Genomic DNA, 56445 nt, shown 5'->3' on the forward strand with positions numbered 1-56445 from the left:
CCCTTAGTTCGTAGCCAAGTGCTCTATCCAGCTGAGCTATGAGCGCGTAACTTGTGTGCCTAGATTGGCAATACGTTTTTCTGCTTAACTTACTTGGTGCGCTCAGAGAGATTCGAACTCCCGACCCCTTAGTTCGTAGCCAAGTGCTCTATCCAGCTGAGCTATGAGCGCGACGTCTTGATGGGGTGCATTATATATGTTTTTCTAAACTTGTTAAGTCTTTTTTAATAAAAACCCAACCGAACGTACAGTAAATAAACGATATAGTTAAATTCAGGTTTTATAGGTGAATTTTCCTGCAGATTTATACCTAAAAGCAATTAATAGCGTATCAGCTTTCGACCTTAAGCTAGTTTAGTTATCAGATTGATAGTGGCATAGCGAAAATTAAGCGCTGGCATTTGAGCCTAATTCCAGAAAATTTCAGGCACAAAAAAACCGCAACATGTGCGGTTGATTGTTCAAGTTGGTGCGCTCAGAGAGATTCGAACTCCCGACCCCTTAGTTCGTAGCCAAGTGCTCTATCCAGCTGAGCTATGAGCGCGTAACTTGTGTGCCTAGATTGGCAATACGTTTTTCTGCTTAACTTACTTGGTGCGCTCAGAGAGATTCGAACTCCCGACCCCTTAGTTCGTAGCCAAGTGCTCTATCCAGCTGAGCTATGAGCGCGCGACGTAAGTAAGCGTGGCGGTGAGAGAGGGATTCGAACCCTCGATACAGTTACCCGTATGCGTCCTTAGCAGGGACGTGGTTTCAGCCACTCACCCATCTCACCGTAACGTGCCGCCATAATACAAATTTCGGCATAGCACTGCAAGCAAAGCTTTAAAAAAAAGTGCAGTTTTTTGCTCGATTAAATACTTTTTAAACAATTCATCTGTTTTTCTACACTTATTGCGCGAAAAAGCTCCGCTTTCTAACCAATAGTCGAAAATCCGCCGAAAAACGGAAACTTAAACAGATTATTGCAATCATTTACGTGCAGTCTGAGCGCACATGTCTTATGCTAATCCCATCTCCTAGGAAAATTTAAAGACATGATGAAAAATTGGGTCGATCCTGAAGCAAAAGCTGAAGCTGAACGTTATGACAACCCTATCCCAAGTCGCACGCTGATTTTAGAAACCATAGAAAAGAATAATGCCCAGTCGCATGCCGACCTGGTGGAACATTTTGAAATTGCAGATCAAAAAAGTATTGATGCCCTGAGTCACCGCTTGATTGCCATGGTGCGTGATGGCCAGTTAATGAAAGATGGTTATAAATTCCAGATTGCTACTGAACAACCGGAATATGAAGCCACGGTGTATATCAATTCTAAAGGCATGGGTACAGCCAATATTTCCGGTCAGGATGATCTGTTACTGCCCGAGCGTGAATTGCGCCAGGTCTTTAATGGTGACCGCGTTAAAGTCCGCCAAACTTCAGTCGACCGCAAAGGTAAGGCCTGGGGTTTTATTACTGAAGTGATACAACATCGTGTCAAACAGGTTATTGGTAAAGTCTGCCAGCATGAAGGTGAATATTTCGTACAACCTGCCAGTCCGAATGCGCATCAGCCCATCACCCTAGAAAAAGAACTGATTGAACATGCTCAGGTTAAAGTTGGTGATTCGATTCGTGTTGCGATTGATACTTACCCAACCAAAGAAGAATTTGCGACTGCGCATATTATCCAGTCAATGGCAGATAAAGCAGATACGGAAATCATCATTCCACAAACCATTCTGGAATATGGCCTGCCTTACGAATTCCCTGATGAAGTTATCAAAGAAGCAGAAAGTTTTAAAGAACCCAATGCTAAGGATCGAGAAGGTCGTATCGACCTGCGTGACCTGGCCTTAGTCACCATTGATGGTGAAGATGCCCGCGACTTCGATGATGCGGTGTATGCAGAGAAACGTCCTGGCGGTGGTTATCGTGTTGTCGTGGCAATTGCAGATGTGAGCCATTATGTCCGTGTTGGCAAGCCACTGGATGACGAAGCTCAGGAACGTGGTACATCGGTTTACTTCCCGCATTATGTCTTGCCGATGCTGCCTGAAGCACTCTCCAATGGCTTATGTTCCTTAAACCCGCATGTTGACCGTCTCTGTATGGTCTGTGATTTAAAACTGTCACGTGCAGGCCGTGTGACCAGTTTTGAGTTCTATCCTTCTGTGATGCATTCCAAAGCGCGTCTGACCTATAACCAGGTTGCGCAGTATTTTGATGGTGACAGTAACGCGATTACTGAAGATCGTGATGTACGCAAATCACTCAATACACTATTCCAGCTGTATCAGGTGCTGAAAGAATTGCGTGCGGATCGTCATGCGATGGAATTCGAAACTGTCGAAACCTATATGACTTTCGATGAGCTGGGTGGTATTCAAGAAATTCTGCCACGCACCCGTAATGATGCGCATAAGCTGATTGAAGAGTGCATGTTGCTCGCCAACGTGGCGGCGGCTGAATATGCGCTGAAAAATGAAATTCCAATGCTGTACCGTGTGCATCAGCCACCAGAGTTTTCCCGTATTCAGAAAGTACGTGACTTCGTCAAGCTACTCGGTCTGAAATTCCCGGAACAACCCACCCAGAAAGATTATCAGGAAGTGATTGAAGCGACCAAAGACCGTATTGATGCCCCAAGTATTCATGCAGTCCTGTTACGCTCAATGATGCAGGCCTACTACGGCGCGAAGAATGATGGTCACTTCGGTCTGGCATATGATGCCTATACGCATTTCACCTCGCCAATCCGCCGCTACCCTGACCTGTTGTTACATCGGGCGATTAAAGCACAGTTGGCACAAAAACCATATCCGATTTCGGGTGCATCACTGGATGATGCCGGTGAGCATTTCTCTTCAACTGAACGTCGTGCTGATGAAGCTTCACGTTCTGTAACGACCTGGTTGAAATGTCACTACATGCAGCAGCATCTGGGTGAAGAATTTGTTGGCATTATCAGTGCGACTGCAGAATTTGGTCTGTTTGTTACCCTGAAAGATCTTTATGTAGATGGCATGGTACATGTCAGCCAGCTCGGTGATGATTTCTTTGTCTTTGATCAAAGCAGCCAAAGCCTGGTCGGTCAGAACCGTGGACAAATCTTCGGTCTGGGGGATGAAGTCAAGATCAAGGTTGCCGGGGTAAATCTGGAAGAACGTAAGATTGACTTTGAACTGGTACAACAGTTAACTCATGCTGGCCGTCAAATCCGCGCCCGTGCCCCCCGTGTCGCAGAGAAAAAGCCTTTAGTCCGTCCGGAAGCGACTGAACAAGTCTTTGGCAAACATGAACGCGAGTCCAAAGCCAAAGATAATGCAGATGGAGAACAACCCATACGACGCAAAAAAGACAAAGGAAAACCCAGTTCCTACAGCAAAAAGCCTGCTAAAAAATCTGCAGGAAAGCCTGAAACAAAGGATAAAGGTAAAGTAAAGAAAAAAGCCAAAGTGAAAAAGAAAAAATCCAATGCAAAGCCAAAGGGTGAATGATTTTCACAGTTAAAAAGAGCGCTACGGCGCTCTTTTTTATTTTCTATAGACCTAAATCTAAACAGCTTGACTAAATTATTGGAAAAGATATCTTTTAACGTTTTTAAAAGGGGTAACAAATGAAAAAGATTCTAACACCTATTCTAGCTGCATCATTTCTCTTCAGCGCAGGGTGTGCAACTATGTTTAATGGGTCAAGTCAAACTGTAAATATTCGCAGTAATGATGCCGAAGCTAAACTTTATGTGAATGAAGAATATATGGGGAAAAATAACGCCGTTTATACTTTTAAAAAGAAAGAAAATTATGTACTAAAAGCTGAAAAAAATGGCTGCAAAACAACAACAGTGATCCCTCAGAAAACTTTTGATCCTACTACTCTTCTAGGTGTATTTATTGACTGGGGTATTATTTCTATTTTAGTAGTCGATGGTGCTGCTACAGGCGCATGGCAAAAATTTAATCAAACAAGCTACATTGTAGATCCAGACTGTTAAAATTTAATAGCCTATAATTTTATATTTATAGGCTTTTTTAATAATTTTCATAGAAAATTTCTTTCTCTCAATATTCAAATAATAAATACCAGTTTCACCTTGATTTCCTTGCCAATAAGCCCTACATCTAAATTTAACATAGGAAATAAATCGGCAGACCGACATGACTTTAGAAAAGGCAACTTTGCCTGTTCCACAATTTGATCAGATTACACTAGCAGAACTGAAACAAAAGATTGAAAGCTGTATTGCTGAAGGTCAAAAATTCCTGAATGAACTTACCGAAACACCGGATTCAGCTCAGGAACAGCTTGCCATTTTGGAACATGTCGACACACTTGAAAATAATATGAGTGAGGCTTGGGGCATTCTCTCGCATCTCAATGCCGTGAAAAACAATGCGGAAACGCGTGAAGTTTATCAAGCCTTATTACCGGGCTTAAGTGAATACTATACCCAACTCGGCCAACATACGGCCCTGTATCAAACTTATCAGCATGTGCATGATGCGCCGGTATTTACTGACCTGCCTACAGCACAGCAAAGCGCGATTAAATTAGCACTGCGCGACTTCAAACTTTCGGGCGTAGCGCTAGAAGGTGAAGCGAAAAAACGTTATGCAGAAATTTCCGCACGTTTATCTCAGCTATCTTCAGATTTTTCCAACCATGTATTGGATGCGACTCAAGCCTACTTCAGACCATTAAATGAGGATGAACTGGCAGGCTTATCGGCAAGTAATATTGAACTGCTCAAACAGTATGGCAAACAGCATGAACTGGATCAACCCGTAGCCACTCTAGATTTCCCGTCCTATTTAGCCATTATGACCCATTCAGAAAACCGCAGTCTGCGTGAGGAAATCTATAAGGCCTATACCACACGTGCATCAGATCAGTCCGACAAATCTGAATTTGACAATACAGCTGTGATGGAAGAAATCCTGAGTCTGCGTCAAGAAATGGCTGCACTCCTCGGCTTTAACAACTATGCTGAATATTCACTGGCCAGCAAAATGGCACCAAGTGTTGACGCCGTAGATGAGTTTTTACGTGATCTGGCTGAGCATGCGCGTGCGCCTGCTAAAAAAGAGATTGCCGAGCTGAAAGCAATTGCAGCAGAAGATGGTATTACCGAGCTGCAACCTTGGGACAGCAGTTATTATTCTGAAAAGCTGAAAATGCAGCAGTTCAGCCTGTCACAGGAAGCACTGAAACCTTATTTTCCGACCCCAAAAGTAATTCGAGGTCTATTCAGCATTGTGAACCGTCTGTATGGCATTCAGGTCATCGAACGTGAAGCTCCGCTTTGGCATCCGGATGCACATTATTTTGAACTGGAAGATCAGGGTGAAGTCATCGGTGGTTTCTACTTTGACCTGTATGCCCGTCAAGGTAAACGTGGTGGTGCCTGGATGAGTGGTTTCCGCTCTCGCATGCGTACCCATGACGGCGTACAAAAGCCCATCTGTTATATGGTCGGCAACTTTACCCCACCGGTCGGCGACAAACCTGCCCTGCTAAGCCATGATGAAGTGATTACCCTGTTCCATGAATTTGGTCATGGTCTGCATCATATGCTGACTGAAGTAGACAATATCTCTGTTGCCGGTACACATGGTGTGGCTTGGGATGCAGTTGAGTTACCAAGTCAGTTCATGGAATTCTGGGCCTGGGATCAGGACAGTCTAAATCTGCTCAGCGAGCATATAGAAACCAAGGAAGTCCTACCAGCAGATCTGCTGAAAGCCCTGCTAGATGCCCGTTTCTTCCAGTCAGGCATGCAAACCTTGCGTCAACTCGAGTTTGCCCTGTTCGATCTGACCATTCATCGTGCCAATCCAGCGCTGAATGCTGAACAGGTTCAGGCGACCTTGAATGAGATCCGAGACAAATATGCCGTGTTGGCAACGACACCGTATAACCGTTTCCAGCATAGCTTTAGCCATATCTTTGCAGGTGGCTATGCTGCCGGATATTATTCTTACAAATGGGCAGAAGTACTCGCCAGTGATGCCTTTGACCGTTTTGAAACAGAAGGCATTTTCAATACTGATACGGGTCATGCTTTCCGCAAGAACATTCTGGCAGTTGGTGGAAAAGACACTGCACTAGATGCTTTTGTAAACTTCCGGGGCCGTGAGCCGAAAATTGATGCCCTACTCCGTCATCAAGGTTGGACGAATACATTAAAAAATGCTTAAACTAGCTGTTTAAATTAATCAACAGGTGAGTATGATGACCATCAAGCGTCGTTTCATTGCAGGTGCTAAATGTCCAAAATGTCAGGCGATGGATCGGATTGTCATGCTGACCTCTGGCGAGAATGAATGGATTGAGTGTATTGAATGTGGCTATGAGGAAAACCGTCCAACCCACGTTGAGCAACCTGAAGTTCCTGCTGTACCTGATGAAGTGGGTGTGATTCAGTTTAAACCGCGTTAAGTATAGAAAAATAAATAAGGTTGAACATATGAGTGTAGAGCAAAGGCATAGTTCTAAACTTTTAATGGGGATTATTGGGGCTTTAGTTACTGTCGTGATTCTGGTATTTGCTTATCAGTGGTTTAGTGCATCTTCATCTCAGGAAATACCTGAACAGGAAACTGTAACAGTTACTCCTGCTCAAGAGCCTATTAAGACTGAGGCAACGGCTCAAGTAGCTCCAATTGAAACAGAAGCAAATCTTGCCAATCGATTGGTACAGGACGATCTCATTAAAGCTCCAGTACCTGAAAATCCTGCACTGGCCAAAGAGGAAATATCCCGTCTGGAAGATATCCAGTCACAGCTAGATGAGCAAAAAGCCATGCTAGATGCTCAGCACAAGGATGCCGATGAACTGATCAGGCTGAAGGAAGAACAGCTCAAGCTACTGGAAGCCCAACTTGCAGAAGAATCATAATTTTTGATCAAATAGTTCGCTAGAATATTCCACAATCTTCTAGCGATGCTTTCTTATGCCCAGCGCAGCCCCTTCTGATCTAATTAAAGCCATCCTTCTGCTCACCTGCTCGGCTTTGCTGTTCTCTATGATGGGGGTGTGTATTCGTTATGCTTCACATACGGTTGATAACGCGACTGTCGTATTTTTCCGTAATGCGGTGGGTATGTTGTTATTCCTACCTTTGCTGCTCAGTAAAGGTGTTGGTTTCTTTAAAACTGAAAAGTTATGGATGCATGTCTGGCGTTCTGTGGTGGGTTTAATGGCAATGTATGGTTTCTTCTATGCCATTGCCCATCTCAAGCTGTCTAATGCCATGGTGTTTACCTATTCCTCTCCAATTTTCATTCCCTTCATTGCCTGGCTATTTTTAAAAGAAAAGATCACCAAAGCGATGCTGCTTGCCGCTGCTATCGGATTTATTGGTGTCTTGTGTGTAACAAAGCCAGATTCGGGGCTGTTTAATCTCATGTCAGTGATTGGACTCAGTGCCAGCTTTTTAGCGGCTATGGCTTTTGTCACTGTACGTGCGCTGACAGATACTGAACCACCAGAACGGATCGTGTTCTATTTTTGCTTTATTGGCACACTGGTTTCAGTGATTCCGATGTTCTGGCACTGGCGCCCTTATCATCTGACTGAACTGGCTTATCTGATTGCAGCAGGCGTTTTGACTAATATCAGCCAGATCCTGATGTCCAATGCCTACAAGCTGGCACCTGCCGGACAGATCGGACCTGTCAACTATGTGGCGATCATCTTTGCCGGAATTTGGGGCTATATCTTCTGGAAAGAAATCCCCGATATTATGGGCCTGCTTGGACTGGCTCTGATTTTCTCAGCCATTTTGCTATGTAGTCCTCTATTACAAAACAGCTTTAAACGAAATCATCCGTCCTCTTAAAGGCAGAAAAAAGCACCCGTAGGTGCTTTTTTAATATCCGGTGTTAGTGATACCAGCCGAACAGCTTGAACAGGTAGGGGACATAGGCAATGATCAGCATTGCTGGCAGTAACACAATTACGGGTAGAATCCAGCGTTCATAGCGGTAATAGAAAGACAAATGTCGTACCTCTGCATCTGCTTCTGCCACTTCAGCATCACCAATCGACTGCCGGGCCAGCAGATGATTCAATGCTACTGGTGGCGTCACATACCCCAGTTCAAAGCCAATCAGGGTGATCATCCAGAAATGTACCGGATGAATGCCATATTGGTACGCTACCGGCGCTACCGTTGCAGAAATCAGAATCACAGCGCCGAACGGATCCATGATCATGCCCACAAAGATCATCAAGCCAACAATCATGGTAATGACCAGAATCGTGCTGTTAATATCTGTCGGGAAAGCTTCCATGATTTCCAGACGTTCCAGCAAACCGCCAACGCTGACGGACAAAGCCATCAAAATGACCAGTGCACCGATATGCCCTACTGTTTCGCTGCTGGAGATATGCATGGATTTCCAGAAACCGAACTGACGTAAGGATGAACCAGGTGACGATTCAGGCTGTGCTGCTGTACCACCAATCCCATTCAGATTCATATTAAGACTTTCATCCCAATGCCCTACTGGTGGTATTGGTGCAGGCTGATGGCGCAGTTTGTCATACAGTACAATCATTAACAGGATGACTGGCATCATTACTGGTGCAGTGAACTCGTTCAGATTGGTCGACAATGCATATTTGTAGAACATCCAGATCAGTACAAAGATCACGATGTATGGAATCACAGCCAGGAAGGCACGACCTGATTGTGGTGCTGCTACGCCTGCTGGGGCAATACGGAACTTGCTTTCAGCAAAAAACAGTGAAATTACCAGGAACAGGGTCGAGCTCAGCAAGAATACATACACACCGTAGTGATACAGCAAGTCTGTCGTTACTTCTTTATTTAATGAGGCTACAACCACAATTAACAGACATGGACGTAATACGACACCCAGAGAGCCCGACATGGCAGTAGCTGCCAAGGCAAACTGACGGCGACCGCCGGCATTCCAGACTTCCTTATAGATAATCGCACCAGCAGCAATGACGAAGATCCCTGATGCCCCGGTATAAGCGGTTGGCAATGCAGCTGCCAGCAGGATTAACCAGGTCAGGGTTTCCGGTGCCAGATTCCATGGACGCAGAATATTCAGGAACATATCCACGACACGGGTCTGTTTCAGCAACATGCCGGCCCAGATAAACAGCGCCAGGTTCAGGAAGATGCTAGAGAACTCGACCAGCTGACCTAGATAAATCCCTTGCCCCATTGGATAATCCATGAAGAAGGTAAAGTTAATCCCGGTACTGATGGCCATATAGGCATACAGCGGTACGCTCAGGAAAGCCAGACCAAAACTGCCGCCTTCACGGGTAGGCTTCGGCAACTTAATCACCTGGAACAAGCTGATCAGGGTTAAGGTGCTAAACAGAATCATCCACAGCCAGTAGATATATTTCATCTCTCCCATGGCCACGCCAGAGTTCAGTACTGACTGATACTGGCTATAGGAGGAGAATGCCAGGAAAGCATTTGCGACGAGCATAGCCAGTGTATAGACCCGGAAATCAATTTTGGTGGCTGGGCTGCGCAGACCAATATGATGAGTTTTTAGGGTCGCACTAATGGCAGCAAATACCACCATAATCACCAGCAGCAACGCACGGTTTTCCACACCAAACTTGAACAGACCAAAGAAACTGGTTTCAAAGCTACGGTAAGCACGAATACTCGGATGAGCATTGATATGATTTATGGCCTGGGTATAGAAAGCATGAGACTCTTCACAAACCTGTTGCGCCTGCATGACTGCTGCACGTACATCCGCCTCGGAGCGCACTCCAAAGAAATCGGCATATTCATCGGCAGCATCAGCTTTCATCTGCTGTTGGACACGGCTATCGACATCGATGTTCCGTTCACATTGCGGTCGGGTTGGTTCAGCACGTAGGAATGAATACTGCATCCCCGTAGCTGGGTCGCCATAAAGCCGTTCACCCATGCGCAGCAATTGCCCATGGATCATTTCACCCGTACCAATGACAAGAGTCAGTAACAGCAAGACCAGTACGACAAATGTCGAGATCCATTCTGTCCAGATATAACGCAACAGACCTATTCCCGATCTGTTTTCAGCATCATTTTGCATGTGTATTCCTATTGTTATTCTCTGGGAATGTCTACCATACTTGGCTTCCCTTTCCCTTTGTCTTGTAAGTCCGATTTACAGACCAATCTGATTATTATGCTTCTGACTCTGCACCAGACTGTGCGAAATGAAAATGACAATTTACATTTTCTTTTTTGTTATTTATGCCAACTGCATCATTGATCCAGCCAGTAATTACCAATGATATATAGATTGGTCACTACAATCCCCCAGATCACACCCAGCAAATGCGCTTCAACCAGTACCGGACTACCAATCAATTGGGCCGTGCCCTCACTGCCGATGGTATTTTCCCAGACCAGCTTGGCAAAAATCAGAAACAATACCAAGGCTGCAAAACTGCGTTCTTTCTTATACAACAGATGCACACAGGCCACAGCGGCATACGCACCATGCAAGACACCCGACAGTCCAGCATAAGCCTCAATATCTGGCAGGAAATAATAAAAGCTAAGACTGATCAGCGGAGGCAAGACCAGTAGAATACTGACGAAGTTCCACACCGAAACACGTGGAAAGATAAAGGGCAAGCAGATAAAGGCCAGCATATTCAGGAAATAGTGCGTCCAGCCAACGTGCACCCAATGTGCCGTCCACAGCCGCCAGGGCTCACTTATCAGGCTAGCTTGCCAAAAGATAAAACTATCTTTAAATATCTGCAGCCATGCGCAGAAAGCAACAAAGACTGCCAGAAAGACAATCTTGTTACGAAGATAGTGATCATGCATCTGCATTGCTTAGTCCCTTAGCGTATGTCAATTTAGGTCCGCCTTAACGTACGGACCTGACTGGATCAGGAATCCGCATTAAACAGATCATCAAGGTCAGATGCTGTATCCGCTTCATCCCAGAAACGTTGCATGCCATCGTCTCCAGTACGAACACCGGTATGCTCGGTCCAGTAACGGTCTGCAATGCCACCCACCATAATCGAAGCCATACTGTCGATCAGCTTGAATTGTGGATTGACCGGTTTTTCATCAGAACGTGCCTGTGCAAAAGTTTTCAGCGCATCACGTAACTTGGCATCATCACCTGATGCCTGAGCAGCTACGGCATAAAGTGCATGTGATAAACGCACACCTTTCTGTTCACCAATCTGGGTCGACTGTTTCAAGGTCTGATATGGATCCGGCTTTCCATCACCTGCGCCTGGCAACAAGGTCCAGATCACGGCACGTGTAGCATTTGGTGCGCCCCAGAATTTTTCATTGTTCAGACAGGTCATCCCGCGTTCTACCACAGCAGCGATGTCCTTCGGTACCTGCACCGCTCCACCCGAGTTAATATCATTGGTCATGGCTTGTAGGCCACTGAGCATGCCCAGCAGATAGACAGTCTGTTCTGTATCACCCTTCAAGGTTGGGCAACTTTCACCCAGCGCGACATTATATTTTTTCTCGTAACGCTTCTGGAACATCTGGTAACCGGTATATTGACGCTGTGCAGCCAATGCTGCCCAACGTTTCTGCTCTACGCGAGCATCCTGCGCCTCAGTAACCTGATTGGCTTTAGATGCACGCATATAGCGTAGTTCGGCATCTAGCGCTTTCTGCTCCGCACAAATACCGGCTGCAGAGTACATCAGTACTGCAACACGGGTCGGATCTGCCCCCATCTCCTTGGTTGACATGATCGCTGGTGTTAAGGCATTGCCTGAATTACACACCATTTCTGCATCATCCATCGCCAGAATTGGTGGCACTATATGTTTTTCAGTGAAACCCAGCGCCACATTGGCACCCGTTTTAACCACCTGTGAGCAACCTGTTAAAGCCGTTGTTGTTATTACTATGGCCGCCATACCCTGGCATATTTGTTGGACTTTTGACATTTTCCTGTCCTCTATAATTGTGATTATGTCCATGCTGCTAAACATAGCAGATGAACTATATGAATTAAAGAGTATTTACTCTAAATTAGATGAGTCACTTTGCCATTGATTACCGGTTCTGCAATTGACTTGATCGAAAGAAATACTGAATTTTGGGCAAAAAAAAGTAGCATTGCGACGGTTCAGCACATGCTACTTATTAACTGGGAAAGCTTTAACTTATCGTTTTAGCTTGTTAATGTGATTGAGTTGAAATTTGTTCCCTAACTATAGTGCCGAGTCGTCCAATGACCAGTGCCAGAATTACCGCGATTACTGGAAATATCCACGTTGGAAATTCCATATTAATCTCCTCTGTTGACTTCGGTGATTCAAATGTACCTGTTTAAAATAAAAGCAATTAAGAAAATTGTCCGACAATTCAAATATTTTCCGAAGAATTATGTGAATTGTCTGACAAAGGATCAGTATATAAAGATAAGAATTTGAAAAATATATAATTTTAATTTTGATGAAAATACCGATTGCCTGGCAATCAGATCATTTTCGTAAGGACTTTCAATGACTTCCATTGTTGTGTTGGTAACTGGTCACACCAGATCAGCAATGGCGGTATTTTGGCATGCTGAAAATACACCACCAGATAAGCTTGGTGATCAATCACATGACTGATCTGGGCACGCTGTATGCGCTGATCATGATGGGTAATGGTCCATTCCCGACCATCCAGATATTCAAACTGGGCGATCTGCGGACGCTTGCGATAAAACAGATGATAGATGATCAGTCCTGCAACCAGACAGATTCCCCATAGCCATAAGGGCAATAACTGGTACATCACAAACATCAACACAATAAAAATGAAAAACTGAAACGTAAGTGCAAGCAGGCTGCGTTTCAGCTGATAACAACGATTATCCATGAACGTAGTGTTTAAGCTTGTTAATAAACTCGCGTAATTCAGGACGTGGCGGTTCGGATACTTCCATAAACCAGTCCAGCAGGTCCGGGTCTTCTTGCGCTACGAGTTCAGCAAACATTTCTTTTTCAAATGGGTCTGCTGTCAAATAGCAGTTTTTGACATAGGGATCAAAATACACATCCAACTCTTTAAGACCACGACGTGCGCGGTAAATCACTTTACGCTCTTCCAGGCTGATGTCTTCAGTCATCATATTTCCCCAACGTGTTAAAAACATGAGTAGTTTACCTAAGCGCCAAGTAATTTTCGAGGGAATTGGCGGAAAGCATCAGCATTATCTGTATTTTGTACATTTCGCACATTGTCCCCAGATAGACCCTGCCCTTATGTTCATGAGAACAATAACCAGAACAAGGAATCCTGATCATGCAATCTGCTGCGATTCGACCAATGTCGCATCTTTTACCGCGTACTTTGTTTAATGCTGAGCATGATGCTTTCCGCGAGACGGTGCGCAAATTCTATCAAAAGGAAGTCATTCCGCATACCGAACGCTTCGAACAGCAACAACACGTAGATCGCGAACTATGGAATAAGGCAGGAAGCCTAGGGCTACTCTGCCCGACTTTACCAGAACAATATGGTGGTTCAGGTGTGGATCGGCTTTACAGTATGATTCTGATTGAAGAACAAGCTTATGCCGGTGATTCAGCGACCGGTTTTTCCCTACATTCCGATATCGTCGCGAATTATATTCTGAATTTCGGCAATGAAGCCCAGAAACAGCAATGGCTAGCAAAAATGGCCAGTGGCGAAGTGATTACTGCGATTGCGATGACTGAACCCGGCACAGGTTCAGATCTTCAGGCTGTACGCACCAGTGCCGTGTTGGAGGGTGATGAGTATGTGATTAATGGCTCGAAAATATTTATCACCAACGGCTATCTTTGCGATATGGCAATTGTAGTGTGTAAAACAGGCGATAGTGACAAAGGCTCAGCTAATCTTTCATTGATCATGGTAGAAGCTGACCGTGCTGGTTTTAGTAAAGGCAAACCGCTAAATAAAATCGGCATGAAAGGCCAGGATACCTGTGAACTATTCTTTGATAACGTGCGTGTTCCTAAAGAAAATTTATTGGGTATGCCCGGTATGGGTTTTATGATGCTGATGAAAGAACTGGCCTGGGAACGCCTGATTGTGGCAATGATCTGTCAGGCAGGCGCTGAAGCTGCTTTTGCACATACGGTGAAATACACTAAGGAACGTCAGGCTTTTGGCAAACCTATCTCAGCATTTCAGAACACTCGTTTTAAGCTGGCGGAACTACGTACTGAAATCGAAATCTGTCGAGCTTATCTGGATTGTTGTATGCAACAACAGTTACAGCAACAGCTAGGCGTAGATGCAGCTGCTGCCGCAAAATACAAAATTTCAGAAATGTTCAGTAAGGTAGTCGATGAATGTCTGCAACTACATGGTGGATATGGCTATATGCTGGAATATCCAATTGCTCGTGCCTACATCGATCATCGTGCGAACCGTATATATGCTGGAACCAATGAAATCATGAAAGAATTGATCTCACGAGCAATTTAATTAAGATCATATAAACAGATAACAAAAGGAGCATTTAATGCTCCTTTTCTATAGGTTCAGATATTAAGATACTAGACGTGGTTTAACTTTTTTGCCGTTAACTTTTCCCTGTTCAACTTTAGATTTAAACTGAAGAATATCATCCTCGAAAGTTGCAGTTTTAAGATCTTTACGGTCAGCTAAATAATTATTGCTGACACGCCAAGGGCCATGCTTACCTTGTTTTGGCATGACGTTTGCGGCACGGGCAATATAACCTGAGGTCAGGCTACCCATCACCGTATCTTCGAGTAACTCTGCAGCATTACCTTCGGGTAATACCTCATCAAAACCGTTCATATCCATATAGTTCAGCAGACGGCAGATATATTCGGCTGCGATGTCTACTTTCAGTGTCCAAGATGCATTGATATAGCCAATAATCAGCGCCATATTCGGAATATCACTCACCATCACGCCGCGATACAGCATATGTTTGGAAGTATCGATGGGCTTGCCATCGATGAAAGCCTGCATCCCACCCAAAATCTGAATATTTAATCCTGTTGCTGATACGATAATATCGGCATCAAGATGTTTACCGGATTTAAGCTGAATACCGGTTTCAGTAAATCTATCGATATGGTCAGTTTCTACCGATGCACGACCTTCACGTAAAATTTTGAATAAATCTCCATCCGGTACCACGCACAGACGCTGATCCCAAGGCTCATAGTCCGGGGTAAAGTGTTTCATATCCACCTTACCCTTAAGTTGGAACTTCACCGCATTTAAAAGCAGCTTTTTAAGCAATTTCGGCTGTTTTTGTGCCAGCGCATAAATCCCGCGCTGCATACCAATGTTTCGTGCACGGGTAAGCTTATAAGCCATATCTTCAGACAGATACTTACGCATCTTGTCATAGACCATATCAATGGAGGGTACCGAAGCAATATAAGTCGGTGAACGCTGCAACATAGTCACATGGCCTGCTCCACCTTTGACCATCGCTGGAACTAACGTAATAGCAGTTGCACCACTACCAATAATTACCACTTTTTTACCGCTATAATCGAAGTTCTCAGGCCAATGTTGCGGATGAATAAAAGTTCCTTTAAATGCATCTTGATTTGGAAATTCTGGTTGAAAACCTTGGTCATAATTATAATAACCAGTACAACCCAAAACAAAATTCGCTACCCAAGTTTCATTCTTACCTTGAGCATTTTCGATTTTCACTGACCATTTATGCGTATGCGTATCATAATTGGCATTTAAAACACGGTGCTGATAATGAATTCTGGATTCAAGTTGGCATTCTTCTACTACTTCAGACAGATAGTTCTTAATTGATGCACCGTCAGCCAACACGCTGGTCTTTTTTCCAAGGTTTAAAATTAAAGCCGAAAGTCGACATATCAGAATCTGAACGGATGCCCGGATATTTAAATAAATCCCAAGTACCACCTACGCTTTCCCGACGTTCAATAATTTCAAAAGAACGCTTCGGACAATTTTTAGAAAGATGTACTGCTAAACCAATTCCCGAGATCCCCGCACCCACAATTAAGATATCAACCTGTTTTTCCATATTCTTCTTTTAACCCAAGTTTGTCATTTATTTTATTAAAGCACAAAACTGACAATACTCCATGTCAAGTTTGTATGTTTGCCCTATTTTTTTTATCTTTTGGGGACATTTTTATAGCTAAACCGATAATCAATTTATAAAAAGATAAGTTTTAGGCATTAAAAAAGGCCGGTTTATTCAACCGACCTTTCCGAACAACGTTTGCTGCTCTTCACGAAATTAGTTAACTTCGCGATCTACTAGCTCAACGTAAGCCATCGGTGCAGCATCACCTGCACGGAAGCCCGCTTTAAGAACACGTAGATAACCGCCGTTACGCTCTTTGTAACGAGGGCCAAGAACGGTAAATAATTTACCAACAGTTGCAGCTGAACGAGTACGAGCAAACGCCAAACGACGGTTTGCTACTGTATCGACTTTAGCTAAAGTGATTAAAGGCTCAGCAACACGGCGTAATTCTTTTGCTTTAGGCACAGTTGTTTTGATCAACTCGTGCTCGAACAAAGAGTTAGCCATGTTTTGGAACATCGCTTTACGATGACTGCTTGTACGGCCTAATTTCACACCACTATTACGATGACGCATGGTGATAGTCCTACTTAATTAACGGCTACGATAGGCGAAACGATCGTCCATACGGAGACTAGCTGGTGGCCAGTTCTCTAAACGCATGCCGAGTTGTAAGCCTTTAGAAGCCAGAACATCTTTGATCTCAGTAAGCGATTTTTTACCCAGGTTAGGAGTTTTAAGCAACTCAACCTCAGTACGCTGTACAAGATCACCAATGTAGTAAATGTTTTCTGCTTTCAAACAGTTAGCAGAACGAACAGTTAGCTCTAGATCATCTACTGGACGAAGCAAAATCGGATCAACTTCTTCACGAGGTTCTTGAGCAACAGGAGCTTGATCTTTCTGAAGATCAACAAAGATTGCAATTTGTTGTTGCAAGATTGTTGCCGCTTTGCGGATTGCTTCTTCAGGATCAACTGTACCGTTGGTTTCAAGATCAATGATCAGTTTATCAAGGTCAGTACGTTGTTCTACACGCGCATTTTCTACGATGTAAGACACACGTTTGATTGGGCTATAAGAAGCATCTAACTGTAAACGACCCACTGGGCGAGTCTCGCCTTCTGGGAAACGTGAGTCAGAAGTCTCATAGCCACGGCCTTGAGCCACTTTCAGGCGCATCTTAAGATTGCCTGAAGCACTTAATGTGCCGATCAAGTGTTCAGGGTTAACCACTTCAACATTATGAGGTAAACGAAGGTCAGCCGCAGTTACATCGCCTGGACCTTGTTTCTCTAATGTTAAATAAGCTTCATTTTGATCGAACAGCTTAATAGACAATCCTTTTAGGTTCAGCAAGAGCTCGACGATGTCCTGCTGCAAGCCTTCCAAAGTACTGTACTCGTGCTCAACACCTTCAATCTCAACTTCAACCACAGCAGCGCCAGGCAAAGAAGACAGAAGGATGCGACGTAAAGCATTGCCCAGAGTATGACCAAAGCCACGCTCTAAGGGTTCTAGAATAACTTTTGCCGAGGTCCCGCTTGCCGCTTCGACCTTGATCGCTTGCGGAGTTAGAAACTCATTTGCAGTACGCGTCATATTGCTACCTCAAGGATTATTTAGAATACAATTCTACAATCAAGCTTTCGTTGATTTCAGCAGGTAAATCAGAACGATCCGGTGCAGCTTTGAACGTACCTTCTAGTTTAGAATGATCTACTTCCATCCAAGAAGGAATGCCACGTTGAGCAGCTAATTCAATTGCGTTTTTGATACGTAATTGTTGTTTAGCGCCTTCGTGAACTGCAATCACGTCACCAGCTTTAACTTGGATAGACGCGATGTTAACGCGACGGCCATTTAAAGTGATTGAACGGTGAGATACTAACTGACGAGCTTCAGCACGTGTAGAACCAAAACCCATGCGATAAACAACGTTATCAAGACGGCTTTCAAGTAACTTTAACAAGTTCTCGCCAGTTGCGCCTTTAACACGAGCTGCTTCTTTATAGTAGTTACTAAATTGACGCTCTAAAACACCGTACATACGACGTACTTTTTGTTTTTCACGTAATTGTAGTGAGTACTCAGATTGTTTGCTGCCACGCGCACCACCGTGTTGGCCAGGCGCTTTAGCATGTTTTTTAGTCTTAACGTCAAATGGTTTAACGCCAGATTTTAATTGCAGGTCTGTCCCTTCGCGGCGAGAGAGTTTGCATTTTGGACCAATATAACGAGCCATGAATGTTTCTCCTTACACGCGACGTTTTTTAGGTGGACGGCAACCGTTGTGAGGAATTGGAGTCACATCGGTAATGCTATTAATTTTATAACCCACTGCACCTAAAGCACGAACCGCAGATTCACGACCTGGACCAGGGCCTTTAACAAGGACGTCCAAGTTTTTCAAACCGTAATCCAAAGCTGCTTTACCAGCAACTTCAGCAGCTACCTGAGCAGCGAACGGAGTTGATTTACGTGATCCACGGAAGCCTTGTCCACCTGAAGTGGCCCAAGCCAGTGCATTACCTTGACGATCGGTAATAGTCACAATGGTGTTATTAAAAGAAGCGTGAATGTGTGCAACACCTTCAGAGACGGTACGAGTGACCTTCTTGCGTGTGCGAGTATCTTTAGCCATCTTTTAGCTTCCAGAAATCTTATTTCTTAATTGGTTTGCGCGGACCTTTACGGGTACGTGCGTTAGTTTTGGTGCGTTGACCACGGACAGGCAAGCTGCGACGATGACGAAGACCGCGGTAGCAGCCTAAATCCATTAAACGTTTGATGTTCATGGAAATTTCGCGACGTAAATCACCTTCGGTCGGAACCTTGGCAACTTCTGCACGAATCGCATCAAGCTGAGCGTCATCTAATTCACGGATCTTAGTCGTTGGAGCAATACCTGCAGCAGCTAAGATAGCTTTTGAAGTATGGCGACCAATACCAAAGATATACGTTAGAGAGATAACAGCATGCTTGTTATCCGGAATGTTTACACCGGCAATACGAGCCATTCAATTTTCTCCAAAAAGGCAGTAGAGATAATCAACCGCCCCACAAAAATCTTGAGGGGCGGATAATAACCTAATTCGCCTACTGAAATCAACAGGTCTTGATCAGATTAACCTTGACGCTGCTTATGACGAGGTTCTGCGCTACAAATTACGCGGATAACCCCATTACGACGGATAACTTTACAGCTACCACAAATTTTCTTTACAGAAGCTTGTACTTTCATGATGAAACCTCTAAGTGCGCTATCCCTTAGGATGAGCAGTCGTTTTTCTCATTAATGTTTGATTGTCATACTGGTGCGAAGTGAGATGTGCTTGTAGCTGAGCCATAAAGTCCATCACCACCACTACCACGATTAGCAACGATGTTCCGCCCAAGCTGAATGGAATACCAAACGAGCTCTGCAAGATCATCGGCATTAAACAGATGACAGTGATGTAAATCGCGCCAATGAAGGTCAAACGATTGAGAATATGATCTAAGTAACGAGCAGTTTGCTCACCTGGACGAATACCAGGCACGTAAGCTCCGCTGCGTTTCAAGTTTTCTGACACTTCTTTCGGGCTAAATACTAGCGCAGTATAGAAGTAACAGAAAAAGATAATTAACGCACCAAAGAGCACCAAATACAACGGCTGACCAGGCGACAACACCAATGCCAAATCTTGCAGACTACGCTTGATAATTCCTGCATCAGGATCTGCACTGCCAACCCACTGACCTAAGCTCGCTGGGAACAAAAGCAATGAACTTGCAAAAATTGCAGGAATCACACCGGCCATATTAATTTTTAATGGCAAATGTGTCTGCTGTGCAGTAAATACGCGACGACCCTGCTGCTTCTGAGCATAGTTGACCGGAATACGACGTTGCGCCTTCTCGATAAACACAATTGCTGCAAGCACGGCGATGGATAACAATGCAAATATCGCCAGACCAATAAGACTAGACTGACCATTATCGACAGAAGTCAGGGACTGCATAACCAAAGTTGGCAGACCTGCAACAATACCTGCGAAGATGATCATGGAAATACCATTCCCCACCCCACGCTCGGTAATCTGTTCACCCAACCACATCAGGAACATGGTCCCCGCAACCAATGAGGTTACCGCAGGAACATAAAAAGCCAGACCAGAGGTCAGGGTAATTCCCTGGCTGATCAAGCCCGCGCACATACCGACCGCTTGCACAAATGCAAGGAACAGTGTGCCCTGTCGTGTGTATTGATTTATTTTACGTTTGCCTTGCTCGCCTTCTTTCTTTAAAGCTTCCAGCGAAGGAACGACTGTTGACATCAGCTGCACGATAATCGATGCAGAGATGTATGGCATAATCCCAAGAGCAAGAATAGACATTCGCTCCAATGCACCACCCGAGAACATGTTAAACAAACCAAGGATCGTACCTTGGTTTGCATTAAACAAATTCTCCAGCGCAGCATTGTTAATGCCCGGTACTGGAATATGTGCTCCCAGTCGAAACACCAACAACGCACCAATGAGAAACATCATTCGACGAATAATTTCACGGTATTTCACATGAAATGGTTGGCCTTTCATCATGTTGACATGACCTGAAGAACTAGGAGACATAGACACTGGAGATTACTCCTCGACTTTACCGCCAGCAGCTTCAACAGCAGCTTTAGCGCCTTTAGTCAACACAACACCTTGTACAGTGAATGCGCGAGTAATTTCACCAGAAAGTACGATACGTGCACGAGTCATGTCTTTACGTACAACATTCGCAGCTTTTAAAGTTTCTAGAGACACGATGTCACCTTCAACTTTAGCAAGCTCAGATAAACGTACTTCAGCAGTTTTCAAAGCCTGTTGGCTAGTGAAACCGAATTTAGGCAAACGACGATAAAGTGCTGTTTGACCGCCTTCGAAACCTGGACGAGTACCACCGCTCTTACGTGAGTTTTGACCTTTGACACCACGGCCACCGGTCTTACCAACGCCAGAACCGATACCACGGCCTAGACGTAGGTTGTCACGCTTAGCACCTTCTGCAGGTGCAATAGTATTTAAACGCAGAGTCATGGCTTATTCCTCTACACTAACCATATAGTAGACTTGGTTGATCATACCACGGTTAGATGGAGTGTCTAACACTTCAACAGTATGACCAATACGACGCAGACCTAAACCTTTAAGGCTCAGCTTGTGATTTTTCAAGCGATGCGATGCAGATTTAGTCTGGGTAACTTTAATCGTTTTCATGATTATTACCCTTGAATTTGTTCTACTGAAAGACCACGTTTCGCAGCAACTTTCTCAGGAGAAGTCATGTCACGCAGACCTTTAAAAGTCGCGTTAACTACGTTAGCAGCGTTAGTAGAACCGTAACATTTAGCAAGTACGTTGTGTACACCAGCAGCTTCAAGAACGGCACGCATAGCGCCACCAGCGATTACGCCAGTACCTTCAGAAGCAGGCTGCATGTAAACACGGCTTGCACCGTGACGAGCATTCACAGGGTGTTGTAAAGTCGTACCAGCAAGATCTACAGTGATCATGTTGCGACGAGCAGCTTCAAGTGCTTTAGAAATAGCAGCTGGAACTTCACGTGCTTTACCACGACCAAAACCTACGCGACCATTACCATCACCTACCACAGTCAATGCTGTGAAAGAGAAGATACGACCACCCTTAACAACTTTGGCTACACGATCAACGGCAACCAGCTTTTCAACAAGACCTTCGTTTTGTTCAACTTTAGCCATGATTAGAACTCCAAGCCGTTTTCACGAGCAGCATCAGCCAAGGCTTTGATACGACCATGATATTTGAAACCAGAACGGTCAAATGCAACTTTAGTTACACCAGCTGCCTTAGCGCGTTCTGCGATTAAAGCACCTACTTTTTGAGCTGCTTCAACATTACCAGTTGTACCAGCACGTAGAGTAGCGTCTAATGTAGAAGCTTGCGCTAATACTTTGCCACCATCTGCTGAGATAACTTGAGCATAGATGTGACGCGGAGTGCGGTTTACACACAAACGAGTCGCACCCAATGCACGGATGTGCAAGCGTGTGCTTTTCGCACGACGCAAACGGGATTGTTTCTTTTCGTTCATAAGAACCTCGCGCCTTATTTCTTCTTAGCTTCTTTACGAAGTACAACTTCGTCAGAATAACGAACACCTTTACCTTTATACGGCTCTGGTGGACGGTAACCACGGATTTCCGCAGCAACTTGACCTAATTTTGCTTTATCAGCAGATTTTAGGATAATTTCAGTCGCTGTAGGAGTTTCTGCAGTTACACCTTCAGGAAGGTTGTAGTCAATCGGGTGAGAGAAACCAAGGTTAAGGTTAACAATGTTACCTTTAACCGCAGCTTTATAACCAACACCGATAAGTTGTAACTTACGTTCGAAACCTTCGCTAACACCTTTAACAAGGTTGTTAAGCACAGCGCGAGCAGTACCAGCCTGCATCCAAGCGTCTTTAGATTCAGCTTTAGGAGCAATAACTAGAGTACCGTCTTCCTGTTTTAGCTCGACCAGCGCATGCAGGTTGAAAGACAATGTACCTTTAGTGCCTTTCACTTCGACCTGCCGGCCGTTCTGAGTAACTGCTACACCGTTAGGTACAGTTACTGGGGCTTTAGCCACACGAGACATGAGGAATCACCTATTAAGAAACAAAAGCAATAACTTCACCACCAATGCCTGCAGCACGTGCAGCGCGATCAGTCATGATGCCTTTGCTTGTAGAAACAATTGCAATACCTAAACCTTGCTTAACGCTTGGAAGTGCATCTTTACCGCGATACTGACGTAGACCTGGACGGCTTACGCGTTTCACAGTTTCGATAACTGGTTTGCCTTCAAAATATTTTAACGTAATAGTTAAAGTTGCCTTGCCTTCAACATCAGCAACTTCTACGTTTGAAATGTAACCTTCTTGTTGAAGAACGTTTGCAATAGCAACCTTCAACTTAGAATTAGGCATAGAAACAGTTTGTTTCTTCGCCATTTGTGCGTTACGAACACGTGTTAGCATGTCGGCAACGGTATCTTGCATACTCATTTATAGTGCTCCTTACCAGCTTGCCTTAACAACGCCAGGTACATCACCTTGCATTACTTTTTCGCGTACCATGTTACGGCTTAAACCGAACTTACGGAAGTAACCATGAGGACGACCAGTTAAACCACAACGGTTACGTAGACGTACTGGAGATGCATTACGTGGTAATGCTTGTAATTTCATCATCGCTTCGAAACGTTCTTCGTCTGATGCATTTACGTTAGCAATAACAGCTTTTAATTCAGCACGTTTTGCAGCGTATTTAGCAACAGTAGCTTCGCGTTTCAATTCGCGATTAATCATACCTTTCTTAGCCATTTCGACCTCTTATTTGAACGGGAAGCCGAATGCACGCATAAGCGCACGGCCTTCGTCATCGGTGCGAGCAGTCGTAGTGATGGTAATGTCCATACCACGAATACGGTCAATCTTGTCAAAATCGATCTCAGGGAACATGATCTGTTCTTTAAGACCCATTGAGTAGTTACCACGACCATCAAATGATTTCGCTGAGAAACCACGGAAGTCACGGATACGAGGAATCGCAATAGAGATCAAACGGTCTAAGAATTCGTACATGCGTTCGCCGCGTAAAGTAACTTTACAACCAATCGGCCAACCATCACGGATTTTGAAACCAGCGATAGATTTACGAGCTAACGTAAGTACTGGTTTTTGACCAGCGATAGCTTGCATATCAGAAAGAGCACCATCAAGGAGTTTCTTGTCAGCAGCAGCTGCGCCAACACCCATGTTGATAGTGATTTTAGTGATGCGAGGGATCTCCATCACATTCTTAACACCCAATTGTTCTTGTAATTGAGCTTTAAGTTCGTCGTTGTAACGTGCTTTAAGTCTGGCCATTGCCTTTTTCAACCTATTACTTCGCTACCGCCACTGATTCACCATTTGATTTGAATACGCGAGTTTTCACGCCATCAATCACTTGGTAACCAACACGGTCAGCCTTTTGGGTTGTAGCATTAAAAAGTGCCACGTTTGAGATGTGAAGAGAAGCTTCTTGAGTTACGATGCCGCCTTCAGCGCCAGTAGCTCGGTTAGGCTTCTGATGTTTCTTAACCAGGTTAAGACCTTCTACCTTCACTTGGTCATTTGAAACAGACAGAACAGTACCCTGTTTGCCTTTTTCTTTACCTGCGATCACAATTACTTGATCGCCTTTTTTAATCTTAGCCATGATTGCCTCTTATAGAACTTCAGGAGCCAATGAAATAATTTTCATGAACTGTTCAGTACGAAGTTCACGAGTCACTGGTCCGAAAATACGAGTTGCAATCGGCGCTTTGTTGTTGTTCAAAATAACAGCAGCGTTATCGTCGAAACGAATCACTGAACCATCTGGACGACGGATGCCGAATTTAGTACGAACTACAACTGCATTCATCACGTCACCTTTTTTAACACGTGCGCGTGGAATTGCTTCTTTTACAGTAACTTTAATAATGTCGCCAACAGAAGCATAACGACGATGTGAACCACCAAGTACTTTAATACATTGTACGCGGCGAGCACCACTGTTGTCTGCTACGTCAAGCATAGTTTCGGTCTGAATCATTGCCCTACTCCAAAACCGAGCATCACCGGTCGCAAATTCGAAAGGCTCAAAGAGTACTCGAATTTGACCGATGATGCAACAAGAACGTTAATTACTCAGCAGCTGCTTCAATAACTTCAACTAGAGTCCAAGACTTAGTTTTAGAAATTGGGCGGCTTTCTTTGATTGTTACAACATCACCAGTTTTAGCTGTGTTGTTTTCATCATGAGCATGTAATTTTGTTGAACGGCGGATTGATTTGCCATACAACGGGTGTTGAACACGACGTTCGATAAGCACAACAATAGACTTGTCCATTTTGTCGCTTACTACTTTGCCTGTTAACGTGCGGACTGTTTGTTCACTCATTGTCCGTTCCCCTGTTTTTCGGTAAGGAGGGTCTTGATACGAGCAATAGTCTTGCGAGTTAATTGCACTTCGTGCGATTTACCCAATTGACCAGTTGCTTTCGCCATACGAAGACGGAATTGGTTAAGCTGTTGCTCATCAAGCAAAGCTGTCAACTCTTCTACCGACTTTTCACGTAGATCTTTAGTTTTCATTACATTACCGTCCGAGTCACGATAGTGGTTTTAAACGGAAGTTTAGCAGCTGCAAGCGTAAATGCTTCGCGAGCCAATTCTTCGTTAACACCATCAATTTCGTACAAGACTTTACCTGGTTTGATTTGGCAAACCCAGTATTCCACAGAACCTTTACCTTTACCCATACGAACTTCAAGAGGTTTAGAAGTAATAGGTTTGTCTGGGAAGACACGGATAAAGATCTTACCACCACGTTTAATACGACGGCTGATAGTACGACGCGCTGCTTCAATTTGACGCGCAGTCATTTGACCACGTTCAATTGACTTAAGAGCGATTGTACCGAAAGATACTGAACTACCACGGTGTGCAAGACCAGTGTTACGGCCTTTTTGCACCTTACGGAATTTCATACGTTTAGGTTGCAACATGGATTATTCTCCTTTTTCAGCAGAACGATCATTGCGACGACCACGACGCTCTTGACCTTCACCACGACCGCGACCGCGTTTAGCTGGACGTTCTTCAGCTGGAGCCGGGTTCATGACTTGTTTCATGCCGCCCAAGATCTCACCACGGAAGATCCAAACTTTAACACCAATCGTACCGTAAGTAGTTTCAGCACGCATAGTAGCATAGTCGATGTCTGCACGAAGTGTATGTAGAGGTACACGACCTTCACGATACCACTCAGTACGAGCGATCTCAGCACCACCTAAACGGCCTGAAACTTCAACTTTGATACCTTTAGCGCCAGCACGCATTGTGTTTTGAACCGCACGCTTCATAGCACGACGGAACATTACACGTTTTTCTAATTGAGAAGCGATAGCTTCAGCAACAAGACGTGCGTCTAAGTCTGGACGATCGATTTCGTTGATGCTTACTTGCGCAGGAACACCCATGATAGATGTTAATTCGCGTTGTAATTTCTCAATGTCTTCGCCTTTTTTACCGATCACGATACCAGGACGAGCAGTGCTAATAGTTACTTTAGCAGCGCCTGTAGGACGTTCGATAAGAATATTGCTGATCATTGCATTCTTAAGTTTTTTAGTTAAAAACTCACGAACTTGCAAATCTTTAAGCAAGTATTCAGCGTATTGTTTCGGACTCGCATACCAGTTAGCGTTATGACGTTTCACAACACCTAGGCGGATACCGATTGGATGAACCTTCTGACCCATATCAAACCCCTACCTTAACGGTAATGTGACAAGTACGCTTAGTAATACGATCTGCACGGCCTTTAGCACGTGGCATAATACGTTTCAGGCTCATGCCTTCATCAACGTAGATCGTAGAAACTTTAAGGTCGTCTACATCTAAACTGTTATTGTGTTCAGCGTTTGCAATTGCAGACTCTAACGCTTTCTTAACCAGGACTGCAGCTTTTTTGTTGCTGAAGTTCAAAATGTTAAGTGCGTGCGCAACAGATTTGCCGCGGATAAGATCTGCAACCAAACGAGCTTTTTGTGCCGAGATAGCGGCACCGCGTAATTTAGCAGTTACTTCCATCATAGCACCTATTAACGTTTAGATTTCTTGTCAACACCGTGACCACGGTAGGTACGAGTCGGTGCAAATTCACCAAGCTTGTGTCCAACCATATGTTCAGAGATGATCACTGGAACATGGTTACGGCCATTGTGTACAGAAATTGTTAAACCAACAAAATCCGGGAGGATCATCGAACGACGCGACCAAGTTTTGATCGGCTTACGGTTATTAGCCGCGATAGCCGCTTCAACCTTAGCGAACAAGTGCGCATCGACGAATGGGCCTTTTTTCAGAGAACGAGGCATTGTCAGATTCCTTTACTTGTTACTTAACGCGACGGTCGCGAATAATCATCTTAGTCGTACGCTTGTTGGTACGTGTCTTGTACCCTTTAGCTTTTTGACCCCATGGGCTTACAGGTTGAATACCTTTGCTACGACCTTCACCACCACCGTGCGGGTGATCTACCGGGTTCATCGCCATACCACGAACGGTAGGACGAACGCCACGCCAGCGCGCTGCACCAGCTTTACCCAATGAACGAAGGTTGCTTTCTGAGTTAGATACTTCACCTAACACAGCGCGACATTCAACGTGTACTTTACGCATCTCACCTGAACGAAGACGGATGATAGCGTATGAACCGTCACGACCCAACAATTGAGCAGATGTACCAGCAGAACGTACTAACTGTGCGCCTTTACCGATTTTAAGCTCGATGTTGTGAAGAGTAGAACCGATAGGCATGTTACGAAGTGGTAAGCAGTTACCTGGACGAATTGGAGCATCGTTACCAGATTGTACTGAATCACCAGCACGTAAACCTTTAGGCGCGATGATGTAGCGACGTTCACCGTCAGCATACTTCAACAACGCAATGTGCGCAGAACGGTTTGGATCGTATTCGATACGCTCAACTACAGCTGGGATGCCGTCTTTGTTACGTTTGAAGTCTACGATACGGTAGTGTTGCTTGTGACCGCCACCAACGTGACGAGTCGTAATGTGACCGTTGTTATTACGGCCGCCAGTACGTTTTTAGCTTCAACTAGTGGAGCATAAGGAGCACCTTTGTGAAGATGGTCGTGAACGACTTTCTCTACAAAGCGACGTCCTGGAGACGTTGGCTTACATTTTTGAATAGGCATAGTTTTCGTCCTTATTCCGCTGCGCTTTCAGCGGCATCGCCCAAGTCAGCCATTTCTACATCTTGGCCAGCTTTCAGGGTGACGTATGCTTTTTTAACATCAGAACGACGTCCGATAGTTTTACCAAAGCGTTTAGTTTTACCTTTAGTGATCGTAGTGTTAACTTTAACAACTTGAACACCAAACAATTGCTCAACTGCTTTTTTGATTTCAAGTTTAGTTGCATCAGTAGCAACTTTAAAAACTTGAACACCAGCAGTTTCACCTAAAACTTGTGCTTTTTCTGAGAAAACAGGTCCTTGCAGGACTTGATATAAACGTTCGTTGTTCATCCGAGTTCTACCTCAATTTTCTTAGCAGCAGCTACAGACATAACAACTTTATCGAACGCGATCAAGCTAACAGGATCGATTGCAGTCGCATCAACCACATCTACGTGTGGAAGATTACGAGCAGCTAGATACAAGTTCTCATCAACAGCATCAGTAACGATCAATGCACGAGTCGCATTTAAGTCGTTAAGTTTTGCAAGCAATTCTTTAGTTTTTGGAGCTGCAACAGCAAACTCTTCAACTAAAACTAAGCGATCTTGACGAACAAGTTCAGCTAGGATGCATTGCATAGCACCGCGGTACATTTTACGGTTTACTTTTTGAGACCAGTCTTGTGGACGAGCAGCAAAAGTTTTACCACCGCCAACCCAGATTGGGCTACGAATAGAACCAGCACGAGCGCGGCCAGTACCTTTTTGACGGAATGGTTTTTTACCACCGCCAGAAACGTCTGCGCGTGATTTTTGAGCTTTAGAACCTTGACGACCACCAGCTAGGTAAGCTGTAACAACTTGGTGTACAAGAGCTTCATTAAATTCACGACCGAACGCAACTTCTGATAATTCAACAGCAGAGCCGGAAACAGTATTTAAATTCACGTTATTTCCCCTCAGGCCTTGATCGTAGGACGAACAGTTACGTCGCCACCAGTAGCACCAGGAACCGCGCCTTTAACTACTAGAACTGAACGTTCAGTGTCGATAGCAACGATTTCAAGACCCTGTGTAGTTACGCGTTCAGCACCTAAATGGCCAGCCATTTTTTTGCCTTTGAACACGCGACCAGGAGTCTGGTTTTGACCTGTAGAACCTAGAACACGGTGAGAAACAGAGTTACCGTGAGTAGCATCTTGAGTACGGAAATTCCAACGCTTAACACCACCTTGGAAACCTTTACCTTTAGAAGTACCAGTTACGTCAACGATTTGACCTACTTGGAACAACTCAACAGTAAGCGTACCACCAACTTCACGACCTTCAAGCTCAGCTTCTGAAACGCGGAATTCTTGAACCAGACGACCAGCAGCAACACCCGCTTTAGCAAAGTGACCTTTCTGAGCGTTAGTTACGCGAGATTCGCGACGTTCACCAGTAGTGATTTGAATCGCTTGATAACCATCAGTTTCAAGCGTTTTGATTTGAGTGATGCGGTTAGGATCAACCTCAATCACTGTAACAGGCACAGAAACACCAGCATCTGTAAAGATACGTGTCATACCGCACTTGCGACCGACTAAACCAATAGCCATGTGCATAAACCTCTAAAAAAGCGGCCTAATTAACTTAGAGCGTTAATTAACCCGAAAGCCTTAACCCAATGCGATCTGTACATCAACACCAGCTGCAAGATCTAACTTCATCAATGCATCTACAGTTTTGTCTGTAGGTTGAACGATGTCGATCAAACGCTTGTAAGTACGGATTTCGTACTGGTCACGCGCGTCTTTGTTTACGTGTGGTGATGTTAAAACGTTAAAACGTTCAATGCGTGTAGGCATTGGAATTGGACCACAAACTTGTGCGCCAGTACGTTTTGCTGTTTCTACGATTTCTTGAGCTGATTGATCAATTAGACGGTGATCAAAAGACTTAAGACGGATACGAATTCTCTGGTTAGACATACCAGTAAACTCCAAGCCAAATATATAAAGAATCACTCTTGACGCATCTCACCCCACTAATTTTTGAGGTAAGTGTCAAGAGCAGTGAATTATCACTAAGGTCATGATCGATGCCACGACTGTAACGATAGTTAACTACTTTCTTCGCAGTTAACATCCTTCCTATCGAAGGGTGGCTTATTATAGCCATTGTTTAATGCATAAGCAAATGCCTTTTATAGTTTTCGTCTGCAAATCAATTTGGTTGCTAAATCAAGAGTTTGTTTTTCACCCGTCAAGCTGATTTCTCTACCACATATTCGATTGCGCGATTTAGTATTTGATTTCCTTCAATAAAATTAGATTTTGGGCTTTTTCTGAGCTCATGCACAGGCTGCACATATTTTCCTGAAAATTTTAGCAACTCATCTTCATCTTCTAAAAACAGGGCCAAGGTTTCCGGGGTTATTTCTGGATGGAACTGGAAACCGAGAACATTTTTGCCTAATTGATACATCTGGTTGCGACAGGCTTCATTTTCTGCCAGATGTACTGCCCCTTTGGGAATTTCAAAGGTCTCGCTATGCCACTGCATGATCCGGAATTTCTCAGGCAAACTAAAACAGTCTGCTGGCACATTGGCCACTTTACTGACAGACATCCACCCCAGTTCCTGTTCTGGATTATAACTGACTGCTGCCCCCAAGGCATTGGCAATCAGCTGTCCGCCTAGACACAAACCAATCGCTGGCTTCCCCTGAGACAAGTAACGACGTAACCAGCGTTTTTCAATCTTTAACCACGGATAATTTGCTTCATCATTTACACTCATGGTCCCGCCCATAATAATGAGCAAATCTACTTCTTCTACTGCAGGTAGCGCTTCTATTTCCAAAGGACGATCCACAGGTAAAGCAAAGAATTCAGTCGCTGTAATTTGCGCCTGATGCTGCTTTAAAAATTCATGACAACTACCGTAACCTTCACCAGCAATATGCTGAAAATAATGTACTCGTAAATGCGACTTCATGCGCTCGAACCTGTTCTTGTATCTATATAGGCTAGGTTTTGCAAAAATGAAGCCAACTTTTTATTTTATGTGAGGTTTTTAAACAATTGATAACGCAAGTAGCGCTAAAGCAAAGATTCTCTTAAGCTAAAGCTGTTTTTGACTCCAGATATGAGCTGCAGCATGAAAAAAAATCCTCAAACCGCCCTGATTCATGCACCACGAAAGGCCCCTCAGTACATTTCGACGGTTCAACCTCCCCTCTATCGTGCATCAACCATTATTTTTAACAATACCGATGCCCTGTTTAATCGCCATTGGACCGATGATTATGACTATAGCTATGGCACACATGGTACCCCAACCACATTTACCTTAGGCGATAACATTGCCCAGCTCGAAGGTGGGCTCTATCACCTGCTTGCACCTAGCGGTTTATCTGCGATTAATCTCGTGAATTCCTGCTTTTTAAGTCAGGGAGAGGAAGTTTGGGTACCGGACAATATTTATGGCCCAAACATGGAGCATCTACGCAACCTGGAAACACGTTATGGCATTCAGGTACAAGTTTATAATCCATTATGCCTGGAAAGCTTTAATCCTTCAGATAAAGCCAAACTAATCTGGCTGGAAGCAGCTGGCTCAGTCACACTGGAATTTCCGGATTTAAATGGCCTCGTGAAGAAAGCTCAAGCACACAATATTCTGACTGCACTGGACAATACCTGGGGCGCGGGTCTGGCCTTTAATGCCTTTGATTTTGGTGATGAACACCTGAGTGTAGATTTATCCGTACATGCGCTGACCAAATATCCAAGCGGTGGTGGTGACATTCTGATGGGTTCAGTGGTCACGCGTGATAAAGAACTGCATCACAAACTGTTCCGCGCACATGCCATTCAAGGCATTGCTGTCTCAGGTGATGATGTTGCTCAGGTGCAACGTAGTCTTGCTTCCATGCAGCTGCGTTATGCCCATCAATCCAGTAGTGCACTCAACATTCTCACCTGGTTAAAACAGCAAGCGGAGTTTGTGCAGGTACTGCATCCAGCCGATCCGCATAGCGCAGGCCATCAATACTGGAAAGAAATTTGCAAGGAAGGTCATAGTGCCGGCCTGGTCAGTGTAATTTTTGACAGTAAATATGAACTGCAAGATATCCGCAATTTTTGTGACAGCTTAAAACTGTTTAAGCTTGGTTTTAGCTGGGGTGGTCCTGTTAGCCTGGTCATGCTATATAACTTAAAAGATATGCGTGTGCTTGAACATTCACATTTGAAAGAAGGCTTCCTAGTACGCTTCTGTATTGGTCTAGAACATCCGGAAGATCTGATTGAAGACATTCAACACGCACTACAAAACATGAAAAAAGTTAAAAATGAATAAATAACAATAGGAAATTATATGGGTACACCAATCGTAATCGCTAAAAAAACCGCCGATACCACCCAGGATATCGTGCTGCATTCTCAGCTTGCCAACCGCCATGGTCTGATTGCCGGTGCAACCGGTACTGGCAAGACCGTGACATTAAAGGTACTGGCAGAAAGTTTTTCCCGAATTGGTGTACCTGTATTCTTGGCCGATGCCAAGGGCGATGTTTCCAGCTTGGCGAAAGCTGGGGAAAGTAATCCCAAATTTGATGAACGCATTAAAAGCCTGAATATCGAGTCCATCCCTTTTTCAGCGTCGCCTGTGGTGTTCTGGGATTTATTTGGCGAGCAAGGCCATCCGATTCGCACCACCATTTCCGAGATTGGCCCTCTCCTTCTTGCCCGTATTTTGAATCTGAACGACACTCAGGAAGGTGTGCTCTCTGCCATTTTCCGTATTGCTGATGATCAGGGACTATTACTGATCGACTTTAAAGATCTAAAGGCCATGATTAGTTATGTCAGCGAACATGCCGCAGATTTTAAAGCGGACTATGGCAATCTGTCTCCTGCCAGTCTGGGCGCGATTCAACGCAATCTGCTTGCCTTGGCTGATCAAGGTGGTGAGCAATTCTTTGGTGAACCAGCGCTGGATCTGATGGATTTTTTACAAACCGACAGTCAAGGTCATGGCAATATCAACTTGCTTGCTGCTGACAAGCTGATGAATACACCCAAGCTATATGCCACCTTCCTGCTGTGGATGCTTTCAGAGCTGTTTGAACAGTTACCGGAAGTCGGCGACCTGGATAAACCTAAACTGGTGTTCTTCTTTGATGAAGCCCATTTGCTATTTGATAATACTAGCCCTGCCTTGCAAGAAAAGATTGAACAGGTGGTGCGTTTGATTCGTTCTAAAGGTGTGGGGATTTACTTTATCACCCAGAATCCACTCGATTTACCAGAAAGCGTTTTAGGTCAACTCGGCAATCGGGTTCAGCATGCTTTACGTGCTTTTACCCCTAAAGACCAAAAAGCGGTAAAAACGGCGGCAGATACTTTTCGAGCTAATCCAGAATTTAAAGTTCAGGATGCTATTACCGAACTGGCTGTCGGTGAAGCACTGATTAGCTGTCTGGATGAAAAAGGCACACCGCAAATTGTAGAACGCGGCTGGGTGATGCCGCCACACTCCTCTTTTACCCCCATTTCTCCTGAAGAACGCAAAACTTTAATGCAACAAAGCATTGTGGCTGGGATTTATGAACAGCAAGTTGATCGTGACAGTGCGCATGAAATACTGCAAAACAAAGTCACTGAACGCCAGCAACAGCTTCAGGCTGCGGAACTTGCCAAACAGCAAGCCAAAGAACAAGAAGCGTATGCCAAACAAGTCGCAAAAGAGCAGGAAACATTTGCTAAGCAGCAAGCCCGCGAACAGGAACGTCTTGCACGCGAACAGCAGAAAGAAGCTGAACGTGCAGCGAAACAGCGTGAAAAGTTCACCCAAGACATTGTTGGCACCTTTGCCAAAAGTGCCGCACGCACTTTGGGTAGCACTACCGGCCAGAAAATTGTCCGTGGTTTATTAGGGTCATTATTTGGTAAGAGATAACCCTCCTTTCTCCGATTATTTTCTTTATTTTTATGGGATATTTTAATATCCCATAATTTTTTCATGGTTTTTACTTAAAGATGTATTGTAAATATATCTTTAAAGATGTATTTTAAATACATCTTATAAATAACAGCCATGAGAGATCTGCTATGACTCCACAGCAAATTGACCTAGTAAAAGCTACAGTACCTGTGCTTCGTGAAAATGGGGTTGCTTTAACCGGTTATTTTTACAACCGGATGTTAAACAATAACCCTGATCTAAAAGAAACCTTCAACATGGGTCACCAGCGTAGCGGTGCTCAGGCGCAAGCCTTGGCAGGTGCAGTTTTAGCATATGCTGAAAATATCGAAGATCCTTCTGTGTTATTACCTGTGGTTGAACTCATTGCGCATAAACATGTCAGCTTAAATATTAAAGCACCTGATTACGGCATTGTTGGGGAAAACCTGCTGCATTCAATCAGTGAAGTACTCAATATTTCTATGGATGATCCACTGATTGATGCGTGGGCTACTGCATATGGACAATTAGCAGACCTGTTCATTGCGACTGAAAAAGCGATTTATGATCAACATGAACAGACTAAAGGTAGCTGGTTAGGCTGGCGCAATTTCAAGATTGCCAAAAAAGTAATAGAAAGCGAAGAGATCACTTCGTTCTACCTGGCACCAGTCGATGGCGGACCATTACCGAAGTATGAAGCAGGTCAGTATATTTCTGTACGTGTGTTTGTGCCTGAACTGAATTTGAGACAACCACGTCAATATACGCTTTCAACTTGTCCTCAAGATGAATACCTGCGTATTTCAGTGAAGCGTGAAGATCAAAAAGGTGATTTGGTTCCAGGCTGGGTATCTAACACTTTACATAGCTTGGCAGAAGGCTCAGAAATTGAAGTGTCTGCACCAACAGGCAATTTCTACCTGATTGATCCAAACAAACGTAATGTATTTATCAGTGGCGGTGTAGGCTTAACTCCAATGGTAGCCATGCTAAATCAGTTGGTAACTCTGGATATGCCACAACCTGTGACTTTCATTCATGCCTGCCGTAGCAAACAGGTGCATGCCATGAAACAGCACATTCATGATTTGAAAGCCAAATACCCACGTTTAAGCACGCTGACTGCTTACGAATTCCCGCACCAAGGTGACAAACTGGGTGAAGACTATGATGTAGCAGGCCGTCTGGATCTGAGTACAGTTGATCGTGCTTTATTACCAGAAAATGCTGATTACTATCTATGTGGCCCAATGCCATTTATGGCAGAACAACACAAAGCGCTGGTTGCACGAGGCATTCCTGCTGAGAATATTCACAGTGAAGCCTTTGGTACTGGTGGCGTTCGCCACTAAGCAGTCAGCTTAAACTGAAATCAAGCAAGGGCTAGTCTGGCTGTGTTAGACTAGCCCTGCTTTGTATGAAAACTCTAGATTTATAATGCAGTTAAATAAATTTACCGATTACGCCTTACGGATTCTCATGTACATCGCTCAGCCGAAAGAAGTGCCGTATACCATTGCGGAACTCGCGAATGAGCTGCAGGTGTCAGAGAACCATACCATGAAAATCGTACATTTTATGGCAAAGCAGGACTGGCTCATCACTACTCGTGGGCGAGGCGGCGGCATTCGCATGAATCCGCTCACCTTAAAAATACCATTGGGTCAAATCGTGCGTATCCTGCAACAGGATAGCCAAGTGGTAGAATGCAATACCCCACCCTGTGTGCTGCGTAAAAATTGTGGTTTAAAAGGCATTTTAGATGATGCCGTAGAGCAGTTTTATGCCAGCCTGGATCAATATACGCTCAGTGAAGTGGTAACACCACTGCAAGGTCATTACAGCATCCAGTCACCAATCGGCCTGATCAATCTTTAGTTTTCACTTTCTGCTTACCAAGTCTTGCATTGAAAGTTCGCTTGCCCAAGCGACTTCCTTTATAATAGCTGCTTGTAAATTTAAGTTTGAAGTTGAGCCATGCACCACAGCAGAGGAAAATCGAAAAACAGTAAGGCAGCTGCTGCCCCAAAGCAAAAGATTAGCTATACCAAAAAAGTCGATCCTGCGATTACTGAATACTCTGTGCGCTCGCTCAATTGGCTGCGCAAAGCTGAATTTTTAATGAGTGCACCCAAACTTAATCTGTGTGTTGAAGATACAGGTTATGAAGTGGCATTCGCCGGTCGCTCCAATGCAGGTAAATCCAGTGCCATCAATGCGCTGACCAATCAGAAACAATTGGCACGTGCTTCGAAAAGACCGGGCCGTACCCAGATGATTAACTTCTTCAGCCTCGGCAATCCAGACCAGCGTCTGGTCGACTTACCCGGTTATGGTTATGCAGCTGTACCTGAAAAAATGAAACTGGTCTGGCAGAAAGAACTAGAAAATTACCTGATTCACCGTAAGAGCTTGCAAGGTCTGGTGCTGTTGATGGATATCCGTCATCCACTACAACACTTTGATGTGATGATGCTGGAATGGGCCTATTCACGTCACCTGTTCGTGCATGTCTTGTTGACCAAATCAGACAAGCTGAATCGTGGTCCTGCGTCCAAAGCCCTGCAGGAAGTCAAAGCAACATTAAATAAAATGAAGCTGAACTTCTCGATTCAATTATTTTCCTCTTTAAATAAAGAAGGTCTGGAAGAACTGGCAAGTGTGATGGCCGGTCGTCTGAACTTTACCTTGGATCAACCAACGGAATTTGATCTGGATAGTATTCCAGAAGCGTCAATCCATGATTTAAACGAAGCTGATGAGCCGATTGAATCTGTTGAACTAGAAGATGAAACTGACTCAGACCAAGATCATGAAATCACTGCAAGTGAATTAAACAATCTGGATGAGCCGGTTGAATCTGATCAACCAGAGATTGTTGAACAAGAACAGCCAAAATAAGCCCGATGTGATCCAAGTGACAAAATAATGTCCCGTATTGCCTGCAGCGATTCGGGACATTTTTTTCATACTATATTGATCAAGCAGTGATGGATCCACCCATGTCTTTACTCTCACGATTTAAAACAACAAAAATTGGCTCTTCAATTTCCTATTTTATCCAACCACGCAAAGTTAAGTTTAAATGGCAGGCCACCCCAATTGACTGGATTCCAAATCAGCCTTTCGCCAGTTACTTTGTGAATGAAATTAATAATATTCTGCCGGCCGGTGAATTCTGGTTCTGTCGCTTGTATAACAAGGTTCTCGCTCAGATCACCGACGAAAAATTAAAGCATGATGTACAGGCTTTTATCCGTCAGGAAGCCATGCATGCTCAGGCACATAATTCGGCCAATAAAGAGTATCTATCTGAACGCCAGATTGATATCCAGCGTAATCTGGACATTATGGATTTCCTGTTCAATCAATTGCTGGCCGATCAGCCGCTTGGTCTGAAAATTCCTAAAATCGCAGAACATCAATGGGATCTGTTCCGGCTTGGTATCGTCGCGACTGTAGAGCATATGACCTGTGTCCTTGGAAAATATGCGCTCTATAACACCGAATGGGAACGGCTTGGTGCTGATACAAATATGCTAGATCTGGTGAAATGGCATGGCGCAGAAGAAATTGAGCATCGCAGTGTAGCATTTGACTTATATCGTCATCTCGGTGGCGGTTATATCGCCCGCTACTATTTAAGTGTGGTGGTGATTATTGGGTAATTGGTCTGTGGGTCGACGGTACAGCACACTTGTTGGCACAAGACCCTCGTTTTAAGCAGCTGAAACCCACGGTGTATAAACCCTGGATCTGGAAAGAATGGTTGCGTATTTCACAGCAGGACAATCGTTTGCTACCGAATCCCCTATGGCTGGTTTCTCAGCAGCTCGGCTACCTGATGCCATGGTATGACCCGGTGCATGAAGGCAGTACCGATGATGCTCTATATTATCTTGAGCATTCCCCTGCGGCCAAACGGGCAGGTTTAAAAGTCGCCTAAGCTCTCCTCTTATTACAATTTCTAACAGCAGGGATCATTTCCCTGCTTTTTATTTGACCTAAGATAAAGCTACAGACATGACCCTAAGGATGAGCTCATGCAAGCACGGATTTCAGTGATTACACTCGGTGTTCGCGACCTGGAGGCTGCACTACGCTTTTATTGTGATGGGCTGGGCTTTCCCAGTAAAGGCATTGTTGGCAAAGAATTTGAATATGGCGCAGTCGCATTTATTGAACTACAGGCTGGATTAAAACTGGCTTTATGGCCGCAAAGCAGCATCCAGCATGATACCGGACTCGAACCGAGTCTGATGTGTCCCACGCAAATGACCTTGGGACACAATGTGTATAGCCCATTAGATGTCGATCAGGTCATGACTCAGGCTGAAAAAGCTGGAGCCAAGATTGTGAAAGCTGCACAGGCCACATTTTATGGCGGCTATGCAGGCTATTTTCAGGATCCAGATGGACATCTGTGGGAGGTGGTTTTCAATCCTCAACTAGAGATGGACTGATCCAGCTGCGGTTCACGGGTATGTCGGTCAACCACGACACTGATCATCATATCACCCTGCACATTCACCACAGTCCTGACCGTATCAAGCAATCGGTCAATCGGCAACAGGATCGCAATAGCTTCTGCCGGCAAGCCAACTGATTGCAGTACCATGATCATGGTCACCATCCCGGCACTTGGAATACCCGGTGCGCCTAAAGATGCAATCATTGCTGTGGCACACACGACCAATTGCTGCCCCAACGTCAGATCAAGTCCCATGAGGTTGGCAATAAACAAAGCTGCTGCAGCTTCATACAGTGCCGTACCATCCATGTTCAGCTGAGTTCCAAGCGGAATGACAAAGCCTGCCGTATGTGGACGTACTCCCAGATTTTCCTGGGCACATTTCATGGATAATGGCATGGTTGCAGAACTGGAACTGGTCGCAAAAGCGGTAATCAAGGCTGCACGAGTGCCTTTAAAAAAGGTAATCGGGTTCATTTTCCCGAAGATCCACAACAATAATGGTAGAACTACCAGACCGTGGAAAATAGTGGTGCCCGTTACTACCGCAGCAAACTCTGCCAGACGGCTCAGCACCGAAATATCTTCAGTGGCAATCAGCTTGGCCAGTAGCGCAAAAATCCCGAATGGCGCCAGTTTCATGACCCAGCCAATCATCAGCATCATGATGTCAAAAAACTGCATACTGAGCTTACGCACCGTCCGAAACTTGTCTCCCCCTGCCACCAGTGCCACACCGACAAAGAGTGCAAAGACCACCACTGCCAGCACATTACCATCGGCAAAGGCCTTAAACGGATTGATCAGGGTATTCTGAATAAAGTTGGTAAAGAATGAAGACGGCGTTAAGGTATCCGGAGTTTTATGCTGAGCCATGGCATCCTGAAACATTACTACATCGACACCCTTGCCCACATCAAACAGATGGGCACAAGCCAATCCCAAGATTAAAGCCAGGGTGGTCGTGGTGACACAGCATGCCAAGGTAATTTTCCAGGTTCGGCTCAGCTGACCACCAGCTTGCAGATTCGATACTCCAACCACAATCGAGCTAAAGATCAGTGGAACCAACAACATTTTTAGCAAACCAATAAAGATGCTGCTCATGATACCCAGACTATACAGGCTGAGCTCTTCAAACGTGGTTTGCGGGAAAAGATTTAATAAAAAACCAAACAGGACACCCAATACTGCGGCAACTAGAATCTGCGTATTTAAGCTCATCTTCATGGACATTTTAATATCGAACTTATCCGGCACTATGCCATGCAAGTTTCGGATAATCGAGTAAAATTTTATAAACGCTTTACAGCAAAATATCTTTTATTATTCATTTAATCCATATGGTGATGTACCGAATTTTGGCACGCGATGTGCTTAATCAGTGCAATAAGCTGGTTTTATACAAAGGAAATATACGTTCATGAAAAAAATGATCATTGCTATTGCACTCATTTGCAGCATCGGGCAGGTTTTTGCACATTCTTCGGGCGGTAAAGAACAGCAAGGCTGCCATAAGCATTCAAGCAATGATGTGCCACATTGCCACTAACTTCAAATCACACCCAATAAAAAAGCCGGAACTCTAATCCGGCTTTTTTTATTTTAAATCTTACTGGGTTTCAATTTCCCGCAGACGGATGAGACCTTCCTGGGTTGTACTACAGACCAGTTCTCCATTCTGCCACATACGACCGAAGTTCAGGCCACGTGAGCTGGCACTCACTGTCGCATCCATGTCGTAAAGCATCCATTCATCGGCCCGGAATGGCTTATGGAAATACATGGCATGGTCGATGCTGGCACATTGCAGGTTTGGTGAAATATAGCTCAGACCATGTGGACGCAATGCTGTCGTCATCAAGGTAAAGTCTGAGTAGAAGGCAGCAATCGCCTGATGCAGCGAAACCTCATCAACTTCCGGAGCGACTTGGCCATGGGTACGGATATAGTGCGCATAATTTGGCGCTTCCGGTTGCGGCTGGAATGGATTCACCGGCATCACAGGACGAATTTCTACATGGCGATCACGCATAAATGAAGCACGGACATTTTCCGGTACGAATTCAACAATCTGATGCTTCAGTTCTGCCTCATTTTTCAGGCTGTCGACTGAGGGATATTCTGGTTCAGAAATCTGATAGTTCAAGCCTTCTTCTGGTTCGGCAAAAGACACCATACACATAAAGATAGTACGGCCATGCTGAATCGCACGCACCTGACGACTGGCAAAACTCTTGCCATCACGAATACGATCTACTTCATAGATAATCGGTGCATTGACATCTCCTCCAAACAGGAAATAGGCATGCAATGAATGTGCTGGACGATCTGTCGTATAGGATGCAGCACGCAAAGCCTGTCCTAATACCTGCCCACCGAATACGCGCTTGCCTACCAGGTTACGGCTAATTCCACGGAAAATATTCTCTTCCAGCTTTTCCAGGCTAAGCAATTCAACCAGTTCTTGTGTTAAGACATTCATAGGCAACCTATACGATGTTCGGGATATCCAAAATTGGAAAAATAACAATGTGCTTCATTTCTGGTAATATTCTGCCATAAATTCTGAGTAAATCCCTAGAGATTGACTGACTGACCTGTCATTCACTTTGTAGATGTTCCGATAAAAAAAACGTTTTTTCACGTTAAAATCAAAGAACTTTTGTAGAATTTGTTAGAAAATGACATATTGTTTTCAAATACAATCTATCAAAATAGATCCCCCTCAGAAATCCTGTGGTTCCGGTCAGTAAAATTAGGAGTAGGTATGTCCAAGAGTGGCTTTGGTCAAATGTATCGCAAGCTTTCAAGTAAGATGCTTGAACTTGTGGTTACCCCGCATGTACTTGGGGAAGTACCAACGGAAGTCCCTGCTCCAGCGGCTGACCAGCAAGATCAGAAAAAGATTGTCTGCTATGTTCTGCAAAACCATTCTCGCAGTAATGCGCTGGTGGTAGATGGTGAAACCCGTCGTCTCAAATTGCCTGCTGCACTTGATCCAATGGATTTAGGTACGCGCCGGGAAAAAGCTTCGGTATTGTTCCTGCAATATCATGATGAAAGCAATCTGCTGAGCTCGCCGCCACATGCTTTTCCACCACGTCTGCTGCGTTTGATTGAAGTACTGGAACAGAATCCAGAACTGGATGTAGAACTGATTCCGGTGACCGTGCTATGGGGTCGTGAGCCAGAGAAAGAAGATTCCTGGTTCAAATTGTTATTTACCGATACCTGGTCAACACCAAGCAAGATGAAACAGCTGGTGAATATTGGTCTGCATGGTCGTCAGTCTTATCTGGAGTTCCATGAAGCACAGTCTCTGCGTGCACTGATTGATCATGCCAAAGTGACACATCCAAACCTGTCTCCAGCAACTTATATTGTCAGTACCTTGAATGACTATCTGGATGCCCAGCGAGAAGTAGTGCTGGGGCCTGACCTTTCAGATCGCCGTAATGTGATGCAGGGTCTGATCAAATCTCCAGATGTGCAGGCGGCTATCCGTAATGAAAGTATCCGCAGCAAGATCAGTGTGGATGAAGCTGAACGCCGTGCGATTGGTTATTTAAATGAAATCGTATCAGATTACTCCAACTCAACCGTACGTTTTGCCGATAAGGCCCTGACCCGTCTCTGGACTCAGCTCTATGACGGCATTGATGTACATAACTTCAGTACAGTACGTGAACTGGCGAAAGACTATGAAATTGTCTATGCACCATGTCACCGTAGTCATATCGACTACCTGTTATTATCTTATGTGATTTATCGTCGTGGTTTGATGGTGCCGTACATCGCAGCGGGTGATAACCTGAACATGCCATTTGTTGGCCAGATCTTGCGTGGCGGTGGTGCCTTCTTTATCCGCCGTACTTTCCGCGGTAATGCACTCTATACGACAGTTTTCAAAGAATATCTGTATAGCGTTCTGTCACGTAATACTCCACTGGAATACTTTATTGAAGGTGGCCGTTCACGTACCGGTCGTCTGTTACCACCAAAAACCGGCATGCTGGCAATGACCGTGCATGGTCATTTGCGTGGCAAAGCAAAGCCTATCGTATTTGTACCCACCTATATCGGCTATGAACGTCTGATGGAAGGTGCAACTTATGTAGGTGAAATGAACGGTAAGGAAAAAGAAGCGGAATCTATTTTTGGCATTCTAAAAACCTTGCGCAAGATTGAACGTATTTTCGGTAAAGTACATCTGAATTTTGGTGAGCCCGTCTTTCTGGATGACATGCTGAAACAGCATGGTGCGGATGAGATCAAGATTGAAAAGAATGATGATCCGATCCCGCCAGCAGTATCTGAAGCAGTAAATAGTTCTGCACAGGCGATTCTGGAAAATATTAACCGTGCAGCCGTCATTAACCCGGTATCCCTGTTGTCACTCATTTTATTAGCGACACCAAAACACACGCTGGATGAGGCGATTTGTATCAAACAGTTAGATACTTATCGTAATCTGCTGACGTCTTTGCCATATGATGAACGTATGCAAGTGACGCCGTTGTCAGGGAAAGAAATCATTGCCTATGCAATGAAATTGAAACTGATCAAACGCGTCAATCATGTGCTGGGCAATATTATCGCCATCGAAGATAATCAGGCGATTTTACTGACCTATTTCCGCAACAATATTGTGCATGCCTTTGTATTACCGTCACTGGTAGCCGCCCTGGTAAATCATAATGGCATTATTCGCCGTGATGATCTGGTGAATATCAGCAGTACCTTATACCCATTCCTGAAAGCTGAACTGTTCCTGAAATGGCATGAAGATGAAATCAAAGCACCAGTAAACACTTATATTGATGCCTTGATTGCAGCGAATCTAATTGCACAGGATGGTGAAAATTTGGTGGCACCTACACCAAACAGCGAAGCACATCATCAGCTAGAAGTTTTGGCTGCACCTGTCATGCAAAGTATCGAGCGCTATTACATGACGCTGGCACTGATTACCCAACGTGGTTCAGGCAATATCTCCACCCGTCAGGTTGAAGAATTAAGCCATCTGGTAGGTCAGCGTCTGTCTGTACTGTATGAATTCAATTCACCAGAATTCTTTGATAAGGCACTGTTCCAAAGCTTTATCAAAACGCTAACTCAAAAAGGTTATATCAGTACTAATGAAGACAATGCGATTGTCTTTGATGAAAGCTTCAAAAATATCGCTCAGTATGCTGATCTGGTACTGGATGAAGTAAAGCTGCAAATGCTTCATAATCTTACAGCCTTTACGGATGAAGAATTGAAAGAAGCTTTGGATGCCTTGGCAGCTGAACAAGCCAAGAAGCGTGCGAAACGGAAGAAAAAGTAAGATTATTTAAGCTCCTTCTCCCTCTGGGATGAGAAGCACTGCTCGCGAGAGGGATGAGAGAAAATGTTTAAAAACTTACCTCTCCCTAACCCTCTCCTAAAAGGAGAGGGAACTCAACTTTATTCAAGATGAGTGGCTAACTTCATCAATTCTAAATAATCCTCATAACAGTCCGGATGCTTTAACTCATATCCCATTTTTTGCATACGGGTAGCATATAGTTTCTTCCCCGTCACCTGCTCACTTTCTACCTTTAATAAAGGCAATCTCATCTGCTGCTGAAACCATTGCAGAACTTCATGCAACAGTTGTGGCTGGTTATTGGTCAAAATATATGAAGATTCAAGATGTTCCACGTGAATCATCTCAGCCATAAAACGTGACAAGTCTTCAATATGAATCCGATTCGACCAGTGCAGATTTGGATAACTGGACATAAATCGTGCCATTTTTTCCAAGCGTGCAACTGAAGCTCCATAAATCCCACTTGGGCGGATGATCGTACATTGGTCTGGATAAGCAGCTAAATAAATCTGCTCCATTTGATGCAGGACTTTGCCTTGCGGATCATTCGGATAAATTGCACTGTCATCATCCACCCGCTCTCCGGCATTCTCGCCATAGACCCGGGTGGAAGATACGACAACCAGACGTTGTATCGGATGGGATTTTAGCGCCCTAACAATTGGACCGACTGAATCCAGATAAGTCTGCTGATAAGCTTCGAGCGTACTCTGGTCAGGACTGAGCAAGACGTAGACCCAGTCAATCGGTGCAAGGCTGCTTAAATCGAGCTGATGCACATCCTGAACATGATGAGTGGCACAGGAATCTGTTTTCGCACTGCGACTGATTGTGCTAATTTGATGACCTTGCTCAAATAATTGTTTAGCTATGCGTGCGGATGTTTTACCATAACCGATAAATAAAATATGCATTCAGCACCGAATCACAAAACCTGGTTGAGGGGACATGGCTGCAGTCCATCAGTTACAAGGTGTCGGCAATGCCGCCGCCACATTACTTGAAAAATTAAATCTGTTCACAACTGATGATTTGCTCTTTCATCTGCCACGTGACTACGAAGACCGTAGCACGATCATTCCCATGAATCAATTGACTGTGGGACGTAGTTATTTGCTGGAAGGTATTGTCAAAGGCGTAGATTTTCCACCAGGTAAACGCAAGTCCATGGCCGTACTGCTGGATGATGATTGCGGCAAGGTGACCCTACGTTTCTATCATATCTATAAAGGCATTACCGACCGCTGCAAAGTTGGTGCAAGATTAAGAGTTTTTGGCGAAGTGCGTGTTGGTGCCCGTGGCCTGGAAATGTATCACCCCGAATTACAGGTCATTACTGAACATACCCCACTTCCGCAGACACAACTTACGGCAATCTATCCGGCAACTGAAGGCCTGACGCAACCCAAATTACGTGAATATATCAAGCAGGCGCTCGCCCTACACAGTGATGATCTACCGGAATTGCTACCGGCTAAATTCAGCAATGGCTATGACCTGAAGCAGGCACTGGAATATATCCATCACCCTCCAGTCGATGCCAACATGTTGCAGCTGGCACAGGGTTCCCACCCAGCCCAGCAGCGTCTGATCTTTGAGGAACTGGTCGCGCATCAGATCAGTTTACTGACCCGCCGTGCCTTTATTCAGCAGATTGAAGCGCCTGCATTTTCACCAAGTAAGCGTTATGCCAAACAGTTGCTCGCGGGTCTACCTTTTGAAATGACGGGGGCGCAAAAACGTGTTTCACGAGAAGTTGCCCATGACATGAAAGGCAACAAACCGATGTTGCGTCTGGTACAGGGCGATGTCGGTGCAGGTAAAACACTGGTTGCTGGTGTGGCGGCCTGTCATGCTCTGGAAGAAGGCTGGCAAGTGGCCCTCATGGCACCAACCGAAATTCTAGCAGAACAGCATTATTTAAATTTTAAAAAATGGTTTGAGCCACTGGGACTGACTGTTTCCTGGCTATCTGGCAAGCAAAAAGGTAAAGCCCGTACTGCGGCAGAACAAAGCATTAGAGATGGTAGTGCCAATCTGGTGGTCGGCACCCATGCCTTGTTTCAGGAAAATGTCGAGTTTGCCAAATTGGGGCTGGTAATTATTGATGAACAGCATCGCTTTGGTGTGGATCAGCGTCTGGCTCTACGCAATAAAGGGCTGGATGGTATGTCCCCACATCAACTGGTCATGACGGCGACACCAATTCCACGTACGCTTGCCATGTCTGCGTATGGCGATCTGGACACTTCAGTTATTGATGAACTGCCACCCGGTCGTACTCCGATTCAGACCGTCACTATCCCACTGGACCGCCGTGAAGAGGTACTCCAACGTATTGCCACCAACTGTGCTGAAGGTAAGCAAGCGTATTGGGTCTGTACTCTGGTCGAACAGTCGGAAACTTTAGATGCCCAAGCAGCCGAAGCCACTTTTGCCGAAATTAAGGAACGCTTCCCGGAAATCAATATCGGTCTGGTCCATGGCAAGATGAAGCCTGATGAAAAGCAGGCGGTGATGCAACAATTTAAAAATAATGAATTGCAGCTATTGATTGCCACGACCGTGATTGAGGTGGGTGTCGATGTACCGAATGCTTCTCTGATGGTGATTGAGAATGCTGAGCGTCTCGGCCTCTCACAACTGCATCAGCTGCGTGGCCGTGTTGGTCGGGGTGCCAAAGCCAGTTTCTGTGTACTCCTGTATAAGCATCCTCTTTCTCAGAATGGTCAGGAACGTTTGCGTATCATGCGGGAAACCAATGACGGCTTTATTATCGCAGAAAAGGATCTGGAACTGCGTGGTCCAGGTGAACTGCTTGGCACCAAACAAACCGGAGATATGGGTTTCCGGGTAGCCAAGCTGGAACGGGATGACCACCTGCTCAATCAGGCACATTATGTGGCGCAGCAGATGTTAAAGGATTATCCGAAACAGGCTGATGCGCTATTAAAACGCTGGTTACCTGAGGCACCACGTTATGCCTATGTCTAAGCTGATTCAGCAAGGCAAACATTGGCTGGGCAAGTTACAACCCTGCCAGCTTTGTCACAACGATTATCAAACAATTCATTCAGTATGCCAGGATTGCTGGAACCAGTTACCCTGGGCACATCAGACCATCCAGCGCCAGGAAATGCAGGTACAGATTGCCTGCCATTATGATTATCCGATGGATCGTCTGATTCAGTTGTTCAAATATGAGCAAAAGCTTTATCTGGAAAACTTGTTAGCAGGTGCGCTTATCAGTTTGAAACTTCCCAAAGTCAGCGCAGTCGTTCCGATGCCAATCTCGACAGACAAACTGGTACAGCGTGGCTATAACCAGTCCTTACTGCTGGCTAAACAGGTCGCAAAGCATCTTCAAGTTCCAGTATGGCAACCGGTGAGCCGGCTCAAACAGCATTCACAAAAAGGCTTAAGCCGCCTGGAACGGATTGAAGATATTGAAGCACAATTTCAGATTAGTACATCATCAAAATTGCGTTATCGTAAAGTACTGATTATTGATGATGTGGTAACAACTGGCAGTTCAATTCGTGCACTTAATCAGAAGCTCGAAGAACTTGGCTGCCAGCAAATTTATACAGCCTGTGTCGCAGGTGCAAAGCTTTAAATTAAGCTTGAGCCAATAGATTTGACTTCACCCATGGAATCACAATTTCTGTGGTTAACGGGGCCAGTGCTAAGTCTTGTTCATTGAGATCAATCCATTTCATCTCGGCAATCTCCGCCTCAATTGTTGGCATTTGATCCAGTTTGACCAGATATACATAACTGACCAGTTGGTGGTCAGGTTCATTCGCGGTCTTCGTTTCAAAACGACCAACAAATTGCTGTACTTCAGCCTGACAGCAGATCTCTTCCTGAATTTCACGAACAATCGTCACTTCAGGTGCTTCATTCGGTTCCAGCTTGCCACCCACCTGCATAAAGCAGCTGGTGCCTTTCTTGCGCACGACCAATAATTGCTGTGCTTCATTCAGTACAATGCCGGCGGCAACAGTAATAACGTTCATAACTACTCAAATTTAAAAATGATCAATGGGCTTATTTCACGAGATCTTGCTGATCAACCATCCCCCATTTCGCTTGCGGTGGTTGATAATTCTCAAAAGCATCCAGAATTGTTTCAATTTCTTCACTGACAATGAGTTTCTCGGTAAAACGTGCCTTGGTAAAACCCTGTTCAGTCGTGTGCTGAATAAAATGAATCAAACCGGTATAGAAGTTTTCTGCATTTAAAAATGCACATGGCTTTTCATGAATACCGAGCTGTGCCCAGGTCCATTGCTCAAAGATTTCTTCCAGTGTTCCTACACCACCCGGTATCGCAATAAAACCATCTGCCAGTTCTGACATTTTGGTTTTGCGCTCGTGCATATTTTCAACAATATGCAGTTCAGTCAGACCTGGATGGGCCAATTCACGGTCTACCAGCTGCTTTGGAATCACCCCAATCACTTGGCCGCCCGCAGCCAGAGTACTGTCCGCAACAATTCCCATCAAGCCTGAACGGCCACCACCATAGACCAGTGTTTGCTGTCTAGCTGCCAGCGTCTGGCCGACTTTTTCAGCAATCTCGGTATAAACAGGTGCGATCCCCAGTGCGGAACCACAAAAAATTGCGATAGAATTCATCATTTTTCACCATTTAGTTCTAGCTGTATCGCAAGGAATCCCTGATCGAAGCTTTTTTTGAAAAAATAACTGTTCAATCAGTGTTTTTATTCAATTCCTTGTCTAAAATACACCCATTCCAATTTACATACTGCGCAAGGGAGAAAAGACAGCATGCTTGAAGCCTTTTATGCCACAGAGCGCGGTAGCCTAGAAGATGCCACTATTAATGGCGACTTTGATTTACATCAAGATTTGGTTTGGGTTGATCTGATTGCTCCTTCACAGGAAGAGCAGCAATGGATCATGGACGCTTATGAGCAAAATCTTCCTACCCTCAAATCATTAGAAGACATTTCATCCAGTGCCCGATTCTACCGCGATGATGACGGTATTTTGCATATCAGCACTTATTTTTTAACGAAAAATAAAAACTATCAGGTCGAAGAAGATACTGAAGATCAATCCAGCATTTTAGCCACGGTGCAAACCGTCGCTTTCATTCTGCATAAAGATCGGCTGTTTACCTTGCGTGGGGAAAAACTAGTCGCGTTCCGTGCCTTTCGTGCTCGTGCGCGCCGCAATGATTATGAGATTGATTATAAGGATCCGACCTGGATTCTACTTGGCCTGCTTGAAGCCAAGCTGGATGAGCTTGCGGATATTCTGGAAGATGTGCACAAGGATCTGGAAAAATACTCAACCGAAGTCCTGAATAACCGCCATCGTGAACAGATTCTGGATCTTGATGACATGATTACCCGTCTGGCACAGCTCGAGGATATGCTTGGAAAAGCCCAGCTCTGTCTGATCGATTTACGCCGGGTACTGACCTTCCTGTCCCGTCCACGGGCGCTCGGTAGTCATATCTACGATGCGGACATTCGAGAGCTCAGTGAAGATGTACGCTCTCTGGTTGAGCATGATGCTTTCTTATTCCAGAAGGTGCGATTCCTGCTTGATACCACTTCCGGATTCATTAACACCGAACAGAATGACACGATCCGTCGATTCTCGATCTTGCCAAGTATGCTTGCGCCACCAATGCTGATTGCGAGTATCTATGGGATGAACACGGAAGTCTTACCTTTCGCACATGGCACCACCAGCTTTATCATTGTCGGGCTAATTCTGGTCGCATTCTTCATTGGACCATTGATTTACTTTAGATGGAAGAAATGGATTTGAGCGAGCTTTGAGGCACTGCTTCAAAGCAAAGCGCAAGAAATCTCTGTATTTAATTCATATCTATTTAATCCCTCGTCAACTTCTCTCTAAAAAGTGAAGAAAATTCCCCCTCCTTTTCCAAAGGAGGAGTTAGGTGAGGATTTTCACCCTCTCTTTAACTCTCCCTGAGGGAGAGAGGACTTGCAATCTATACTTAGATCTATTTGATTTTCAATATTTTTTTTAAAATCCAATCACAATAAAAAAGCACCTTTCGGTGCTTTTTCTTTTTACTGAATGATCTGTAAATCATTCTCTAGGTGACAGGACTGTATGATCTTCATCACCTTTGCAGGAACGGCTTTAAACTGCAATCCTTTGGCTTGTGGCGTCTGACGTAACCATCTGACCAATATCGCCAAAGCCAAAGTACTGCCACTTTCAAGCTCAGCCAGATTTACCACAATAGGAAAAACTGTCTGTGACTGAATTTCACGCAGCCCCTGTTCATAGTATTGCTGCGCATTGTTATAGTCGATTTTGCCTATAACATGCAGTTCCTGATTACTGAATTTGATCACAGCTCACCTATCTTATTTTTTCTTTTCAACCGCTGCTTCTGCATCTGGCTTGAAGTTTGCGATTGCTTTATCCAGATTACCGCCATTACGTTTTACAGTCGCTGCAAACTGGTTACGGAACTGTAAACCTAGATCAATACCAGACACGTTGATATTACGGATTTTCCATTGTGAACCTTTATCGGCCAACTGGAAAGAAACTGGAATTTTCTCGCCATTATTATGGAAATCAATAGTCACAACTGGATTTTTGCTACCGGTGTCTTTGTACGGACGCATGCTATAAGACTGGTTGGTATATTTGGCAAATGCTGAACCATAATTTTCAGTCAGCGTTTCACGGAAGTTACGTTCAAACTGAGCACGCTGTGCAGCAGAACTATACTGATTAGTTGCATACGTTCCCATCACAATGCGGGTAAATGCTTGTGAATCGATATATGGATCAAGATTCTGACGAATAATAGTTTTCACCAGTGCCGGATTGCTCTGCAACTTGCTATGGTCTACTTTGAGACGAGCCACCAGGTTATCTGCAACTTTCTTAATAAATGCAGGTGGTGCTTCAGCCGGTGCAGCGAAAACACCTCCGATCGCCATGGTAGATAGAATGCTTGCTGCAAGGGTTTGCTTTACTAAAATATTCACTCAAATTTCCTCAATCATTATTCAACAAATGCAGGTTCTGCATCTGTAGCTTCAGAAGTTACTGCATCAGCAGATGTCTCCTGAGTTTCGGATGACTTACTGCCTGCTCCACCTGTCACGAATTTGGTAATTAAATCTTCAATTTCCATCGTGCCCTGGGTATTGGCAATCTGATCACCACGTTTCAAATAATTCAGACCGCCGCCTGGAATAATTTTCAAATACTTTTCACCCAGCAAACCATTGGTTGCTACCATAATGTAAGCATCTTCATCAATATTGGTAATGGATGTCATGTTGTCTAAGAGTTGCTTTTCCATTGCTTTTTGTTGCGCAGGTGCCGCAGCTTCATAGTCAGTGCTGTAACGTAACTCATCTAGGGCTTCTTGCTGTACTTTCTTTAACTGTTCAGCATTAAATGATGTCAATGAACCATCTAGCGTCATATGTACAGTGGCTAATCGGGTGACTGGATCAAGTGTAATCGTATCGACCTGACCGACTTTCACACCGCTTAAAGCCACTTTGGCACGCGGCTTAATGCCATTTACATTTTCAAAAGTTGCTGTCATTTTATAGCTGTCGGCAATATTGGTTCCGACCAAACCACTGACACGCATTGCCAAGAAGAAAATTGCAATTCCAAACAAAATGACAAAAACACCAACGGCCAGCTCACTGGTACGTGATTTCATTAAACACCTCCGAACATGACCGCAGTCAACACGAAATCAAAACCTAAAACACACAACGATGAATACACCACAGTACGTGTTGTGGACGTTGCAATCCCTTCAGATGTCGGTTCACAGGCATAACCCTGATAGACCGCAATCCATGTACAAATCAATGCAAATACAAAACTTTTAATGATGGTACCGTTAAAGATATCCTTGTAGAACTGCACGGTACTTTCCATACCGCTCCAGTACGCGCCTTCATCTGCGCCAAGGAAATCTACACCGACCATTTTACCGCCCATAATCCCCACGGCAGCAAAAATTACGGACAGCATTGGCAGACTGAAAATCCCCGCCCAAAGACGTGGTGAAATGACCCTTTTTAGCGGATCAACCCCAATCATCTCCATACTGGATAACTGTTCAGTGGCTTTCATCAGACCGATTTCGGCTGTCAATGCGGAACCGGCACGACCAGCAAACAAGAGCGCTGCCACAACCGGTGCCAGTTCGCGTAATAAGGTTAGAGCTACTGCGGTACCTAACATGGCTTCACTGCCAAAGGTCGCCAGAATGGTATACATCTGCAAACCGAGAACAGCACCAATAAACAGACCCGAAACTACGATGATCAGTAAAGAGAGCACCCCAACACGGTACATCTGGTAGACAAATAGCTTAAACCCCAGCCAGGTTGGCATCGAAATCAGAATTTGCAACAGCATCAAGGTCGCAACCCCAATCCCGCGCACACGTTCTATGACGCGTCTACCCAATAAGGCAATTGCATTCATGAACGCACCTCATCACTTAAATAAGCCGCATGACTAAACTGATAATCCACAGGTCCCTCAACGGAACCCGTCAGGAACTGCTGAACAAATGCAGAAGGATGTGCTTTTAATTCTTCAGGTGTACCTTCGCCCTGGATCTTTCCTTCTGCCACTACGTAAATGTAGTCCGCAATGGATAGAGTTTCTGCTACATCATGCGAAACGATAATTGTAGTCAGGTCTAATGCTTCACGCAGGGAACGAATCAGACGTGTTAATACACCCATCACGATCGGGTCTTGCCCGGCGAATGGTTCGTCATACATGATCAGCTCTGGGTCAAGTGCAATCGCACGTGCTAGAGCCACACGACGGTTCATACCACCAGATAATTCAGAGGGCATCATCTGCTCTGCACCGCGCAGACCGACAGATTCCAGCTTGAGTGCCACGATTTCTGCGATCAAGTGCTCAGGCAATTTGGTATGTGCACGAATCGGGAAAGCGACATTTTCATAAACACTCATATCTGTGAACAAAGCACCGCTCTGGAATAACATGCCCATACGTGCACGTGCAGCAAACAGCTCACTACGTGACATGCGTGCGATATCCTTGCCATCCAGCAACACCTGTCCTTGATCTGGCGTTAGCTGTCCGCCAATAAGACGCAATAATGTAGTTTTACCGGTACCAGAAGGTCCCATAATGGCAGTGATCTGACCACGTCGAATGTTCAGGCTGACATTCTCATAAATCACACGTTCGCCTCGCTTGAAGCTCAAACCTTTCACTTCTATGAGTGATTGAGTCTCAAACGCTGTTTGATTTTTCATAGCTAAGCGTTTTCCTGCATTTTTTCAGCATGCGTACTATAAAGGATTAACTCTCTAAATGTTACCTTTTGATCGGAATGTTACAATGGCAAAAAGGCAATATCTGAATGAAAAAAATGAGAAAGCATGATTTATTTTTATAATTTTATCGCTTGCTTATATGTTCAATAATCATTCAATTATAAAAATTATAGAGAAAGAGAATGATGTTACATAAGATCAGGATCAGCGCAATATAAGGCATAATAACCTCATGGATATAACGAGCCAAGTGTGATTTTTGAGGATTAGTTATCATAACCGATTCAAATTCAGAAATGGCACACACTTTACCTAAAACTTTAAAAAAATGCATCCATAAAAAAACCAGCGTTATCGCTGGTTTTTTCTGGCTAGATTCAATTAGTCATTAAATTTGCGACGTGGACGGTCTTCACCGAACGAACGCTCACCACGTGGTTTGTCATCGAAGTTACGGCGTGGACGATCACCACCGAAATCACGTTTAGGACGGTCATCACCAAATGAACGTGCTGGACGGTCACCGAAGCCACCTTCACGACGTGGCGCCGGACGATCACCGAAATCACGTTTAGGACGATCCCCAAAACCACCCTCACGACGTGGCGCCGGACGATCACCGAAATCGCGTTTAGGACGGTCACCGAAAGAACCTTCACGACGTGGTTTGTAATCTACGCGGTTGCCACGGTTATCATCAGAACCTTCGAAACGAGGACGGTCGCCAAAATCACGTTTTGGACGGTCATCGAAAGAACGTTGCGGACGATCACCGAAACCGCCTTCACGACGTGAAGCTGGACGATCACCGAAGTCACGTTTAGGACGATCACCAAAACCGCCTTCACGACGTGGACGATCACTGTTGAAGTCACGACGTGGACGATCTTCGCCACCGAACGCAGGACGGTCGCCACGAGGTTTGTCATCGAAGCTACGACGTGGACGGTCATCACCACCATCACGACGTTTGAAGTTACCTTCACCTTCGAAACGACGACCACCGCCGAAGCCACCACGGCCACCACGGCCGCCATCACGACCACGACCACGACCAGCGCCATCACGGCTACCGCGTGCAGGAGGTGGAGATGGCTCAAGACCTTCGATTTCAGATACTTCTAAACGAGCATCTAGGTAGTCTTCAAGCGCACGGATTTTACCGCGTTCACGGTAAGTCGCTAAAGTAATCGCTTTACCAGTACGGCCCGCACGACCTGTACGACCAATACGGTGTACATAGTCCTCGTTCTTCATTGGAAGACCGAAGTTGATGACGTGAGAGATTGTTGGTACGTCTAGACCACGTGCTGCAACGTCAGTTGCAACCAGAATTTTTGCACGACCTTCACGGATACTGCGCAGACGACGGTTACGTACTGTCTGTGGCATTGCACCATGAAGCGCTACAACTGATAGACCTGCTTCAGCAAGTTCTTCAGCCAGCATATCGGTATCTTCTTGCGTAGAAGCAAATACAACTGCCTGATCAACGTCTTCTTCGTTTAACCAGTGAGTTAATAATTTTTTCTTGTGCTCAAAGCCATCAGTCCAGTGCAAAGTCTGAGTGATGTCAGTATTCGTAGAGTGACCAGTTTCGATCGCAATACGCTCTGGCTCATTCATCATGCGTTCAGCAAGCGTGATGATACGCGGTGCAAATGTAGCAGAGAACATCAAAGTCTGTTTACGGTTCGCAGCCAAGTCACCGATTGCCTCTAGGTCTTCAGAGAAACCGAGGTCTAACATACGGTCAGCTTCGTCGACGATTAACGCATCAACTTTGTCCAGTTTAATCTGGCGACGGTTAACAAGATCAAGTAAACGACCTGGTGTCGCAACTACAACTTGTGCACCTTTTAATTGTTGGATTTGTTTACCAAATGGCATACCACCCATGATTGCAGCAATACGAACACCTTTCATGTGACGTACAAATGCAATCGCATCCTGACAAACCTGTTGTGCAAGTTCACGTGTTGGTGAAATTACCAGGATATTTGGTTGAGTTACCGCTTTCATACGTTCTTTGAACGGAACGAAAGTATCTTCAGTTGCAAGGCCATTCAATGTAGGGAGAAGGAAGGCTGCAGTTTTACCAGAACCAGTCTGGCTTGACACTAGAAGGTCTTTACCTTCAAGCGCCGCAGGAATAGATTGTTCCTGTACAGGTGTAGGTGCAGTAAAGCCTAGTGCTTGTAAAGCTTGTTGTAAGGTTTCGTGTAGAGGAAAATCAGCAAAAGTTTTGCTCATAGAGTCTTTCACCCGGAAATTGGGTGCTCCATTAAAAATAAAGTCAAATGAACATCGACAAAAAGCGGTACAGCAATATACGCTGAAAATAAGAGATCATTCAGCGGCGATCCGAGTAACGACGATGTGATATAACGCACGCATGATTACGGCATAACCTGAAGGAATCGCTTTAGCGATTGGGGCGCGAGATATCGTCCTCTCTTTGGACCGCACGCGCATACACAATGATAAGAAGAGAAATGTTCAGGTAACGAACAGAAATTAAGTGCGTGCGCGGATTATAGCAGGATTTAAAATAATGTCATTAAGTTTTATTGTTATTTTGTATTAATCTAAAATTAGTTGATATTTTAACCATATTTAGCAATAAAAATATTATCCAGTCATGAAAAAGGCATCCCTTAGGATGCCTCTTATATGTTTTAAACCAAAATGTCTAAACCCGATTATTTAGCTGCCTCGCCCCATGCAGGAACAACTGCCTGCATTAAAGGTTTCAGCATTTTCATAGAGCAGGCAATGACCTGACCTTTTTCCATAGATTCGCTGCCACCACGTGCATCAACCACTGTACCGCCCGCTTCTTTCACAATCAGTTCACCAGCAGCGATATCCCAAGGTTTCAAACCAAGTTCAAAGTAACCGTCTAAACGACCTGCCGCAACATAAGCCAGATCCAGTGCAGCAGAACCTGCACGGCGGTATTGCGCACCTGCTTCAGTAACGTTTAATAATGATTCGAAATGGTTTTTCGCATAAGACACCACTTCACCGCCACGTTGAGCACGGTAAGCATGACCGACTGCCAGGAAAGAATTCTGCAAGTTGTCTTTCACATTTACACGGATACGACGCTGGTTCAGCATCGCGCCACGACCACGACTTGCAGAGAATAGCTCGTCTTTCACAGGGTCATAAATAACACCGTGTTGGGTTACGCCTTTGTGCTGAACAGCAATAGAGATACAGAAATGCGGGAAACCGTTGATGAAGTTCAGTGTACCGTCAAGAGGATCAATCACCCAACACCATTCAGCGTCGTGACCTTTACCTTCTTGCAGACCAAACTCTTCACCAAGGAAGCTGTGATTTTTATAACTTTTACGCAGCGTATCGATAGTCAGTTGCTCCAGATAACGGTCAACACGCGTTACAGGACCATCAATGCCTTTTTCTTCGACTTGTAGATCGAGTTTATGACGATTTTGATGCGCTTTTAAAAGCTCTTGACCAACTAATTGAGCCGCACGCGCAGCCATCACCA

Annotated in this window: 61 protein-coding genes, 4 tRNA genes and 5 pseudogenes (1 of these 70 only partly in view); 19 read left to right on the forward strand and 51 right to left on the reverse strand. The window is 44.7% G+C overall.

Going from position 1 to position 56445, the window contains the following annotated elements; all coding sequences use genetic code 11:
- Positions 1 to 94: 94 nt before the first annotated feature.
- From HADU_RS01450 to HADU_RS01465, 4 genes are all read right to left on the reverse strand, one after another.
- Positions 95 to 171, reverse strand: a tRNA-Arg gene (locus tag HADU_RS01450).
- 296 nt (positions 172 to 467) lie between these two features.
- Positions 468 to 544 (reverse strand) — tRNA-Arg (locus HADU_RS01455).
- Between the two features lie 48 nt (positions 545 to 592).
- A tRNA-Arg gene (locus HADU_RS01460) sits at positions 593 to 669 on the reverse strand.
- Between the two features lie 16 nt (positions 670 to 685).
- Positions 686 to 775 (reverse strand) — tRNA-Ser (locus HADU_RS01465).
- Positions 776 to 1037: 262 nt separating this feature from the next.
- Between HADU_RS01465 and rnr the strand changes: the two genes are divergently transcribed.
- The 6 genes from rnr to HADU_RS01495 all read left to right on the forward strand — a co-directional run bounded on the left by rnr (position 1038) and on the right by HADU_RS01495 (position 7829).
- Complete coding sequence (rnr, locus tag HADU_RS01470; RefSeq protein WP_008302611.1) at positions 1038 to 3485, forward strand: ribonuclease R; 2448 nt, start codon at positions 1038 to 1040, stop codon at positions 3483 to 3485.
- A 119-nt stretch (positions 3486 to 3604) separates the two neighbouring features.
- Positions 3605 to 3982 (forward strand): hypothetical protein, encoded by a 378-nt coding sequence (locus HADU_RS01475; RefSeq protein WP_004809758.1) that lies wholly within the window; start codon positions 3605 to 3607, stop codon positions 3980 to 3982.
- Positions 3983 to 4145: 163 nt separating this feature from the next.
- A complete protein-coding gene (locus tag HADU_RS01480) occupies positions 4146 to 6185 on the forward strand; it encodes a M3 family metallopeptidase (protein ID WP_004809760.1) in 2040 nt (679 codons plus the stop codon).
- A 40-nt stretch (positions 6186 to 6225) separates the two neighbouring features.
- Positions 6226 to 6426, forward strand: a complete 201-nt coding sequence (locus HADU_RS01485; protein WP_171056624.1) for a YheV family putative zinc ribbon protein — start codon at positions 6226 to 6228, stop codon at positions 6424 to 6426.
- A gap of 28 nt (positions 6427 to 6454) precedes the next feature.
- Entirely contained in the window at positions 6455 to 6886 is a 432-nt protein-coding gene (locus HADU_RS01490; protein WP_004809764.1) for a hypothetical protein, read from the forward strand.
- A gap of 55 nt (positions 6887 to 6941) precedes the next feature.
- Positions 6942 to 7829: a DMT family transporter gene (locus HADU_RS01495; RefSeq protein ID WP_004809765.1), complete on the forward strand. Its 888-nt coding sequence runs from the start codon at positions 6942 to 6944 to the stop codon at positions 7827 to 7829.
- Between the two features lie 43 nt (positions 7830 to 7872).
- Here the strand turns inward: HADU_RS01495 and HADU_RS01500 are convergent, their stop codons facing one another.
- From HADU_RS01500 to HADU_RS01520, 5 genes are all read right to left on the reverse strand, one after another.
- Positions 7873 to 10068 (reverse strand): TRAP transporter large permease subunit, encoded by a 2196-nt coding sequence (locus HADU_RS01500; RefSeq protein ID WP_008302626.1) that lies wholly within the window; start codon positions 10066 to 10068, stop codon positions 7873 to 7875.
- A 176-nt stretch (positions 10069 to 10244) separates the two neighbouring features.
- Complete coding sequence (gene rrtA, locus HADU_RS01505) at positions 10245 to 10823, reverse strand: rhombosortase (protein WP_008302628.1); 579 nt, start codon at positions 10821 to 10823, stop codon at positions 10245 to 10247.
- 59 nt (positions 10824 to 10882) lie between these two features.
- Positions 10883 to 11923, reverse strand: coding sequence for a hypothetical protein (locus HADU_RS01510; RefSeq protein ID WP_034592054.1), 1041 nt, complete (start codon positions 11921 to 11923; stop codon positions 10883 to 10885).
- Positions 11924 to 12458: 535 nt separating this feature from the next.
- Positions 12459 to 12845, reverse strand: a complete 387-nt coding sequence (locus HADU_RS01515; RefSeq protein WP_008302633.1) for a hypothetical protein — start codon at positions 12843 to 12845, stop codon at positions 12459 to 12461.
- Positions 12838 to 13095, reverse strand: a complete 258-nt coding sequence (locus HADU_RS01520) for a succinate dehydrogenase assembly factor 2 (RefSeq protein ID WP_008302635.1) — start codon at positions 13093 to 13095, stop codon at positions 12838 to 12840. The genes HADU_RS01515 and HADU_RS01520 overlap by 8 nt, the downstream gene beginning before the upstream one ends.
- 176 nt (positions 13096 to 13271) lie before the next feature.
- On the opposite strand from HADU_RS01520, the gene HADU_RS01525 reads away from it, so the two are divergent.
- Positions 13272 to 14444 (forward strand): acyl-CoA dehydrogenase family protein, encoded by a 1173-nt coding sequence (locus HADU_RS01525; protein ID WP_004809773.1) that lies wholly within the window; start codon positions 13272 to 13274, stop codon positions 14442 to 14444.
- Positions 14445 to 14507: 63 nt separating this feature from the next.
- Here HADU_RS01525 and HADU_RS01530 read toward each other — a convergent pair.
- The 30 genes and pseudogenes from HADU_RS01530 to HADU_RS01670 all read right to left on the reverse strand — a co-directional run bounded on the left by HADU_RS01530 (position 14508) and on the right by HADU_RS01670 (position 30796).
- A pseudogene (locus tag HADU_RS01530) lies at positions 14508 to 16014 on the reverse strand (flavin-containing monooxygenase).
- A 219-nt stretch (positions 16015 to 16233) separates the two neighbouring features.
- Entirely contained in the window at positions 16234 to 16599 is a 366-nt protein-coding gene (gene rplQ, locus HADU_RS01535; RefSeq protein ID WP_004786886.1) for a 50S ribosomal protein L17, read from the reverse strand.
- A gap of 18 nt (positions 16600 to 16617) precedes the next feature.
- Entirely contained in the window at positions 16618 to 17625 is a 1008-nt protein-coding gene (locus tag HADU_RS01540; protein WP_008302649.1) for a DNA-directed RNA polymerase subunit alpha, read from the reverse strand.
- Between the two features lie 16 nt (positions 17626 to 17641).
- Complete coding sequence (rpsD, locus tag HADU_RS01545; RefSeq protein ID WP_004809780.1) at positions 17642 to 18268, reverse strand: 30S ribosomal protein S4; 627 nt, start codon at positions 18266 to 18268, stop codon at positions 17642 to 17644.
- A 12-nt stretch (positions 18269 to 18280) separates the two neighbouring features.
- A complete protein-coding gene (gene rpsK / locus HADU_RS01550; RefSeq protein WP_001040166.1) occupies positions 18281 to 18667 on the reverse strand; it encodes a 30S ribosomal protein S11 in 387 nt (128 codons plus the stop codon).
- 19 nt (positions 18668 to 18686) lie between these two features.
- On the reverse strand, positions 18687 to 19043 hold the full coding sequence (gene rpsM, locus HADU_RS01555; RefSeq protein WP_004281492.1) for a 30S ribosomal protein S13: 357 nt from the start codon (positions 19041 to 19043) through the stop codon (positions 18687 to 18689).
- A 107-nt stretch (positions 19044 to 19150) separates the two neighbouring features.
- Entirely contained in the window at positions 19151 to 19267 is a 117-nt protein-coding gene (gene rpmJ / locus HADU_RS15175; RefSeq protein WP_000867907.1) for a 50S ribosomal protein L36, read from the reverse strand.
- A 19-nt stretch (positions 19268 to 19286) separates the two neighbouring features.
- Positions 19287 to 20606 carry a preprotein translocase subunit SecY gene (gene secY / locus HADU_RS01560; RefSeq protein WP_171056626.1) on the reverse strand — a complete coding sequence of 440 codons (1320 nt, stop codon included), beginning with the start codon at positions 20604 to 20606 and terminating at the stop codon, positions 19287 to 19289.
- A gap of 45 nt (positions 20607 to 20651) precedes the next feature.
- Complete coding sequence (gene rplO, locus HADU_RS01565) at positions 20652 to 21092, reverse strand: 50S ribosomal protein L15 (protein WP_004809786.1); 441 nt, start codon at positions 21090 to 21092, stop codon at positions 20652 to 20654.
- A 3-nt stretch (positions 21093 to 21095) separates the two neighbouring features.
- Positions 21096 to 21272: a 50S ribosomal protein L30 gene (gene rpmD, locus HADU_RS01570; protein WP_004809788.1), complete on the reverse strand. Its 177-nt coding sequence runs from the start codon at positions 21270 to 21272 to the stop codon at positions 21096 to 21098.
- Between the two features lie 5 nt (positions 21273 to 21277).
- Positions 21278 to 21775 (reverse strand): 30S ribosomal protein S5, encoded by a 498-nt coding sequence (rpsE, locus tag HADU_RS01575; RefSeq protein WP_004657688.1) that lies wholly within the window; start codon positions 21773 to 21775, stop codon positions 21278 to 21280.
- A 2-nt stretch (positions 21776 to 21777) separates the two neighbouring features.
- Positions 21778 to 22128 (reverse strand): 50S ribosomal protein L18, encoded by a 351-nt coding sequence (gene rplR / locus HADU_RS01580; protein ID WP_004281497.1) that lies wholly within the window; start codon positions 22126 to 22128, stop codon positions 21778 to 21780.
- 14 nt (positions 22129 to 22142) lie between these two features.
- Positions 22143 to 22676, reverse strand: coding sequence for a 50S ribosomal protein L6 (gene rplF, locus HADU_RS01585; RefSeq protein WP_004809790.1), 534 nt, complete (start codon positions 22674 to 22676; stop codon positions 22143 to 22145).
- 13 nt (positions 22677 to 22689) lie between these two features.
- Positions 22690 to 23085: a 30S ribosomal protein S8 gene (gene rpsH, locus HADU_RS01590; RefSeq protein ID WP_004809793.1), complete on the reverse strand. Its 396-nt coding sequence runs from the start codon at positions 23083 to 23085 to the stop codon at positions 22690 to 22692.
- Positions 23086 to 23097: 12 nt separating this feature from the next.
- Entirely contained in the window at positions 23098 to 23403 is a 306-nt protein-coding gene (gene rpsN, locus HADU_RS01595; protein ID WP_004809795.1) for a 30S ribosomal protein S14, read from the reverse strand.
- Between the two features lie 9 nt (positions 23404 to 23412).
- On the reverse strand, positions 23413 to 23949 hold the full coding sequence (gene rplE / locus HADU_RS01600) for a 50S ribosomal protein L5 (protein ID WP_004809796.1): 537 nt from the start codon (positions 23947 to 23949) through the stop codon (positions 23413 to 23415).
- 16 nt (positions 23950 to 23965) lie between these two features.
- Entirely contained in the window at positions 23966 to 24283 is a 318-nt protein-coding gene (gene rplX, locus HADU_RS01605) for a 50S ribosomal protein L24 (RefSeq protein ID WP_004809797.1), read from the reverse strand.
- A 9-nt stretch (positions 24284 to 24292) separates the two neighbouring features.
- Positions 24293 to 24661 carry a 50S ribosomal protein L14 gene (rplN, locus tag HADU_RS01610; protein WP_001982634.1) on the reverse strand — a complete coding sequence of 123 codons (369 nt, stop codon included), beginning with the start codon at positions 24659 to 24661 and terminating at the stop codon, positions 24293 to 24295.
- A 91-nt stretch (positions 24662 to 24752) separates the two neighbouring features.
- A complete protein-coding gene (gene rpsQ / locus HADU_RS01615) occupies positions 24753 to 25010 on the reverse strand; it encodes a 30S ribosomal protein S17 (protein ID WP_004809803.1) in 258 nt (85 codons plus the stop codon).
- On the reverse strand, positions 25007 to 25204 hold the full coding sequence (rpmC, locus tag HADU_RS01620) for a 50S ribosomal protein L29 (protein WP_004786915.1): 198 nt from the start codon (positions 25202 to 25204) through the stop codon (positions 25007 to 25009). Before rpmC ends, rpsQ begins: the two co-directional genes overlap by 4 nt.
- Positions 25204 to 25617, reverse strand: a complete 414-nt coding sequence (gene rplP, locus HADU_RS01625; protein ID WP_004809805.1) for a 50S ribosomal protein L16 — start codon at positions 25615 to 25617, stop codon at positions 25204 to 25206. The genes rpmC and rplP overlap by 1 nt, the downstream gene beginning before the upstream one ends.
- Positions 25596 to 26373, reverse strand: a pseudogene (gene rpsC, locus HADU_RS01630) (30S ribosomal protein S3). Before rpsC ends, rplP begins: the two are co-directional and overlap by 22 nt.
- A 1-nt stretch (position 26374) precedes the next feature.
- Positions 26375 to 26704, reverse strand: a complete 330-nt coding sequence (gene rplV / locus HADU_RS01635) for a 50S ribosomal protein L22 (RefSeq protein WP_001982638.1) — start codon at positions 26702 to 26704, stop codon at positions 26375 to 26377.
- An 11-nt stretch (positions 26705 to 26715) separates the two neighbouring features.
- Complete coding sequence (gene rpsS / locus HADU_RS01640) at positions 26716 to 26991, reverse strand: 30S ribosomal protein S19 (RefSeq protein ID WP_004673001.1); 276 nt, start codon at positions 26989 to 26991, stop codon at positions 26716 to 26718.
- A 19-nt stretch (positions 26992 to 27010) separates the two neighbouring features.
- Positions 27011 to 27834 (reverse strand): annotated as a pseudogene (rplB, locus tag HADU_RS01645) (50S ribosomal protein L2).
- A gap of 11 nt (positions 27835 to 27845) precedes the next feature.
- Positions 27846 to 28166: a 50S ribosomal protein L23 gene (rplW, locus tag HADU_RS01650; RefSeq protein WP_004809809.1), complete on the reverse strand. Its 321-nt coding sequence runs from the start codon at positions 28164 to 28166 to the stop codon at positions 27846 to 27848.
- Positions 28163 to 28765: a 50S ribosomal protein L4 gene (gene rplD / locus HADU_RS01655; RefSeq protein ID WP_004786925.1), complete on the reverse strand. Its 603-nt coding sequence runs from the start codon at positions 28763 to 28765 to the stop codon at positions 28163 to 28165. The genes rplW and rplD overlap by 4 nt, the downstream gene beginning before the upstream one ends.
- A gap of 11 nt (positions 28766 to 28776) precedes the next feature.
- Positions 28777 to 29415, reverse strand: coding sequence for a 50S ribosomal protein L3 (rplC, locus tag HADU_RS01660; protein ID WP_004809812.1), 639 nt, complete (start codon positions 29413 to 29415; stop codon positions 28777 to 28779).
- A 60-nt stretch (positions 29416 to 29475) separates the two neighbouring features.
- Positions 29476 to 29787, reverse strand: coding sequence for a 30S ribosomal protein S10 (gene rpsJ, locus HADU_RS01665; RefSeq protein ID WP_000070912.1), 312 nt, complete (start codon positions 29785 to 29787; stop codon positions 29476 to 29478).
- Between the two features lie 274 nt (positions 29788 to 30061).
- Positions 30062 to 30796, reverse strand: a complete 735-nt coding sequence (locus HADU_RS01670) for a type 1 glutamine amidotransferase (protein ID WP_004896130.1) — start codon at positions 30794 to 30796, stop codon at positions 30062 to 30064.
- A 162-nt stretch (positions 30797 to 30958) separates the two neighbouring features.
- Between HADU_RS01670 and HADU_RS01675 the strand changes: the two genes are divergently transcribed.
- The 7 genes and pseudogenes from HADU_RS01675 (at position 30959) to HADU_RS01705 (ending at position 38235) form a co-directional block, all read left to right on the forward strand.
- Positions 30959 to 32161: a PLP-dependent transferase gene (locus HADU_RS01675; RefSeq protein WP_004896132.1), complete on the forward strand. Its 1203-nt coding sequence runs from the start codon at positions 30959 to 30961 to the stop codon at positions 32159 to 32161.
- 18 nt (positions 32162 to 32179) lie between these two features.
- Positions 32180 to 33763, forward strand: a complete 1584-nt coding sequence (locus HADU_RS01680; protein WP_008302997.1) for a helicase HerA-like domain-containing protein — start codon at positions 32180 to 32182, stop codon at positions 33761 to 33763.
- A gap of 152 nt (positions 33764 to 33915) precedes the next feature.
- The gene (gene hmpA / locus HADU_RS01685) at positions 33916 to 35124 is read left to right on the forward strand and encodes an NO-inducible flavohemoprotein (protein ID WP_008302999.1); all 1209 of its coding nucleotides are present in this window, start codon (positions 33916 to 33918) and stop codon (positions 35122 to 35124) included.
- Between the two features lie 85 nt (positions 35125 to 35209).
- Positions 35210 to 35650 carry an RrF2 family transcriptional regulator gene (locus HADU_RS01690; protein WP_008303001.1) on the forward strand — a complete coding sequence of 147 codons (441 nt, stop codon included), beginning with the start codon at positions 35210 to 35212 and terminating at the stop codon, positions 35648 to 35650.
- A 99-nt stretch (positions 35651 to 35749) separates the two neighbouring features.
- Positions 35750 to 36526: pseudogene (gene yihA, locus HADU_RS01695) on the forward strand (ribosome biogenesis GTP-binding protein YihA/YsxC); the annotation flags it as partial.
- A gap of 248 nt (positions 36527 to 36774) precedes the next feature.
- Positions 36775 to 37718 (forward strand): annotated as a pseudogene (locus HADU_RS01700) (metal-dependent hydrolase).
- Between the two features lie 97 nt (positions 37719 to 37815).
- Positions 37816 to 38235: a VOC family protein gene (locus tag HADU_RS01705; RefSeq protein ID WP_008303005.1), complete on the forward strand. Its 420-nt coding sequence runs from the start codon at positions 37816 to 37818 to the stop codon at positions 38233 to 38235.
- Here HADU_RS01705 and HADU_RS01710 read toward each other — a convergent pair.
- Entirely contained in the window at positions 38217 to 39467 is a 1251-nt protein-coding gene (locus HADU_RS01710) for a dicarboxylate/amino acid:cation symporter (RefSeq protein ID WP_034592078.1), read from the reverse strand. The two genes, HADU_RS01705 and HADU_RS01710, sit on opposite strands and share 19 nt — an antisense overlap.
- A 199-nt stretch (positions 39468 to 39666) precedes the next feature.
- Here HADU_RS01710 and HADU_RS15715 point away from each other — a divergent pair, with 199 nt between their 5' ends.
- Entirely contained in the window at positions 39667 to 39795 is a 129-nt protein-coding gene (locus tag HADU_RS15715) for a YHYH domain-containing protein (RefSeq protein WP_193759965.1), read from the forward strand.
- Between the two features lie 60 nt (positions 39796 to 39855).
- Here HADU_RS15715 and HADU_RS01715 read toward each other — a convergent pair whose 3' ends face one another.
- Complete coding sequence (locus HADU_RS01715; RefSeq protein ID WP_004809832.1) at positions 39856 to 40728, reverse strand: acyl-CoA thioesterase; 873 nt, start codon at positions 40726 to 40728, stop codon at positions 39856 to 39858.
- A gap of 285 nt (positions 40729 to 41013) precedes the next feature.
- Here HADU_RS01715 and plsB point away from each other — a divergent pair, with 285 nt between their 5' ends.
- Positions 41014 to 43575 carry a glycerol-3-phosphate 1-O-acyltransferase PlsB gene (gene plsB, locus HADU_RS01720; RefSeq protein WP_008303010.1) on the forward strand — a complete coding sequence of 854 codons (2562 nt, stop codon included), beginning with the start codon at positions 41014 to 41016 and terminating at the stop codon, positions 43573 to 43575.
- 119 nt (positions 43576 to 43694) lie between these two features.
- Here the strand turns inward: plsB and HADU_RS01725 are convergent, their stop codons facing one another.
- Positions 43695 to 44513 carry an NAD-dependent epimerase/dehydratase family protein gene (locus HADU_RS01725; RefSeq protein WP_008303013.1) on the reverse strand — a complete coding sequence of 273 codons (819 nt, stop codon included), beginning with the start codon at positions 44511 to 44513 and terminating at the stop codon, positions 43695 to 43697.
- 34 nt (positions 44514 to 44547) lie between these two features.
- Here HADU_RS01725 and recG point away from each other — a divergent pair, with 34 nt between their 5' ends.
- Together recG and HADU_RS01735 are read left to right on the forward strand one after the other, a co-directional pair.
- The gene (gene recG, locus HADU_RS01730; RefSeq protein ID WP_008303014.1) at positions 44548 to 46593 is read left to right on the forward strand and encodes an ATP-dependent DNA helicase RecG; all 2046 of its coding nucleotides are present in this window, start codon (positions 44548 to 44550) and stop codon (positions 46591 to 46593) included.
- Positions 46580 to 47215 carry a ComF family protein gene (locus tag HADU_RS01735; RefSeq protein WP_004809839.1) on the forward strand — a complete coding sequence of 212 codons (636 nt, stop codon included), beginning with the start codon at positions 46580 to 46582 and terminating at the stop codon, positions 47213 to 47215. Before recG ends, HADU_RS01735 begins: the two co-directional genes overlap by 14 nt.
- A 1-nt stretch (position 47216) precedes the next feature.
- Here HADU_RS01735 and HADU_RS01740 read toward each other — a convergent pair whose 3' ends face one another.
- Together HADU_RS01740 and HADU_RS01745 are read right to left on the reverse strand one after the other, a co-directional pair.
- Positions 47217 to 47618 carry an NUDIX hydrolase gene (locus HADU_RS01740; protein ID WP_004809841.1) on the reverse strand — a complete coding sequence of 134 codons (402 nt, stop codon included), beginning with the start codon at positions 47616 to 47618 and terminating at the stop codon, positions 47217 to 47219.
- A gap of 31 nt (positions 47619 to 47649) precedes the next feature.
- Positions 47650 to 48240 (reverse strand): TIGR00730 family Rossman fold protein, encoded by a 591-nt coding sequence (locus HADU_RS01745; RefSeq protein WP_008303018.1) that lies wholly within the window; start codon positions 48238 to 48240, stop codon positions 47650 to 47652.
- Positions 48241 to 48393: 153 nt separating this feature from the next.
- Here HADU_RS01745 and HADU_RS01750 point away from each other — a divergent pair, with 153 nt between their 5' ends.
- Positions 48394 to 49407, forward strand: a complete 1014-nt coding sequence (locus HADU_RS01750; protein ID WP_004809844.1) for a CorA family divalent cation transporter — start codon at positions 48394 to 48396, stop codon at positions 49405 to 49407.
- 269 nt (positions 49408 to 49676) lie between these two features.
- Here HADU_RS01750 and HADU_RS01755 read toward each other — a convergent pair whose 3' ends face one another.
- From HADU_RS01755 to HADU_RS01790, 7 genes are all read right to left on the reverse strand, one after another.
- A complete protein-coding gene (locus HADU_RS01755) occupies positions 49677 to 49967 on the reverse strand; it encodes an STAS domain-containing protein (RefSeq protein ID WP_008303021.1) in 291 nt (96 codons plus the stop codon).
- Positions 49968 to 49979: 12 nt separating this feature from the next.
- Positions 49980 to 50615, reverse strand: a complete 636-nt coding sequence (locus HADU_RS01760) for a phospholipid-binding protein MlaC (protein WP_008303023.1) — start codon at positions 50613 to 50615, stop codon at positions 49980 to 49982.
- Positions 50616 to 50632: 17 nt separating this feature from the next.
- Positions 50633 to 51310 (reverse strand): outer membrane lipid asymmetry maintenance protein MlaD, encoded by a 678-nt coding sequence (locus tag HADU_RS01765; RefSeq protein WP_008303024.1) that lies wholly within the window; start codon positions 51308 to 51310, stop codon positions 50633 to 50635.
- Entirely contained in the window at positions 51310 to 52089 is a 780-nt protein-coding gene (gene mlaE / locus HADU_RS01770) for a lipid asymmetry maintenance ABC transporter permease subunit MlaE (protein WP_004809853.1), read from the reverse strand. The genes HADU_RS01765 and mlaE overlap by 1 nt, the downstream gene beginning before the upstream one ends.
- Complete coding sequence (locus tag HADU_RS01775) at positions 52086 to 52904, reverse strand: ABC transporter ATP-binding protein (protein ID WP_004809856.1); 819 nt, start codon at positions 52902 to 52904, stop codon at positions 52086 to 52088. Before HADU_RS01775 ends, mlaE begins: the two co-directional genes overlap by 4 nt.
- A 402-nt stretch (positions 52905 to 53306) precedes the next feature.
- The gene (locus HADU_RS01785; protein ID WP_008303027.1) at positions 53307 to 55178 is read right to left on the reverse strand and encodes a DEAD/DEAH box helicase; all 1872 of its coding nucleotides are present in this window, start codon (positions 55176 to 55178) and stop codon (positions 53307 to 53309) included.
- A gap of 449 nt (positions 55179 to 55627) precedes the next feature.
- Positions 55628 to 56445: the 3' portion of an inositol monophosphatase family protein gene (locus HADU_RS01790; protein ID WP_004809859.1), read on the reverse strand. It continues 13 nt past the right edge of the window; 818 of the gene's 831 nt are visible here — the last part of the coding sequence; its start codon lies beyond the right edge, outside the window; it ends in the stop codon at positions 55628 to 55630.

The sequence above is a fragment of the Acinetobacter sp. HA genome, from assembly GCF_000264725.1.
GTDB classification, from domain to species: Bacteria; Pseudomonadota; Gammaproteobacteria; order Pseudomonadales; family Moraxellaceae; genus Acinetobacter; species Acinetobacter schindleri.

What these genes read in the sequence shown, in the direction of transcription:
- rpmC (WP_004786915.1), bottom strand. Translation starts at nt 25,204, where the DNA reads ATGAAAACTAAAGATCTACGTGAAAAGTCGGTAGAAGAGTTGACAGCT.
- secY (WP_171056626.1), bottom strand. Translation starts at nt 20,606, where the DNA reads ATGAAAGGCCAACCATTTCATGTGAAATACCGTGAAATTATTCGTCGA.
- HADU_RS01500 (WP_008302626.1), bottom strand. Translation starts at nt 10,068, where the DNA reads ATGCAAAATGATGCTGAAAACAGATCGGGAATAGGTCTGTTGCGTTAT.
- rpsS (WP_004673001.1), bottom strand. Translation starts at nt 26,991, where the DNA reads ATGCCTCGTTCTCTGAAAAAAGGCCCATTCGTCGATGCGCACTTGTTC.
- rplW (WP_004809809.1), bottom strand. Translation starts at nt 28,166, where the DNA reads ATGAACAACGAACGTTTATATCAAGTCCTGCAAGGACCTGTTTTCTCA.
- hmpA (WP_008302999.1), top strand. Translation starts at nt 33,916, where the DNA reads ATGACTCCACAGCAAATTGACCTAGTAAAAGCTACAGTACCTGTGCTT.
- rnr (WP_008302611.1), top strand. Translation starts at nt 1,038, where the DNA reads ATGATGAAAAATTGGGTCGATCCTGAAGCAAAAGCTGAAGCTGAACGT.
- rplQ (WP_004786886.1), bottom strand. Translation starts at nt 16,599, where the DNA reads ATGCGTCATCGTAATAGTGGTGTGAAATTAGGCCGTACAAGCAGTCAT.
- HADU_RS01745 (WP_008303018.1), bottom strand. Translation starts at nt 48,240, where the DNA reads ATGAATTCTATCGCAATTTTTTGTGGTTCCGCACTGGGGATCGCACCT.
- rplP (WP_004809805.1), bottom strand. Translation starts at nt 25,617, where the DNA reads ATGTTGCAACCTAAACGTATGAAATTCCGTAAGGTGCAAAAAGGCCGT.
- rplN (WP_001982634.1), bottom strand. Translation starts at nt 24,661, where the DNA reads ATGATTCAGACCGAAACTATGCTTGACGTAGCAGACAACAGTGGTGCT.
- HADU_RS01710 (WP_034592078.1), bottom strand. Translation starts at nt 39,467, where the DNA reads ATGAGCTTAAATACGCAGATTCTAGTTGCCGCAGTATTGGGTGTCCTG.
- rplR (WP_004281497.1), bottom strand. Translation starts at nt 22,128, where the DNA reads ATGAACGAAAAGAAACAATCCCGTTTGCGTCGTGCGAAAAGCACACGC.
- rplO (WP_004809786.1), bottom strand. Translation starts at nt 21,092, where the DNA reads ATGACTCTGCGTTTAAATACTATTGCACCTGCAGAAGGTGCTAAGCGT.
- HADU_RS01690 (WP_008303001.1), top strand. Translation starts at nt 35,210, where the DNA reads ATGCAGTTAAATAAATTTACCGATTACGCCTTACGGATTCTCATGTAC.
- rplV (WP_001982638.1), bottom strand. Translation starts at nt 26,704, where the DNA reads ATGGAAGTAACTGCTAAATTACGCGGTGCCGCTATCTCGGCACAAAAA.
- recG (WP_008303014.1), top strand. Translation starts at nt 44,548, where the DNA reads ATGGCTGCAGTCCATCAGTTACAAGGTGTCGGCAATGCCGCCGCCACA.
- plsB (WP_008303010.1), top strand. Translation starts at nt 41,014, where the DNA reads ATGTCCAAGAGTGGCTTTGGTCAAATGTATCGCAAGCTTTCAAGTAAG.
- HADU_RS01785 (WP_008303027.1), bottom strand. Translation starts at nt 55,178, where the DNA reads ATGAGCAAAACTTTTGCTGATTTTCCTCTACACGAAACCTTACAACAA.
- HADU_RS15715 (WP_193759965.1), top strand. Translation starts at nt 39,667, where the DNA reads ATGAAAAAAATGATCATTGCTATTGCACTCATTTGCAGCATCGGGCAG.
- HADU_RS01735 (WP_004809839.1), top strand. Translation starts at nt 46,580, where the DNA reads ATGCCTATGTCTAAGCTGATTCAGCAAGGCAAACATTGGCTGGGCAAG.
- HADU_RS01675 (WP_004896132.1), top strand. Translation starts at nt 30,959, where the DNA reads ATGAAAAAAAATCCTCAAACCGCCCTGATTCATGCACCACGAAAGGCC.
- HADU_RS01725 (WP_008303013.1), bottom strand. Translation starts at nt 44,513, where the DNA reads ATGCATATTTTATTTATCGGTTATGGTAAAACATCCGCACGCATAGCT.
- HADU_RS01480 (WP_004809760.1), top strand. Translation starts at nt 4,146, where the DNA reads ATGACTTTAGAAAAGGCAACTTTGCCTGTTCCACAATTTGATCAGATT.
- HADU_RS01705 (WP_008303005.1), top strand. Translation starts at nt 37,816, where the DNA reads ATGCAAGCACGGATTTCAGTGATTACACTCGGTGTTCGCGACCTGGAG.
- HADU_RS01750 (WP_004809844.1), top strand. Translation starts at nt 48,394, where the DNA reads ATGCTTGAAGCCTTTTATGCCACAGAGCGCGGTAGCCTAGAAGATGCC.
- HADU_RS01495 (WP_004809765.1), top strand. Translation starts at nt 6,942, where the DNA reads ATGCCCAGCGCAGCCCCTTCTGATCTAATTAAAGCCATCCTTCTGCTC.
- rpsD (WP_004809780.1), bottom strand. Translation starts at nt 18,268, where the DNA reads ATGGCTCGTTATATTGGTCCAAAATGCAAACTCTCTCGCCGCGAAGGG.
- HADU_RS01510 (WP_034592054.1), bottom strand. Translation starts at nt 11,923, where the DNA reads ATGTCAAAAGTCCAACAAATATGCCAGGGTATGGCGGCCATAGTAATA.
- rpsK (WP_001040166.1), bottom strand. Translation starts at nt 18,667, where the DNA reads ATGGCTAAAGATACTCGCACACGCAAGAAGGTCACTCGTACCGTCTCT.
- HADU_RS01475 (WP_004809758.1), top strand. Translation starts at nt 3,605, where the DNA reads ATGAAAAAGATTCTAACACCTATTCTAGCTGCATCATTTCTCTTCAGC.
- rpsE (WP_004657688.1), bottom strand. Translation starts at nt 21,775, where the DNA reads ATGGCTAAAGTTGAACAAAACGAAGGTCTTGTTGAAAAGCTGGTTGCC.
- HADU_RS01765 (WP_008303024.1), bottom strand. Translation starts at nt 51,310, where the DNA reads ATGAAATCACGTACCAGTGAGCTGGCCGTTGGTGTTTTTGTCATTTTG.
- HADU_RS01715 (WP_004809832.1), bottom strand. Translation starts at nt 40,728, where the DNA reads ATGAATGTCTTAACACAAGAACTGGTTGAATTGCTTAGCCTGGAAAAG.
- mlaE (WP_004809853.1), bottom strand. Translation starts at nt 52,089, where the DNA reads ATGAATGCAATTGCCTTATTGGGTAGACGCGTCATAGAACGTGTGCGC.
- rplC (WP_004809812.1), bottom strand. Translation starts at nt 29,415, where the DNA reads ATGGCTATTGGTTTAGTCGGTCGCAAGTGCGGTATGACACGTATCTTT.
- rpsM (WP_004281492.1), bottom strand. Translation starts at nt 19,043, where the DNA reads ATGGCTCGTATTGCCGGTGTAAACATTCCGGATAACAAGCATGCTGTT.
- HADU_RS01520 (WP_008302635.1), bottom strand. Translation starts at nt 13,095, where the DNA reads ATGACTGAAGACATCAGCCTGGAAGAGCGTAAAGTGATTTACCGCGCA.
- HADU_RS01525 (WP_004809773.1), top strand. Translation starts at nt 13,272, where the DNA reads ATGCAATCTGCTGCGATTCGACCAATGTCGCATCTTTTACCGCGTACT.
- rpsN (WP_004809795.1), bottom strand. Translation starts at nt 23,403, where the DNA reads ATGGCTAAGAAAGGTATGATTAATCGCGAATTGAAACGCGAAGCTACT.
- HADU_RS01540 (WP_008302649.1), bottom strand. Translation starts at nt 17,625, where the DNA reads ATGACGCGTACTGCAAATGAGTTTCTAACTCCGCAAGCGATCAAGGTC.
- HADU_RS01680 (WP_008302997.1), top strand. Translation starts at nt 32,180, where the DNA reads ATGGGTACACCAATCGTAATCGCTAAAAAAACCGCCGATACCACCCAG.
- HADU_RS01670 (WP_004896130.1), bottom strand. Translation starts at nt 30,796, where the DNA reads ATGAAGTCGCATTTACGAGTACATTATTTTCAGCATATTGCTGGTGAA.
- rplF (WP_004809790.1), bottom strand. Translation starts at nt 22,676, where the DNA reads ATGTCTCGTGTGGCTAAAGCCCCAGTAACTGTACCTAACGGTGTAGCA.
- HADU_RS01740 (WP_004809841.1), bottom strand. Translation starts at nt 47,618, where the DNA reads ATGAACGTTATTACTGTTGCCGCCGGCATTGTACTGAATGAAGCACAG.
- rrtA (WP_008302628.1), bottom strand. Translation starts at nt 10,823, where the DNA reads ATGCAGATGCATGATCACTATCTTCGTAACAAGATTGTCTTTCTGGCA.
- HADU_RS01490 (WP_004809764.1), top strand. Translation starts at nt 6,455, where the DNA reads ATGAGTGTAGAGCAAAGGCATAGTTCTAAACTTTTAATGGGGATTATT.
- rpsH (WP_004809793.1), bottom strand. Translation starts at nt 23,085, where the DNA reads ATGAGTATGCAAGATACCGTTGCCGACATGCTAACACGTGTTCGTAAC.
- rpsQ (WP_004809803.1), bottom strand. Translation starts at nt 25,010, where the DNA reads ATGAGTGAACAAACAGTCCGCACGTTAACAGGCAAAGTAGTAAGCGAC.
- rpsJ (WP_000070912.1), bottom strand. Translation starts at nt 29,787, where the DNA reads ATGTCTAACCAGAGAATTCGTATCCGTCTTAAGTCTTTTGATCACCGT.
- rpmD (WP_004809788.1), bottom strand. Translation starts at nt 21,272, where the DNA reads ATGAAAACGATTAAAGTTACCCAGACTAAATCTGCATCGCATCGCTTG.
- HADU_RS01775 (WP_004809856.1), bottom strand. Translation starts at nt 52,904, where the DNA reads ATGAAAAATCAAACAGCGTTTGAGACTCAATCACTCATAGAAGTGAAA.
- rplX (WP_004809797.1), bottom strand. Translation starts at nt 24,283, where the DNA reads ATGGCTAAGATTAAAAAAGGCGATCAAGTAATTGTGATCGCAGGTAAA.
- rplE (WP_004809796.1), bottom strand. Translation starts at nt 23,949, where the DNA reads ATGGCCAGACTTAAAGCACGTTACAACGACGAACTTAAAGCTCAATTA.
- HADU_RS01515 (WP_008302633.1), bottom strand. Translation starts at nt 12,845, where the DNA reads ATGGATAATCGTTGTTATCAGCTGAAACGCAGCCTGCTTGCACTTACG.
- rpmJ (WP_000867907.1), bottom strand. Translation starts at nt 19,267, where the DNA reads ATGAAAGTACAAGCTTCTGTAAAGAAAATTTGTGGTAGCTGTAAAGTT.